This window comes from Sutcliffiella deserti (genome assembly GCF_020037475.1).
GTDB classification, from domain to species: Bacteria; Bacillota; Bacilli; order Bacillales; family Bacillaceae_I; genus Sutcliffiella_A; species Sutcliffiella_A deserti.
Map to the genome: position 1 here is coordinate 57,672 of NZ_JAIQDB010000007.1, position 57,671 is coordinate 115,342.

The following is a 57,671-nucleotide window of genomic DNA, read 5'->3' on the forward strand; positions in this document are numbered from 1 at the left end:
TTCAACATTGCGATCAAAGGATACACCCAAGCGAATCATATTTTTCACCAGTTCCGCTCGTAGTCCTGTAATCACTACTTTACAACCCATCATGGAAACACCACTTAATACATTCTCGAAATGAACGATGACATCTTCCTCCATGGTAGTTAATCCGGAAAGATCCATAATCAATGTTTGAAGCTTTAATGTAGAGATGTCCGTTAACACCTTCTCCTCAAGGGTTTGCATACGATAATTATCGATTATACCAATAAGCGGTAATACCGCAACAGCTGGACTGACTGGAATAATTGGGACCGATAAATGCTCCACCATTTTTCGCTGCGTGTTCAGTAACTCGTCTTTGAAGTCAGAATAGCTTAAGAAAAAATTATTTAAAAAATAATCCAGATTATCATTTATCATTTTTTCCAGTTCATAAAATTCATTCCCTGAAATGATATTGCCGTTAGATTGGTCAAATTTTTGTAAAAAATGCCATAGAGTTCTTCGTATGGCCTGCACCCATTCTAGTTTAAAAGATAATGTCAAGGAATGCTGCGCCCAGGCCACCCCTTCTATTCTGGCGAAATTGATAAGCTCTTCTTCCTTTTGCTCCACCACATATTCCACCAATGTTGCAGCATTTTTCAGAAGATCAATATTTCCAGTCATTAAAATTTCATTAATCTTGGATGCTACATTAACTGCCTCCGCTAATAGTTTCCCTTCAAAATCATCTCTGTTTTCGGTGATAAATTCCGTGATTTCGGAATTAAAATTACTAAATTTCACTGGCATTATAGGTACTCCCCTCGCTGAATTATTTGCTTCTAAATGAGTAAGATAGTGATATGTATAGATATTATAACTTATTCTTTACGATTTGTGATTCTCCTTTAATTAATTTACGAAATATCCTTTGTGTATCTTCATCTATCATCCGTCTAGGACTCATCTGCAAAGTGCAATATTTTATAATTTCTCCCCATATCAAATAGAGGCCAGGCCCTCAGTGCTTTGAAGCGCTGAGGGCCTGGCCCCTTTTACTATTTTACTATTATAAATTGTTGCGTGTTGTGTTATTAACTCGTCCCGTTTCAGGGTACGTATGAGTATTTAGTGAGTTGTTGTCAGTGAAATGACTGTAAACACGATCTTCGCGTTGTTCATCAGCTTCGACTAGGACAACAATATGACCTTTGTTTAGATGGCCTTCATATTCCTTAGCATGTTCTTCCGGTATACCTGCACCTGTTAGCGCACCGACGAGTCCACCACCACCAGCACCAATAGCTGCACCGCTTAATGCCGTTGCCAATGGTCCTGCTGCCGCTAGAACACCGATACCAGGAATCGCAAGTAACCCAATTTCTGCAATGATACCTGCAATACCACCTAGGACACCGCCTGTTCCGGCTCCGATACCAAAGCCTTTTCCAGCATTCTTACCTCGTCCACTGCTCTTTTCTGTCACATCACTGTTTGTACCTTTTTCAATGCTTTTGACATCATCACTATCTTTTGCAAAAATCGAGATGTCATCCTTTGTATAGCCCATATCATACAAGGCTTCTATTGCACGTATCGCTTCTTGTTGATCTTTAAATACCCCACCGATAATTGATTTTTTCATAAACTTCCCTCCTAAGATTCTGTTTACAGTAAACTAATTCCCTGATTTCATGATGGTAAACATCTTGTAGGACCAAAACGCTGAAGCAGGCCGTTGCTACACTTAAAGTTATCAGCGATATATGAAATAGGTAGGTTACTTATACAACTCCCTGTTACTTTCCGAAGGCCACTGATAAAGTACCTAATCTTAGGTTTGGGCTATACGCCGCTGTTCCTTTCCGCAAATGGCTTCGCTTTCCGTTTCAGGTGATCGCTTATCCATTGTCGGTCTTAGCCCATCCTCGGCTGCGCCTGTGGAATCTCCCGTCTACCGCGGCCGGACGACGCTGGATTCGAGCTCCTGCCATTCCAAACTATAAGGGAGAGCACTTTATATAATTGGGAATTTTCAAGCTTGCTTATGTAGTGAAATCTTTAAACACTTCTCAAAAGAGTTACAAAAAAAGTAAAAGAGGCCTGTTTGAATTAGGCCCCTCTCTATTACTATTTAATTCTATTCTTCTGTAACAAGAATTAATTGAGGAGCGAATTCCCCATGTTCTCCTCCATGAAACTCTATTATATTTGAGCTGAAACCTGCAGTTGTAATGGCCTTTAAACGAAATTGTGTTTTTCCATTTTTATTTATATCCACCAATGAGTTTGCTGGAAGTTCGATTTCGACATATTCATTAGCAGGTGGACTGAACTGAACGAAATTGGTTTGATTGGATAGGCTCGAGTAGTCCCCTTGTTCAATCTGAGCAGAACTTCCATATACACCTTTCTTTATATCCAATTGTAATGAGGAAACAGATCCTTGGGTTGACTTTTTATATAACCGTAGTTTCGCTGATATAATGGCTGATCCACCTACACTACTAGTATCAAAAGACAAAATTCCCCGGTAGGTGTCTGTGTTGTACATTCCCTTGTCTCCTATTTTAATATCTCCATTACCCTTTCCATCTGCAAAAAACTTTCCAACAAATCCATCTTCAGTTCCTATAGAAAACAAAATCGAGGTATCGTTTGGATCTTCAGGGTCTGGGTCTGGATTTGGCTCCGGGTCTGGATTTGGCTCCGGGTCCGGGTTCGGCTCGCCAGACTGGATGATATATTCTTCCACTTTAATTTGTTCGGTATTACCTTCCTCATCCTCGCTGAAAAATTTCAGAGTGGTAGTTTCAGTTATTAGGATAGGTGTAGTATAGATAGCGGACATTGTCGTAGGCGTTGATCCATCGAGCGTGAAGTAGGTTGTGTCCGGACCATCTGAAACTAGTTCTACTTGAAGCGCACTGCTATAGATTCCGCCCGCTGGAGTAGCAGCTGTTACTGGCGGTTCAGGTGGTTCTTCGTTACCATCTACAAATGAATCGAAAAACTCCCACATCATTCGGTTAGCATTCGGACCTTGTGGATCTGTGTAACTGCCTTGCGAACTGCCACCTGACCAAGCATGGCCCATTCCATTCACAAACACTCGTTTCATCCATACTTTTCCATCCTGACCTTTATAGTCATTAACTGCATAGCTTTTGCCTGAAGGGACCTGGAAATTCCCACTACTTTCCGGATTAGCATCAATCCAACCATCTTCAGAACCATTTGCTACAAGATCATTCGTAACAGCCCATTGACTTATCACCTGCTCGCCGTTAATACTGTTTACCGTGTAGTCAGAAGTTCCATGAAAAACTATTACTGGCATTAATTTCGCACGGCTTCCCATGGCCTGAAAAGCCAATCTACCTTGTTGAACAGGATTCGGTCCACCGCTAGACATTGCAGTGAAAGCATTAATCGTACTTGTTGCTGCTTTATACTCCAGTCCTGCACCGACTCCAACTCCAGAAAAGACATCCGGGTAGGTCGCTCCCATTATTACACTCATTGCTGCTCCCGCTGATAAGCCTGCTACATATACTTGATCATGTTCTATAGAGTAATTATTTTTAATTGATTGCACCATTCCCGCAATGACATTTGGTTCACCGCTTCCTCTGGACTGGTGACTTGTTTCAAACCAATTCCAGCACTTGCTTGAGTTTGCTGCAGAACTTTGCTCAGGATATAGCACCAAAAATCCCTTCTCGTCCGCTAATGTATTCATCTGGGTACCTGTTGCAAACTGATTCGCATCTTGAGTACAACCATGGAGCATAACGTACAATGGATAGGATGCACTGCCATTGTATCCATCAGGCACATACAATTTGTAAGCTTTACCTCCATAAGCACCTGATATAAACTGACCGGCGGCTATTGAAGAAGACGGCATAACACTTAACGAAAACATCAAGATAACGGACAAACACATTAACATGATACTTTTCACTCTGAACATAGCTCCAACCCCTTCCCACAAACTACTATAATAATAAGTTGCAATGGTTACATTGGAGTTACAGGCAGAGCCAAAAATAAAAATTGACATTTCTTGATGTCTTAACTAATATAAAATTACAAACTTAATAAAATCTCCTAAAGGGGAGTAGCTTTTACATCATAGTCGTCATTTCGGAGCAAGTTCTCCCGGCTTTGTAGGCAACCGATCACGTTGTTAGCAAGACCTTTACTAGAATTTTGTAGAGGCCTTTTTTATTGAAACCTTTACTGTTATGGTAAGGGTTTTTTTGTTGTTAAAGATTAATTTTTTAAGTAAAAACACGTTTGAACATAAAGCTTAATTAGTGGAGGAATGACATGGAAAGCTGGATAAAGGAAGTTATGGAGCAGTTTGGATACATAGGGATATTTCTTGTGATGACACTGGAAAATGTTTTTCCACCCATCCCTTCAGAAATGATACTTCCCTTGGGCGGGTTTATGACAACCTACACAGAGCTGACAATTCCGGGAATTATACTAGCAGCCTCACTGGGATCTGTTTTTGGTGCAGTCATCCTTTATGGGATAGGACGGGTTCTCGATGCGGACAGGTTAGCCCGATTTGTGGACAGATGGGGATATATTCTACGTGTCAAAAGACACCATATTTATAAAGCAGATGCCTGGTTTGATAAGTATGGCTATTGGACCGTTTTATTTGGTCGCATGATTCCATTAATTCGAAGTCTTATTAGTATTCCAGCTGGGATGTCTAATATGAAATTGGGACTTTTTCTGGTATTCACCACTATCGGAACGGTCATTTGGAATACTTTGCTTGTAATGATTGGCGTTGTTCTAGGTGAATCTTGGAAGGACATCCTTACCTTTATGGAAATCTACTCGACTATCGTTTATTCAGCAGTAGGAGTGATTGGTATTCTTTTTATTTACCTCCTCATCCGTAGAAAGCGAAAGTAGTGTGATGGTTGTTAAAAATTCAGTTTTATCAAAGGAGATATCATTCAATTGTGGGAATTAATTGTAGCAATCATATTGGGAATAGTGGAAGGTTTAACGGAATTCGCCCCAGTTTCATCAACTGGGCATATGATTATTGTTGATGATTTATTACTTAAATCTAACGAGTTATTTTCCCAAGAAGTGGCCAATACTTTTAAAGTGGTCATTCAATTAGGTTCCATTCTGGCTGTTGTTATCCTCTTTAAAGAACGTTTTAAAAACTTGCTTGGGCTCTCCAAAGAACCTAAGGAAAACAAGTCAAAACCCCGCTTACAGCGTAAACAGATTGTAATTGGCCTTTTACCAGCTATTATACTTGGTTTGGCATTTGAAGATTACATTGACGAATATCTATTTTCTATTCATACGGTCGTCTTTGGCTTGATTGCCGGTGCCTTTTTGATGATCATAGCAGACTTGGTTTCTAGAAAAGGATCAAAAACAGAAACAGTTGACCAAATTACCAATAAACAAGCATTCTTTATCGGGCTATTTCAGTGTTTTGCTTTATGGCCTGGATTTTCCCGTTCAGGATCAACCATCTCAGGTGGAGTGATTTTAGGAATGAATCACCGGGCAGCAGCCGATTTCACATTCATCATGGCTGTGCCTATTATGTTAGGTGCAAGCTTTCTATCACTCTATAAAAATTGGATATATTTTAGTGTCGATTTATTACCCTTTTTTATCGCAGGATTTATTAGTGCTTTTATTTTCGCGTTAATATCAATCCGCTTTTTTCTCGCACTTATTAGTAAGATTAAGCTTATTCCGTTTGCAATCTATCGAATCGTACTGGCTATTATTATTTATCTGGTATTCCTATAGAGCACTCAATTCACTCATTCCAGCCTTTAACCGGTTATTTGCTAACCTTCACCTGCCAAATAGATGTTTAGCTCATCCCCTTTCGTGATAAAGACTATTAAACATCAAGTTTAATGGAGGGGATTTTGTGACCTATAAAAAGACAATGGAAAAACTCTCGAATATGAAATTCACAAAACCGGACAAAGTGTTAAGCTTATATTTGCATACCGATCGCAGTCATCCTGATCAGCAAGGTGGCGAATGGAAGATTGCACTAAAGAATGGATTTAATCGATTAGAGGAATATATAGAAGCTAGTAGCAAGGACGAGTTAAAAAGATTACGTGCCATTCGTGAAGATGTGGAAAAGTATGTAGAAAGCATGGAACGTAAAATGCCAAGAGGTCTAATCATATTTGCATCTGCTGATAGCGGACTATGGGAGACGTTTGAATTACAGGTTTCTGTACCAACGAACTTTTATTGGGAGGAGCAGCCTGTACTCGATGAGCTTCAAAAAATGCATCAAGCTTATCCTTTAACTGGATTTGTTCTCATGCAACAAAATGAAATCAAAATTCTTACATCCATTTTCGCTCAGATTGAAGAAAGCGAATCAATGGAATTTGATTTGGCCATTGATGACTGGAGAATGCATCAAGGTCCCTCTCACGACAGTTCAAGTATGGGAAGCGGAGCCATTAAAACCGCTAGCCAGGTGGACCATTATGAAGATCGCATCAAAGCGAATCAAAAAAGATGGGTGAAAAGCCTTGGAAGCAAGCTTGATAAAAAAGCAGCCGATAAACGTTGGGAGAAAATAATATTAGTTGGAGATAAAGAAGAAGCAGAACTGCTAGAAGGATACATGAATAAAAAAGTGGATGCTATCATCCAAAAGAACCTTTTAAACGAAAATGAGAATACTGTTTTGGAGAAGTTATTGGCTTAACTTCAAAGAGCACTACGTCTTGCACTCCAATCAACCGCTTGAGTAACCTAAAAACTAAAACGTATATCTGAAAATATTAAATAACCCGACCAATTTGATCTTGAAACTCAAATTGGATCGGGTTTTCCTTAGGCTAAACCACTTTTGTCCCAGCCTCTTTTTGTCCTTTTGAGACCTTATTAAACAGCTCTTACTTCATTCAAACTCTCAATTAATTAATCCCGTTCATAGACCAGATTTCCATAGACTCTATTATCAGATGTTCTGCTCCGAATAATGTTATTCCTTTAGACTCTTCGCATGCAGGGTATACTCGGGTGGTTAAACTTTTAATCTCATTTACATATACCTCGACCAAAGATTTATCTAAAAGGAACCTCACCTCTAAAGGTTCATTCTCCAAATTTACTTCTCCACCTTGTATTCCTTTGGTTCTTTCCTTCTTATCCAAAGATGTTTTATTTCTATCAACAAAGAAACTATCTTGAGAGTGATCATAATAAAATAACGTTTCTTCACTTCTATTCATCGCTTGCCTTAAAAATAAGCCGTACCTGCCTTCATAAGCATTCTTAAATTTAAGTTTTATTTCTAACATGTCACCTTGTATCTGTTCTAACTGTTCATTAACTTCTGCTATTGTTTTATTTTTTATGTCTATAAGTTTTTCATTACGAAGCTCTTTTACTTGGTCTACAGGTTTTATTCTCATCCGGTCGTCCGTGCCTAAATAAATCTCCACCGGCATTCCGGCGTTATGAGCCCAACCGCTAGCATATTCATATTCAACAGGTCTCTCCCCTTGGGCAATAGTAAAAAGGATTAATTTCTTTGTCACTGGATCGACCATGGCGCTTGGTCCTGTAAAATGAAAATCTCCGAGATCAAAAAGCTGTGGATCCTCTTGATCTGGCGTGAACTTCCCATCCATTTTATCCCATGTACCAACCCAGTAGAACACTTCTACATCAGCCCCCTCACCAACAGGGCTAATAATAAATATGTGTTTTTCTTCCCCTTTTCTATTTTTACCGAGCGGCAGCATAATAGGGAGCTCCCAAACCCTTCCTAGATATGGGTACTTCTTGACATCACTAACATATAAGCAACCTTTAAAATGCCAATCAATAATATTGGTGGACTCGAATAATAGAGCCGTACCACCTTTTCCATTAATTCCAGAACCAACTATTTGAAACCAAGTATCCTCTTCTTTCCATACAAAAGGGTCTCTAAAGCCATCATCATCTAATTGATACCCTTCAGGTTGAAAGATTACTGGATCTTGGTGCTTTTCCCATTTGGCTAAATTTAAATCACCATCTTTTTCGAACGTACTTCTAGCAAGCCCTATCATCTGGTTAGGGAGATATCGGTGATTACCGGCAGTAAAGAATAACACTGGTAAGCCATTTTCATCATAATGAGCACAACCTGACCATGTACCATCTGGATCTACTTCTTCTTGATCAGGCGCTAAAGCTACTGGCTGGTCCTTCCAATGAATTAAATCTTCACTAACCCAATGTCCCCAATGAATATTACCCCAATACGGACCTTGAGGGTTATGCTGATAAAATAGATGGTATTTCCCTTTGAAATAGAGTGGTGCATGCGGTTCATTCATCCAATGTCCTGGAGCAGTAGCATGGTACTGTGGGCGATGTCTATCAGCAGTAAAATCTGCCCGGTCAATACTAATTGTTTCATAACTAATAGAATGAGGAATTCTCCCGTTCACAGGTTCTAAATAAGAATGGTACTGCTTCAAGATTTCGTCTTCACCTAATGCCCTTCTATAAATCTCGACTTTATCCATCAAACCCATAAAAGTATTAAGTGAAAATGTATCCGCTACGACAAAAGGATTGTTATTTTTTCCAACGATTAGATCTACTTCAGCAGGAACAATTTTTCCTCCTTGCGTCTTTTTTGAACCGATCAGGTCTCCATTCAAATATAATTTCATGAAACCTTCATGACTATCAAAGGTTGCTACTACATGGGACCAAACATCCTTTGGAAGAAAATGATTTTCTCCCCACACTTCTTCCCAGCCACTTGTTAAGCCTAGCTGGAATGAGAGTTGACCATGCTTATGAAAACCTAAGATAAATCCTTTCTCTTCCACTAAATGATGCTGGTTAATAAGAGCAGTTAATCGTTCGTCTTCTATCCCACCAAAGGCATGAGGCGCTATCCACAATGAAAATGTCAATGCACCTTTATCATAAGTGAATTTTCTACCATCACGCTGTATATAGACGGAGAACCCATCAAACCATAGAGCATTTCCAGAGATTCCTTTTCTTCGTTTAATTTGTCTATCTGGTTGAAAAAGTGCTTTTTCAAATATATATTGAACTTTGTCGTGGATATTGGTCACTTCGTCTAGCGTCTTGGTTCCATCTTGTTCTTCAAAGCACCACCTTGCTATAAGATCAGTTTTAATGCTTTTATTCATAAGAGCTGTACCACCCTCTCAAAAATATTTATATCTAACTCTTTAAAACTTCTTCTATACTTGGAATGGCAGAGATAGCTCCAATTTTTGTACAAACCAATCCTCCTACTTTATTGCTGAAGGAGATTATTTCCTTCAATAGCTGGAAATCTTCTGAAATTTCTTTAGGGTCATCTTCCTTAGCAAACCGGAATAAGGCAGCCCCCACAAAAGCATCACCAGCGCCAGTAGAGTCAATGGACTCAACTGGAATGCTAGAAATAATTTCTTGATTTATCCCATTTGAGAGAAAGGTTCCTTCTTTTCCAAGTGTCACAGCTATTATTTTGGCACCAAGTTTATGTAAGTCTTGAACACCTTTAGTTAAATCGTCCGTTCCGGTAATAATTTTTAATTCTTCGTCACTTACTTTTACAAAATCTGCTAAGGCGATTCCCTGTTTGACTAAGTACACGAACTGACTTTCTCTACCTTTCCAAAGGTCTAACCGATAGTTAGGATCAAATGAAATAAACTTTCCTTCTTTACTCGCTGCTATTATTGTATTTAAATAGGTCGTCTGAAACGGGTCCTTTAAAAGGGCTGTTGCTGAACCAAAATGGAGTATTCCAGCTTCCTTCAGTTTATCCTTATCAAGCTCCTCCTCCATTAAGTAGGCATCTGCACCACGATTAAACACAAAATCTCTTTCTCCATTTTTCTTTAAGGATACAAATGCCAGAGTAGTCGGGTTGTCCTTGTCTAACAACAACATCGATGTATCCACCTGAATCTCATCTAATGTATTTTTCAGGAAGTGTCCAAAAGGGTCGTCCCCCACCTTTCCGCTAAATAAGGCACTGCCTCCTAACTTCACTATCGCTGCGCATACATTTGCTGGAGCACCTCCTGCTTGCTTTTCGAATTTTTTACCTTCTATTAAAGTAATATCGATGTCTGTACAGAAAAAATCTATTAACAATTCTCCGATGCATATGACACTTGCATTCTTGCTCATATAAGACCCACCTCTCATAATATAAGTGCTAGTGATAGTGGCCTGTTCATCCCCTGCAAGCAGAAAGCGGTGCTCTCAAAGGTGTTTGGAAGCTCGAGGGGTACCTGCTCGTGCTAAACACTAACCAAACTTAAAATTTTTGCTTTCTTAAACGGCTAGATAATTGAAAAGCTCTAACCAGATAATTCGATTAGAGCTTTTCTCTATTTATAATCTTCACTACTCCCAGATTGAGTGGAGTTCGTTGAGCTTTAATTGACGTATGTTAGTTGAACCCTCTTGTGAAAAGAAACTTATAGTCTTGTATACCTCACTTGGGAAAACTAGACTCGTTACCGCAACCTCCCCATCATTTGCAAAGACTTCGATGGAGGAAGTATCAACAAAGATTTGAAGAATAACCTTGCCATTATTTAATTTCAAAGGAGCTTCTTGAACAGTGGCGAATGAATCCGAAAAACTATTATCTCCACCATTCGTTCGATCTACTAGTAACATTTCTCTCTTAGAATCGTAACTTATCGTCGTTTTTTCTTCAGATGTGTTATGAATAGATAGACCAAAGGAAGAAGCTTTCTGCTTTTCAAACTCTACCACTACCTCTGCTAATGTTCCGATGTTATAAGAAAGAGAATTATTTTCTTCAACGATAACCCCTTTGTACTCTTTTGTTCCTCCACGAATAGAGTTAACTTCAGCTACTGGCCTTTGTATAATTCTAATTCCAACATCTGTTGAGTTTAAAGATAATTCTCTTGGTAATGTCATGGCACTGCGCCATTCTTCGGTTGGAACTTGGTTCGCGTAGCGCCAATTGCTCATCCAACCAATATAGATACGTCTATCATCTTCAGTGGGAATATCAGACCAACTCACACCTGCATAATTATCCCTGCCATGGTCTAACCAAAGTACTGTTTCTTCAGAGTAATTATTCACAAATGTAGTACCATCAAAATCCCCTACAAAATACTGCGTTCTTGAACCCTCTTTAAACTCTGGGTTATCGCCAATACTAACGAGCATTACCCATTTTTTGTTTTCTTTATCTCCATCAACAGGCAATTGGAATAGATCCGGGCATTCCCAAACCCCATCATGCGATCCGTCTTTCGTTCCAAACTCACTAGCAAACTCCCAATTTATTAAATTTGGTGAAGTATAGATCGTTACTGTTTGGCCAGTAGCGAGTACCATCACCCACCTGTTTGTTTCATGATGCCAAAATACTTTTGGATCACGGTAGTCTGTAATATTAACATCAGATAACACCGGGTTTCCCTCATAAGTTATCCATGTTCTACCGTTGTCTTGGCTATACGCCAGACTTTGTCTTTGGCGTGGTCGGTCTGAGTCAGGATAGGTATCCGCATGTGTGAAGATCGCTACCAGTCCTGGACCTTTCTTAAATAGTCCAGATGTATTATTCCAATCTACAACAGCACTACCGGAAAAAATGGCACCGTGCTCATCAGGAAATAGCGCTATTGGAAGCTCTTCCCAATGTATTAAATCTTTACTAACCGCATGTCCCCAATGCATTGGCCCCCATGTAGTGCTATGAGGATGATATTGGTAGAAAAGGTGATACTCTTCATTAAAGTAGACCATTCCATTTGGGTCATTCATCCATTTTTCTTTAGGTGAGAAATGAAATTGATTGCGATGTTTTTCTTTATAGTGAACTGTCATAAACACTCTCTCCTTTAAATTAGTCTAATTAGTTGTTTGGCCAAAGATTGAATAGAAAAAGTATCAAGCACCTCCCACAATAGGCATAAGATCCTATTTCGGGTGGTGCCAGACATCTAGAAACTATTGATTACTGTCTATCAAATCCAGCTTGTTTAATTTCTAACCATTCAGATAAACCTAGACGTTCTAATTCTTCTAAATAGTCCTCCCACTCTGCTTCCACTTGTCCATTAGAAATCCATTCCGCTCGTTTTCTATTTACAAATGGCATTAAATCTGCCTCTATTGTAGAAAGACGATCAAGTTCCTCTTTATCGAAGAATACTCTTGGATAAATGTTATCTGCTTGCATATGTGGAACCATCACTTCTTTCATTAAGTTTAGTCTCCAAGCAGCATCATCCGGTTTCGTTGTCACTGTTCCATAATAGCTATCTAATATCGCTAATGGCCCACCAACCGAAGTTTTTTCTCTTAATTCTACTGGAGCAGTACCATCTAAAGGTAAGTGTCTTAGCATTTCAGCACTTTCATCCCATTCGAAAATATTTTGTATGTCTTCATCACCAAACGTACCCCAGTTATTTTGTACAGATTGAGCAGGGTCATATAGTTCATCAATCCATTTAGCAGTTAATTCAAGGTTTTCATTAGCACTTGTAATAACCATTCTAGAACGATCAAATCCCATTCCATTCGTTCGTGTAACATTCTTATGCCCATCAGGACCAAATAGAGGAGGCATTAAATCAAAGGTATCATTCATTCCTGAAATATTTCCTTTATCCCATGTAAAGTACATGCCGTATCGACCTTCTTGTCCTTTTGCAACATATGCTGGCCATTCGTGTTCAAACGCTTCAATATCCAGTAGATTTTCTTCATATAATTCGTTCATGAATTTAATTGCTTCAACATAACCTTCTTCAGCAGCTGTTAATTTCACTTCTCCTTCATTTGTTACAACTGTACGATCCCAGTTATCCCCTAAACCGAATGATCCAAATAAGAAACCAGGATCTTGCCCTCCATCATTTATAATGAAGGACATCGGAATTGTTTGTCCGTCACCAGCTGGATCGTTATCTCTAAAAGCAATTAACACTTCTTTTAATTCATCAGTTGTAGTGGGCATGTCTAATCCTAATTCATCTAACCATTCCACATTAATCCACGGGAAGTTATCAACCGAGTGTTTACTTTCTCTACCCTCGCCTAGTTCTTCAATCCAAGGGAAGGCATAAATGTTGCCATCTGGTGCAGTCATCATTGCTCTATATTCTGGTGCCTTTTCAAGAACTGCCTGTAAGTTAGGCATATGGTTATCTATTAAATCGTTAAGCGGAATAATTGCTTCATCTTCTGCTAGTTTTAATAATTCATAGTCACTAAATCCTGCATTCTTTATTGCATCTGGCATTTCACCTGTAGCCATTGCCAAGTTTCTTCTTTCACCAAACACTTCACCTGTAAAGTTTCTCCAATCAATATGAACACCTGTTTTCTCTTCTAAGCGTTGATATATCAATTTTTCATTAGGGTCGTCAGGAGCTAGAGGCGAACTTGAAGTCATTATTTTTAGTGAAATATCCTCTTGTTCCAGCGGGAAAGTAATGTTTTCTAATTCATAATCATCTGACCAGGTTTGCTCTGAATTATTTGAACACCCTGCTATTAAGAGGATACTTGTGAGTAATGAAGCCAATAGAACCTTATACATTTTTCTCATTATAAAACCTCATTTCAATTTTTATTTTAATGATCCAACCATAACTCCTTTTTCAAAATACTTTTGGAAGAATGGATACATTATTAATAACGGTAGACTTGCAAGAACAATGGATGAGTACTTAATCATCTCGGCAATTCTTTGCATCTCAGCACGTGCCAATTGATCTGTTATCATGCCTGGTTGAACTTCGTTTTGGATAAGAATTTCTCTTAATACCAGTTGCAACGGATAAAGAGATCTGTCATCAAGATAAATCATCGCTTGGAAATATGCATTCCATTGTCCAATAAAAGCAAAAAGTGCGAGAACAAAAATTATTGGTTTAGCTAATGGTAAAATGATCTTCCAGAAAATCATAAGATCGGATGCACCATCTATCCTTGCCGCTTCTTTCAACTCATTTGGAATTGCTTTGAAATAAGTTCTTGCAAGGATAAGATTCCATACACCTACCGCTCCTGGTAGAATAATTGCCCAAGGTGTATTTAATAATCCTAATGACCTAACAACTAAATAAGTGGGAATCATTCCTCCATTAAAAAACATTGCAACCAGAAAGAATATTACGAAAAATTTCTTACCGACTAAATCATCAATGGATAATGCATAACCAGCAAGAACCGTAAAGGATATCGCAATAAAGGTGAATCCTGATGCGTAAAGAATAGAATTAAGAAAGCCCCTCATAATCGAACCGTCCTGAAATATCCGTACATACCCGCCAATCGTCCAGTGATCTGGATTCAATGAAAGGCCTTTGGTTAGAAGGATATGGGGCTGCAAGAAAGATCCAAGTAGAACATATAAGAGAGGAACAGTTACAATGACAACAATTAAACTCAACAACACCTTATTAATAAAAAGAATAGTTCGGTCTGTTTTTGAGCTGTTTAGTAATTGAGTGCTCTTTCTATTTCTCATCGTATTTTTTCCTCCTTTCTAATAGAGAGTCTCCCCTTTGAGTTTTTTCACTACCTGGTTTGCTGTCGCAAGTAAGGCCAAGCCAATAACTGTATTGAATAGTCCAACCGCTGCTCCAAATGACCAATCTCCAGCTAGCAATCCTCGTTTATACACATAAGTGTCAATGATTTCTGAAGCAGGTAAGTTTCTATCTGTTTGTAACAGGTATGCTTTTTCAAATCCAACACCCATAATTCCACCAATTGAGAGGATGAACAATACGGCCATTACAGGTTTAAGGGTTTGTAAGTCAATATGCCAAATTCTCTGTAAAAGGGATGCGCCGTCAATGGTCGCTGCATCATGCAATTGCGGGTCCGTATTAGAAAGGGCAGCAACATAAACAATTGAAGCAAAGCCGGCAGCTTGCCAAATGCCTGAAGTGATAAAAATCGTCCTAAAATAAGACGGATCAGACATAAACGAAACAGGGCGGTCCATGAAGGTACCTAATATTGCGTTTATTGGTCCTGCCGGAGATAGGAAGATGAATAACATCCCAGCGATAACAACCGTTGAAATAAAGTACGGTGCGTAAATAACCAATTGAATGTTCTTCTTAATCTGTGCTCTTCTCACTTGATGTAACATAAGTGCTAATATGACAGGGACAGGAAAGCCAATAAGAAGCTCATAAGAACTTAATTTGATTGTATTTAAGAAAATCTGCAAAAAGTTAGGAGACGTTAAGAAACTTGTAAAGTGGTAGAATCCAACCCAATCGCTTCCCCAAATTCCTTTTGTTACGCTGAAATTTTGGAATGCAATAAGCACACCATACATTGGTATATAGTTGAAGATAAAGACGGAAAGTAATGCAGGTGTCAAAAACAAATACAAAACCCAGTTTTTCTTAATATAGGACACTCGGCTTTGTTTTCTTTTCACTGTTTTAGGGACTTTAGGTACCCGATTAGAAACATCTATTGTTTTTGCCAATGGGTCCAAATCCTGAGCCATAAATATCACCCCTTAGTAAATAAGTAAGATAGCGCTTTCTTGTTTTAAATATAGCAAACTATTAAAAGACGATATTTTAATATTTTCGGATTAGTATGTTTAAATTCTTTGGTAGTTGAAAACGGTTACAATATTATTAATAAGAATTCAATATCTTATAAAGTTCCAATCTATAAAGAAAGCCCTCTAGTATGTACTAGAAGGCTCTAACCAATTTTAGGTTTTAAGTGATGCTGCTTTCTTTTCTAGGAAAAGAGTATGATGCTATTTTCGTCATAACATAACCAATTAAGCTCATACCGAAAACAAATATTAACGCGGGTATGATCATATAAGAATATAGAACAATTGCTAACAGAGCTAGTAAGTAGATGGTATGGAAAGGCTTTGCAATAGCTAGAATGACTGCATGCTTAGGATATTGCAAGAGCTTCAAGTCAAAATGAACAAATATAGGAAATACATATAATAAAGTCAACAAGTAAACAAATCCTATCACAACAGTTGCGCTAGCTAAAGCTAACTGCAGAATGCTGTTATCTAAAAGCTGTAGCACTTTAATATCCAGATACAAAATAAGTCCAGTAAATAAGACTAGGTAACCAACGATATTCGACATAAGAAATTCTGATTTGAACTTTTTCCAAAATAGCGGAAAGATAGAGGGATCCTCGTCCTCCATAATCATTTGTTTAAGAACAGCAAATAATGCTGCGGTAGCTGGGAAGAATCCTACTATAAAAAGTCCTAGTAAAGAAAATGAAAACCATAGAATATTTAAAAAGACTAAATTGAAAGCTAAATTTCCTAGTCTAATGTACCATTGAGACATATCAAACATGCCTTGCACACCTCCATCATTATTAAAAATACTCCATCACTCTTTTACTTTAACAAAAGGGTAGAAGCGAATAGTTTAATATTTTTGGCCGCAGGCATTTAATATATTTGGATTTTGAAAACGATTACAAAAACCCCTAGCTACTAAAAGCTAGAGGGAGGTGCCTGCTAGTCCACTTCAGTTGCTTGTAATGCTGCATCTATTTTTGCGACGGCATCATCTGCCGCTTGCTTCACGTCTCTCCCCTTTATTCCTACTTCCTCAAATAATACTTTAATCGCATCGCTTATTACTGAATAAGAGGAAGTAACTGGTCTGTTTCTTGAATATTTTTGACCTTGTTGAATAAAGATATTTTTGGGATACTCGTTAAGTTCAGGTAAACTATTTGCTACGGAGTATCTTGCAGGGATTTCTCCTGTAATTTCAACGAATTTTTTTGAACCTTCATAACTTGTAACATATTTAACAAATTCCCATGCTTCATCCGGGTATTCAGTTTGTGAAGAGATCCCGACAGCCCAGCCCCCACTTGGAGCAACTTGGTATTTTCCTTTAGGTAATGGTGCAACACCAAAATCTTCTTCTAGGGTAAAATCAGGGACATTGTTCAGGTCTAAAAGATCCCAAGATCCTAATACTGTCATAGCAAGTTTATTCGTTTCCAAAGCTGCAGGAGGTAGTTCCATTGTGGCGACATTGTGTTTAAGGTATAGATCTTGATAGAATTGTAACGCCTTTAAAGAATCTTCCGAGTTTAAATAACCATCGGCTGTTGTACCATCGGGACTCAATACACTTCCCCCGAACTGCCAAAGGATAGGCATTTTAAAATATGCAGGGCCTTCTCCATCACCAAATCCTTGTGCAGGATCTATCCCGTACACACCCTCTTTTGGATTATGTATTTTCAAAGCAATCTCAAGAACTTCTTCCCATGTTAGTGGATTGTCTGGATCTTCAGATGGAAAAGGAATATCTGCCTCTCTGAATAAATGCTTATTATAATATAAGGCAATACTTGATTCTACAATTGGAGCAAGATAAATTTCCCCATCATACGTTAGTCCAGTAATTGTCGGTTTTAGGATATCGGCAAGATTGCCTTCTTCTTTCATATAACGACTGATTGATAATAGCGTTCCAGCTTTAGCATACAGCCCTAAATTTGGACTATCAATTGTCATAATATCTGGATGGTTTCCAGCAGCTAATTCTGTTCGCAATCGTAATTCATATTCTTGCCCCCAATATAGAGCCTGCATATTTATCTTGATATTTGGATTAGCAGCTTCAAAATCTGCAACCAACTGGTCATATGCTTTATTAAACTGGTCATTCCCTAAATTCCGCCAAAATGTTAGCTCAATTTGTTCTGTTTCTTCCACTTCTTCCCCTTTGTTTTTCTCATTGGAAGAAAGAATATCCGTAAAAAACATCATATAACAAACTGCCAAAATGATGGTTAAAGGAATAATGATAATAGCTACTCTTTTCATCCAATCCACTCTCTTTCTTTACACTACTTATTCGCTTGTATGAAGTGTTTTGCGATATTCGGCTGGTGTTTGTCCAAATTGCTTCTTGAAAACAGTACTAAAGTACCCCGAATTAGAAAAGCCGACTAAGTGTGCGACATCAATTATTTTAAGTTGGGGATCACCCAAAAACAGTCTAGCATTTTCCATTCGAAGATTATTAAGATAATCACTAAAGTTCTGACCCACGTGAGCTTTAAAGATTTCAGATAAATAAGCACTATTTATGTGAAATTGTTTGGAAAGGAGAGAAAGTGAGATCTCGCTTGCATAATGGTTTTCTAAAAAGCGGCATACATTTTGAACTAATTCTGCTCCGCTTGATGAAGAACGAACTTTATTTATTGTCTTCATGATGGACTGTGCTAAATGGTCAAGCTGCTCCTTAACTCTATGTTGGGAATTCAGCTCCCATATGCTTTGCTGACAGTTCCAGATTTTATTATTAATTTCGTTATTCTCAATATCATATTTCTTCGCTAGTGATCCTAATAAAAATAGCACGCGATTGGCCATGAAGGAAAAGGACATCATTGATTGGTTTTTTTCAATAATTTCATGTACAAGAGCTCTAAATGATAGAAGGTCGACAGCTTCAATTGAATTCGTTAGTCTTTTCTCAAAATCAGGGGTATAATCAAATACTTCATTTGTTACCCCCTTTTCCATAACTTGTGAGCGTATACCGACCTGACTTTGACTCCAAGTTAGCAATGATGAAATATATCCTTTTTTGAATTGGTGTAATCCTATAACAACTTCACCTATTCCAATAACCGTTTCCACAGGCAAATATCTGTTTATCTTTGCCTGTAAGCTTCTAATAAAGCTTGATGTCTCCGTTAATGGATCTCTATCTATGCAATGTATAAAGTGAATCATATTTGCATAACTCGTATCATAGAACGCATATGTTGCCTCGGCCATTTCTGCAAACTCTTTACATAGCATTTTAAAAGGCAACCAAAGTTCTTTTCCTTTTTCAACTTCTGAACCTCTCATTTCAACCGTCACAAATTGAACCTTTATATTCTCCTTGGCTAACTCTTCTAACTTTAATTGTTTCAATCTATCATTTGCAAAATCAAATTTATTAAATTCTTCTTTTACTAGGTATAGCAAATATTGTTCACGCATTTCTTCTAGCTGGTTATACACTTGGCGAATCATATGTTCAGATTCTTTTTGCTTTTTCTTTTGTTCCTCCATTTCATAACGGATTCTTTGTAGAGCCTCCACTAGTTCATCTGGAGCAACAGGTTTTAAGAGATAGTCTTTAACTCCCGCCTGCATTGTTGCTTTAGCGTATTCAAAGTCAGAATAACCGGATAAAACAATTATTTTTAAATTGGGAAACTCTTGATGACTTCGTTTCACAAATTCGATTCCGTCCATTATAGGCATTCGAACATCAGTAATTACAACGTCTATTTCACGTTGTCGTAACTTCTCCATTGCTTCCTGTCCATTTGATGCCTCATCAACGATTTCGAAACCCTCTTGATTCCAATCAATTTTCATTCGCAACCCTTTACGGATTTGAATTTCATCATCACATATCAGAACTTTCATCATGTATATCCCCCTTAATCTTTATACATAATGTTATCTTGGTTCCTTGATCCTTTTGAGTATCAATCCGGAATGAAAAATCATCCCCGTAGTATAACTTCAATCTACCAAGGACATTTTTTAACCCAATGCTTGTCCCTGTACTAGCTAGCACATTCGTTGTGTCACTGTTAAAATCTTCACTCATTATATCTGCTATAACTTCCTCTGACATTCCTATTCCATTATCTTCTACAGAAATATATATAAGATTTGATTCCTTCTTTGTCCTAATTGTTATTTCAGCGTAGGTGTTTTCTATAAAACTATATTTTGCTGCATTTTCAACAAGCGGCTGCACAATAAATTTAATGATAGGCAAGGATTTTGTTTTTGGATCTTCTACAATTTTAATAGAAATAGCGTCTTCATATCTTACCTTTAGAATGTCTGTGAAATTTCGTATATAATTTATTTCTTGACCTAATGTCACGACATCACTATGCGTATTTAAGGAATATACCATCATTCTTCCTAAGTGGACGCTTACATTTATAACATCCTTATTCTTCCCTTGTGCAGCTAGTCCCCCAATAATCTCGAGTGTATTATTCATGAAATGAGGATTTATTTGCAGTAATAATGCTTTATATTCAGCGTCTTTTCTACGAATATTAGCTTCATACTCAATCTTTATCAAGCTGTTCAAGCGGTCAATCGTCTGATCAAAAACTTTAATCAAATAACCAATTTCATGCTTTGGCAATTTAGAAGGCATGTTCTGCTTTGCACCTGTAAAGTCCCCACGTTCCATATATCCCATGGCATTATTCAGTTTGCCAAGCGGTCGTACAATATTAGTTGAAAATAAATAAGAGGCAATAATTGTTAAAATGAAAATAATGGCACTTGTAAGTAATAACCGTTTTTGCAACTCATCTATTTTAAAAAACAGTTCCGATTTTGTAATTTCACTAAATAAAACCCAGTCGCCGACCGTTAGCTTTTGAAAAAACACAAGGTATTCTTCGCCATTATGTGCTGTTTCTATCAAACCTTGTTTATCCCTGCTATTCACAATTCTCTTTAAACTATCATCCAGAACAGATTCAGGTGTATGCATTCCACCGGTTAAAACATTCTCCCCTTGATTATTAAGTAAATAAACACGGCCATTTTCTCCGAGTTTAACTTTATTTAATGCAGTTTCCAACAGCGAGGTAGGAAGATTTACTTTAATCACTCCAGATGAACTCAATGTGTAGATATCATACAGCGGAATAATAAAACTGTTAACGTAGTTTTGTTGATATTGTTGCTGATATGCATCAGTATGTGCTCTTATCCAACGTTGGTTATTCTCAGAGTAATCTTTATACCACTCAACTTCAGATAAAAACGGATGATTTATCCAAATACCAGTTCCGTCATTTAAGAACACTGAAGTAGACATCGTATTGGAATTATTTAGAGTCATGGAAGACAACCAGCTTCTTAATTCATTCCTTATAAAATGAAGCTCAGCTAGCGCTGCATCTTCCTTCTCTAACTGAAGCCATTGTTGTGTCGTTTGATTCACTAGTACTTGTTTCCCCAGATCCTCCGCTTGAGTTGCAATAGAATCCATATAAAGAGAATATTGATCCATCATATCAAGCGTGTAATCCTCCGTTTGAGCTTCAATCTCCGATGTAAACCAACTCGGTATAATAAAAGACAAAACGAGAAATGGAAACGTTAACAAAAGTGTAAAAATTAAAAATAGACGATTACGCAACGAAAAGAACATTTATTTCCCCCAGAAAGGTTATCTTTAGCAAAAGAATTAGAACGTATCTTCACTATTCTATTTAATTTATCAGAAGAGAGTGAACCTGTCACTCCCCTAAATCTTGCTAAAAATAGGTGTTTGATGTCCGGTGCATAGAAGCAATCGGAATCAAACACCTACTATTACTTGGCTAAATAACCGGATACTCCGCCTCATAAATCGGCTCTGTGTAATAAGGGGGACGCGGACCGATCTTCGGCATCGGCCACGCATTAGATAGATATACCATTTTAACTTTTGCCTTAGATTGATTAATCAACAATAGTTTGACTTCTGGATTAAATTCATACCGCATGTTTATGGCCTCCTTTGCTATTTTTTAGTATCAAGGTTGGGGACTTTGTTGCGGGGGACCACTGGATATTGGGAAGCTTTGGTCTCATTCGCCTCGTTTCGTACCCTCTGATCAAGAAACAGTAACTTCCCCACCATTCACATGCAGCACTTGCCCTGTAACGAACCGGGAGTCATCGGAGGCGAGATAAACATAGGTTGGAGCCAGTTCAAACGGCTGAGCAGCTCGCTTCATTGGGTTATATGCACCAAACACTGCTACTTGATCTGACGAAAAGCTTGCTGGAATGAGTGGGGTCCATGTTCTTCCTGGGGCGACAGCATTGACACGGATACCTTGGTCTACCACATTATTGGCAAGGGCACGGGTAAAGCCGACATTTGCAGCCTTTGTAGCTGTATAATCAATCAACTGTTTTTCTCCCGCATAAGCCACTACAGAGGCTGTATTTATAATGGAACTACCAGGTTTTAAATGTGGCAGTGCGGCTCTGGTTGTGTAGAAATGAGAATAGATATTCACCTTGAAAGTGTCATCGAATTGTTCATCAGTTATATCAAGCAAACTTAATTGCTGGAATTGTATCCCTACATGATTGACGAGGATATCCAGTCTGCCAAATGCTTGGATCGTTTGCTCTACAATCGACACACATTGTTTTTTCTCCCTTAAATCCCCCGGCATTAGAATACAACGTTGCCCCAGCTCTTCAATTCTCGCTTTAGTTCGGTTCGCATCCTCGTGCTCATCTAAATATGAGATGGCAACATCTGCACCTTCTTTTGCAAAAGAAATAGCTGTCGCAGCACCAATTCCACTATCACCTGCAGTAATAAGCGCAACCTTTCCTTTCAGCTTTTCACTGCCTTGATAATTCGGATTTTCAATTATGGGCTTAGGCACCATATATTTTTCCAATCCTGGCTGCTGTAACTGACGCTGTTCCGGAAAGTTAAGCGGAATTTCTTGATATTGCGTTATTTTTCCATAGTTAGGATATAAGGGATAGGGATCCTTTTGTTTATTCGCTTCAAACCATTCTTGATACCGCCTTATTTCTTCTATATTTCGTTGTTTGTCATGGGAATCCATCAGGAAGCCTCCTTCAAATCTGCCTTTGCACACCACTATATTTATATATAGGAGACAAACAGGTTTATGCAATTATTTTTTACCTAGTAGCGGTGGATATTTTATCAAAAGGTTAGAAGCAGAAAAGAAATGGGGACTTTTTCACTAAGAAATCCGGTGTTGCGTACCACTTCTAGGGACTTGTGCACGGAACTCGGTTTTTTCGCACCACTTCTCGGGACTTGTGCACGGAACTCATTTTTTCCGCACCACTTCTCGAGATTTGTGCACGGAACGCTTTTTCTCTAAAAATAGAGAAGGGATACACCTGTATGTATTAAGTGGAATTAGACAATGGAAGAGCTATAAACGGAAAGAAGGACTGCACCTATAGTTGCAGTCCTTCTTTCCTATTAACCTGAAAGCTTTAGTCTTGATACGAAGATAGATCTTGCTCAACAGAATGAAGAGAATTGATTGCCTGTTGAATTTTGTTTTTGTTTTCTGGTTTTTCTGCAGAGCTTAAAGCCTGTTGTAAAGTGGATACCGTGTTTTGTACAGATGATCTTCCTTGGTTTACATAGTCCTGTGCATTTGGCATTTGCTGTACCTCCTCTAATCTTAATTCCGTTTTAGTATCTACAAGAATTCAGTTGAATATGAACAGCTTGTGTAGAATAGATAAAAATACTTTAAGGAGAGGTTCATGCTATGATAAAAGAGGAACAGTATCCCAAAAATTAACCAATAAATATAAGAGGTGCCTTTTAATGAGCTGGAAATTAAAGAAATTTAATGATCTAACAAATATAGAACTGTACACAATCTTAAGAGAAAGAACCGCCGTCTTTGTTGTTGAACAAAATTGTCCTTATCTTGAAGTAGATGGAAAAGACCTTCATTCTTATCATCTTTTTAAAGAGGTAAGTGGAGAAATTATCGCTTATTCAAGAATAGTTCCTGCCGGTGTTTCTTATCCCGAAGTTTCTATTGGAAGAGTTTTAGTGAAAAAAGAATTTAGAGGTCAAGGACATGCTGAAGAACTTTTAAGAAGAGGGCTGGACTTTATCCTGTTTGAATTAAAAGAAACCTCTGTAAAAATTCAAGCACAGGACTATTTAAAAAAATTCTACAGTTCCTTTGGATTCCAACCAATAACTGATACATATCTAGAAGATAATATCCCTCACGTTGATATGCTTGTACAATTAGATTAAAAGGAGAAAGTAATGTTGAATGGATAGGAGAATTTAACTTAAAAAAGTCATCCTCGAAAAGATGACAGGGGAGATTGTTAAATAATTTTTATTCGAGTAATCTACTTCGATTTTCTTTCAGTTGCCTTTAAAGTTTGAGTCTCTCCTGTTTTCTGGCGCTCGGCATCTTTTTTGAACGCTTCCATTGCCTTGTAGTAAAGCAGTGTCATTTTTTCCACCTCCCTTTTTGCTAGTTAGTTGTGTCATTCCCGATGTGGTTTTCATTAAAACGTAGAATGGGATAAAACTTTGCCTATTACTTTGGTTCAATCAATAGACGCATTTAACACAGTATTTTTCAAAAAAAAAGATACCCTCCACTAACACTGGGTATCTTTAATAAGTTCTTATTGAAATTGGCCGTTATTATTTTTCACGATCGCTTTTGCTTCTTGAAGGTCGCTTTCAGAAACCTTAAATTCCAGAACATGTGTCTGATGATCGCTATCCTTCTCGTTACCTTTGAACACATCTTTTATCGGATCTAAAATAGTACGATTTCCCTCTGGAACTTTATCCACTAATACATCTTCCACATTCAATCCATGGAGCTTCGTTTTTACACTTTCTGCCTCATTTTCATTTCTAAAGTACGCAGAAATTCTTTCCATTCTGCCTTTCACTCCTCTCGAAATTTCACGCTTTATACCTCTATTTCCTATTTTCAGCATCATTAAACTTTCGTTGGTTAATAATAGTTAACGTAGCAAATGTTTCCGATTGTTAAAGAAATTAACTACTGTTGATAGGTTGGGGATAACTACTTATTTTCTTCCTTTTTAGTTAGGTTATATTTCAACTGTTGATACAATGTGGATAATCTTTTAGTAAAGGAGGAACGGATACTTTGGAATTTAGATTAAAAGGAGCGCTACCCCTTACTGGAAAGCACCATCACAGAAAATGCCATCTTGGATTTTGGAAGAAAGGTTCTTTTTAATAGAAAAAGACTGTTATACATAGAAGATACGCGAATACAATATGAGTAGCAGCGCTTGTACTATTCAATGATACCTGCTTATAAGCGCACTTTTCGAAAATAATTCATCAGGTTAAATGCTTATTTCTTTTTATTTTGATGATTATTTATTATAATTACAATGTAAGAATTTTTATTATCTGCATTAACAAGTCAGTATTAATGTTTGCTGTTTACACTTTTTAAAATAGAAAGGGGAAAGAAATATGGACATGAAAGACAATAAAAACGCTGGAAAGTGCCCGTTTACAGGTGAAAGTGGATCTAGTAAACCTTCCAAAGGGACAAAAAACAAAGACTGGTGGCCTAATCAGCTTGACCTGAATGTTCTTCATCAGCATGATACGAAAACAAACCCACTGGGTGATGATTTTAATTACGCAGAAGAATTTAATAAACTGGATTATGATGCTCTTAAGCAGGATCTACATAATCTTATGACTGACAGCCAAGATTGGTGGCCTGCAGACTATGGTCATTATGGTCCGTTCTTTATCCGGATGTCCTGGCACTCAGCAGGTACGTACCGTATGGTTGATGGCCGCGGTGGCGGAGGAAGTGGCTCACAGCGTTTTGCTCCTCTCAACAGCTGGCCTGACAATGGGAACCTGGATAAAGCCCGCCGCCTTCTATGGCCGATAAAAAAGAAATATGGCAACAAGCTCTCTTGGGCCGACTTGCTCCTCATCACAGGAAATGTGGCAATTGAATCAATGGGCGGAAAGACAATCGGTTTTGGCGGAGGACGCGAAGATATTTGGCATCCTGAAGAAGACGTCAACTGGGGTCCTGAAAAAGAATGGCTCGGCGATAATCGTTACTCCGGCGAGCGTGATCTCGAGCATCCGCTTGCTGCTGTTCAGATGGGCTTGATTTATGTAAATCCAGAAGGTCCAAACGGCGAGCCAGATCCAGTTAAAAGTGCGCGTGATATTCGTGACACCTTCAAGCGGATGGGAATGAATGATGAAGAAACCGTAGCGCTAACAGCCGGCGGTCATACTTTCGGAAAGGCACATGGTGCAGGTGATCCCTCTCATGTTAGTGAAGAACCAGAAGGAGCAGGACTTGAACACCAAGGCTTCGGCTGGAAAAGCACACACGAAACCGGACATGGAGGTTTCACGATTACAAGTGGAATTGAAGGAGCATGGACACCGACACCAACAAAATGGGATATGAGTTATTTCGATTTGCTGTTCGGCTATGAGTGGGAACTAACAAAGAGTCCGGCCGGTGCCTATCAGTGGGCTCCTATCAATCCGGATGAAGAGCACCTTGCACCGGATGCAGCAGACTCATCCAAAAAGGTTCCAACGATGATGACAACAGCTGACATGGCGATGCGTATGGATCCGGATTATGAAAAAATTTCACGTCGTTTCCATCAAAATCCGGATGAGTTTGCCGATGCCTTCGCTCGTGCTTGGTTCAAGCTGCTTCATCGTGATATGGGGCCACGTGAAAGATATCTTGGTCCAGAAGTTCCTGAAGAAGAATTTATCTGGCAGGACCCTGTCCCAGCAGTTGATTATGAATTAACAGAGGCTGAGATTGAAGAACTAAAAGGCAAAATCCTCAATTCAGGGCTAACAGTGAGCGAACTTGTTACAACTGCTTGGGCGTCTGCCAGCACTTACCGCGAATCAGATAAACGCGGTGGAGCGAATGGAGCACGCATCCGTCTTGAACCACAAAAAGACTGGGAAGCAAATGAGCCAGAAAAGCTTTCAAAAGTGCTGACAGTTCTTGAAGACATTCAAAACAACTTTAATAAAAACATTAGCCTCGCAGATTTAATCGTACTTGGCGGCAGTGCAGCTGTTGAAAAAGCCGCAAAAGATGCAGGCTATGATGTTAAGGTTCCTTTTGCACCTGGACGTGGAGATGCTACGCAGGAACAGACAGATGTAGAAAACTTTGAAATGATGGAGCCGGTAACGGATGCTTTCCGCAACTACCAGAAGAAAGAATATAGCATCAAGCCAGAAGAGCTTATGGTAGACAAGGCTCAGTTACTTGATCTGTCCGCGAAAGAATTGACAGTGCTCATTGGTGGAATGCGTGTTCTTGGCACCAACCATAGCGGCACAAAACACGGCGTCTTCACAGATCGAGTTGGAACACTTACTAACGACTTCTTTGTGAACCTACTTGACATGGGAATCGAATGGAAGCCAGTAGACGGCGGAGTCTATGAAGGCCGTGACCGCAAAACAAGTGAACTCGTGCGCACTGCAACGAGAGTTGATCTTGTCTTCGGTTCACACTCCGTTCTCCGTGCCCTTGTTGAAGTGTACGCACAGGACGACAGCCAAGAAAAGTTTGTAAATGACTTTATTGCTGCATGGGTGAAGATTATGAATGCAGATCGGTTTGATTTAAAAGTTAAAAAGTAAGGATAGCATCTTTATGATAACAAGAAGAAGCAGGTACTTGTACCTGCTTCTTCTTGTTTGTATATATAAGTCTCTGCTATAACCTATCACAATTGGAAAGTTCGACTTTATCTTCCTCCACATAATCGAAGCCTTCTGTAACAAGTTCTAGTCCATAATCTGACTGGCTTATTTCTACATCATTTTCTTCACTTTGCACCTTGCTTTTGTTTTGGCTTGCCTCATGTTTTTCCTTATCAGTTCTCATAGTTTTCCTCCAGAATTTTTTTAAAGTTTTCTCTTAGAGGATAAATATTATTCATTTACAAAAGATTTATGCGGACAAATTATTGATCCTCTCTTAATATTAGACAGTCTTTTTTCTTGGCCAAATGAAATAGGAAATAGTGATAACAAGGTCAACACCTAATGCAATTGTCCATATTCTTAACACATTAAACAATGCCTCCGTTCGGGACGGGTCATTTATTAAATAAATTACCACAGCTAGAAGACCAGCTCCAATAAAATAAGATAGAACGTGCCTTCCCCATCCTTTAAGATATTGAAAGGAATGGTCCCTTCCAGACAGTTTAATCGGTTTAGGACCTTCTTTTGTATAATAGTAGCGAAACCTCTCGTCTGCCCATTGAATCATACTTTTTCCAAAGCCAATTGAAACACCAATATAAACAGCAGCAATTGCATGAGCCATTGTTGCTGTAGCTCCGCGGTATAAATCTAAACCGGTAATTATCAATAAAATCAAATCTATTAAAGGTGTTAATGCTAAGAAAAATAAGCCTAACTTTTTTTTCCTTAGAACGTACCTGGTGAATAAACCTAAACCTATAACGATCCAAAACCCTATTTCACAAGCAACAATCATCCATGCAATAAAACTCATAAAGACACCCCACTTAATTAGTAACGTTTCTGTTGATTTTCGTTGAAGCCGCTGCCGGTCCCGCTAGCAGAAACGGCTGATTTTACGATAATCTTTGAATATCAGTTTATACTGTGTCCTTTAAATAAACTTCAAATGCTTTTTCTAAAAACTCCAGAGTATCTGAATCGATAGGGTAAAATCCTGCACTTTCCGATTTTTGAGGCGATTTTCTTATCTCCCATAATTTTTTTACGAATTCCTCATTACTTCCAAATGTTTCTTTTTCTTTTTCGTGTATTCTTTTTACAATCCGTTGTATTTCTGGTGAGGAAATTCCCTTTGGCATATGCTTTTTTAATTGAGCCAATAGTGCAATCCATTCCAATGTTTCAGGACTTCCACTATTTATATTTGGAAGATTCTCAAGCAATTCACTTTCATTCTCATCAAATATATGATTTAAATAGACTTTCCTTTTATCTAGGTTTTGTTGATATAGCTGAATAAGATTCTTAATGCTGGTCAAATCTATACTTCCTTGCAGCATTATTTCATTTAATAATCCCTGTAATGTACCTTCGATTTCTTCTAATCTCTCTTTTTCTTTTGAAATATATGCCAATTGTTTTTGAAGACCAACAGACCAGTCACGATTCTCATCGGACAACATTTCTTTTATTTCTTGTAAACTGAAGCCCAGTGTTTTCAAAAATTGAATTTCCTGTAGTTTTTTAATTTCTTCCTCCTCATATAATCGATGTCCACCCTCTGTTTTAGCTGCTGGGTGGAGAAGCCCTATTTGATCATAATAACGCATCGTTCTAACTGTAATTCCCGTTTGCTTTGTAAGTTCTTTAATTGTAATCAAGTGTAAGAACCCCCGTTTTCTTATTATTAATTACATTATATAGAAAGACGTTACGTCACTTTCAAGGGTTTATTTAAAACATTTCAAAAAATACGCATAAATGTATTCCTCCCAGCTTATTATTGGAGCCCAATAATAAACCCATCTAACTATACAACTTTAATGAAACTAAGTGTTATTGCACTATTGGAGAACAGAAAAGGTGTAACTAAGAATTTAGTTACACCTTGTAGACTGTAGATAAACTTAAGGTACCTGTATAATAATGTACGTTGATTTCCGTTCCAGGCACTTCGCTTTCCGCGGGCGGTCCGGGAGCCTCCACGACGCGCAAACGCGCCTGCGGGGTCTCCCTCGTCCCTTCCTCGAGGCCCCTGATAAAGTACATAAATCTAGGTTTGTGTTAAACACCGCTGTTACTTTCCGCAAATGGCTTCGCTTTCCGCGGGCGGTCCGGGAGCCTCCTCGACGCGCATACGCGCCTGCGGGGTCTCCCTTGTCCCTTCCTCGAGGCCACTGATAAAGTACATAATTCTAGGTTTGTGTTAAACACCGCTGTTACTTTCCGCAAATGGCTTCGCTTTCCGCGGGGCGACCTTGAGCCTCCTCGGGCTATGCCCTGCGGGGTCTCAAGCTTGTCGCTACTCTCCCGCTGGAGTCTACGCCATTTGCTCCAATCCACAGCTAGAAGCCACACAAAACTATATGTTTTCAGTTTTTCAGTGGCCTTCCCTTCCTCCCGCAGGAGTCTTCGTGCCTTCCACTCCAATCAACTCAGTATTCTAAATTTTCGTGGGCGATTAACAAGTGTATTTTATTTAAATATAAAAAAATTAACAATTCTATCATTTGGTTACTTATCAATTTTTGTAAAAATGTACGGAAAGCAAGGATCATCAAAAGCTGGTAAGTCGACCAACTGAGACACTAAAAAGAGGTCTAGGAGATTGTAAGCGTAAACAGACCATGGAGCGAGTATGAGCCGATGAAAAAGAAAGCATGGTATGTGTTGACAACCCTAAGTAGGCTTAAAAGTTGTCCATGTAGGAGATGTATACTTTCTCTGCATTAAATTTAAAGAAGACGGCTACTGGCCATGAGAGGGTTAGCTAGAGCCTAAATATAGAATTTAAGAGATATCTATCCACCTAAAAAACTACTAAATCTTAAAAGGTGTAACTAAAAATCTAGTTACACCTGTCTGTTTACATTTTTATCTTTATAAACTTACGTTTCCCAACTTGCACAACTAATCCATCCGTAATAGAAACTTCTAGTCTTGGATCTTCTATTTTAGCTCCATTTAATTTTACACCTTTATTATCAATCATTCGTCGAGCTTCACTTTTAGAACTTAACATTTGTAACTCAACTAAAAATTCTGTTATCGGCATTTCCTTGGTACCTTTCCATTCAACCACAGGCATTTCATCAGGTACTGCTCCCTGTTGAAAGACGGAAACGAAGTGCTGCTCCGCTTTTTCTGCCATTTTTTCTCCGTGATACATTCTGACAATTGTTTTTCCTAAAAGCATTTTAGCATCTCTTGGATGAAGTTTATCCGACTCCAGATCGCTTTTGATGGTTCCAATTTGATCAGGTGAGAAATCAGTAATTAGTTCAAAGTATTTAGCCATTAGTTCATCTGGAATCGACATTGCTTTACCGTACATTTCTTGAGGACTTTCATCAATTCCGATGTAATTTTTCTTTGATTTAGACATCTTTTCTACACCATCAAGTCCTTCCAATAATGGCATAAGCATGGCAACTTGTTTTTCTTTACCAAACTTCTCTTGAAAGTGTCTTCCCATTAGAATATTAAAGTGCTGATCCGTTCCTCCAAGTTCAATATCACACTCTAGTACAACCGAATCGTAACCTTGCATCAACGGGTAGAAAAATTCATGCAGTGAAATAGGCTTCCCAAGAGCGATTCTTTGTTCAAAATCGTCCCTTTCCATTAATCTTGCCACTGTTATTTTTCCTGCCAACTGAATCACATCTTCAAAGTTTAATTGTGATAGCCACTTAGAATTATAATGAAGTTCGATTTTTTCCATATCCATCACTTTTCCAAACTGCTCAAAATATGTTTTGGCATTGTGTTTCACTTCTTCATCCGTTAGTGCCTTTCTAGCAACAGACTTTCCTGTCGGGTCACCAATCTTTCCAGTAAAATCCCCAATCAATAACTGGATGATATGTCCATTCTCTTGAAACTGCCTCATTTTCTTTAGTACGACAGTATGACCAAGGTGTACATCTGGAGCTGAAGGATCTAACCCTAATTTGATTTTAAGTGGCCGTTTTTCTAATACTGATTGGGCTACTTTCTTTTCTAGTTCTTCCACTGGAATAATTTCCTGCACACCTTGCGTGTAGATCGCCATTTGTCTCTTTACTTCCATTTTCTGTTCTTCGGTTAGTTGTTCTTTCAATATTTCACTCATTTTTTTCCTCCATCATTCAAAAATGATTTTCTTTAATTATTTTTCTTAATAAAACGGAAACGTTCTGTTGCTCTTTTACCGAAAGGCTAGAAACAATTTCTACTTCACCTTGATGGAACCGTGGATACAGGTCTTCCATCGTCCTTCTACCTTTCTCCGTTATGGTGACATAAGTAATTCTCCTGTCTCTATTGTCTCCCTTCCGATAACATAATTCCTTTGATTCCAACGTTTTCGTAATGTTGCTTACTGTTGCCTTTGTAACTCCGGCAGACTCGGCTAATTTCTTCGTTTCAACTTGATTTCCTATCCATAAATCATAAAGCAGTGAGAAGGATGTCCAAGATAAACCATATTCCGATAAAACCTCTCGCTCCATTTTATTTCTTAATCCCTGTGCAATACGATAGATATTCGTTACAACAGCAATTGCATCCAAATTAAGTGATTCCATTGGTAATTTTGTTAAAAGGTTAATTGTATCAATTTCTTCAGGAAGTAATTCCCCTTCTTCATTAAATGAATGAATAAAAACTCCCCCTTAAATTTTCAAAATCGTTAGCTATGAAACGATTTTACTAAAAAAGAAAAGTAAATGCAACAAAGCAATTACTGGAAAACTCGGTTTATCTATGTATGACTGCTTTAATTTATCTCTTGAATAAGTCCTAATAAACCCTCAGGAACAAGTCGTAACTTCCCCTTTTGAAATTCACTTACTGGTTTCCAATACAACGTGAATATTGTTCCATCGTCTTCTTGACCATCAAAGGAACATTTTTTATAAAATGAAGTGTCAACAAAGGTTGCATCATAAATCATAACTATTTCGTGGCCAATCTCACCGTTGTATTTAAAAATGTTTTCAAGCGTTCCTAGATATTTTAGATTAGTTATACTCGCCTTTATTTCTTCTTTAATTTCTCTTCTCAAAGCATCCGAGCTTAATTCCCCATATTCAATGCCTCCACCTATGGGGCGATAATAGTACTCCTTGCTTACGTTGTCAAAACCTTCAGCAACAAGAATTGAATCGTTGTTCTGAAATAAACAAATAGCCAGGGGTCTAATTACTCCCTTTTTCATTTAAAAACCTCCTTGATGATTTGAAAATCATTTTTAATTAGCTCTTTCTTCAGTTCAATGAAAAGTACAATTCTCCTTCTAGAGAAACACTATATCAACACTCTTCTTTAACAGAGCTTACATAAAAAGATTGAACTTTTAAAGCCACTTCACCCGGTTTAACATCAATACAGGATAACTTTTCTATTTCTACCCACAACGGTAAATAACTTCCTCTGTCTCTTTTTTCGTCAGTGTATTCTTCACCTGCTCCGGATCCGAATCTTCCACTAATTATCTCTGAATTGAAAAAGTATTGGGTCCCATTAAATTCTACTTTTGAAATACACTCCTTTACCTCTACCTCAACTCCTAATTCTTCTAAGGCTTCTCTTTTAGCCGCACTAACAGGTGTTTCTCCTTCTTGAATCCCTCCACCAGGAAAAACATAATAAACAGATCCTTCTCTAACTCTTTTTACTAGTGCTACTTTTTTATTTTCTATTAAAACTACCGCACTTCGATCTCTCACAAGCACTCTCCTAATCTTAGTTACACTTTCTATTACAAAATCAACTTTCAACTAATAAGAAGACACTCACCTTATTAAAGATGAGCGCCTTTAATGGAATACTAAAATAGGTTTTAAATCCACTCTATTCCATGTTCACGAATGAATTGAAGCTCCTTTTGGTAATGTTCAAGATGTCCTTCATCGATCATTTTTTGAAACGCTGTATCGCCTTCTGTGGCTTTCCTAAGCATGGTTTTACATAAGCCTTCCACTCGTAGCAGAACCATATCTAAAAAACCTTTTTCCATTCCCTCGATACCGTAGGATTCAAAAAACAATTTAATTCTTTGTTTTATATGGTCAGCATCCTTTAATGACTCATAATAAACCGCCTCACCTGTTTCAGTGTGATAAAGTCTACTTAAAGGGACGCAAGTATAAAGTGTATAGGCTATATCCCAAAGTCGTGGACCAGGAGCAGCAAGGTCAAAATCAATAATTCCCACTGGCTTTTCGTTATTAAAAATTATATTATAGATGGCAAAATCATTGTGACATAGCACCTCAAATGGCTGAGGTGTTTTATCGATTGCTTGCCAACTTTCTTCAATTGGAAAATCACTTACAGCATTATGATAGTGACGAAGCATTTTCGCTATCTTTTTTAAAGCGTCTTCAGACCACATATATTTTTTTAAAGGGTAATTACCAGCTTCCCCTTCAATAAAGGATAATATCTCTCTATTTTTTTCATCTATACCTAAAAACTTTGGTGAGTAGCTAAAACCTTTGTTCTCTAAATGTAATAATACCTCGTGAATTTTGGAACTGTCATCCTTTAAGTCTCGGCGCACAGTATTTCCTGAACGGTATACGTTTGAGACATTTCCACCTGATAGTACTTCTTCGTTATCGTATTCTCTTTTCATCTGAATTCCCCCAAAATATAGGGACATAAGGATGTGTCAATAGAGATGTATTTTATCCATAATTAAAAGCAGATAGACAAAGGTATCTGCTTGGCAATGGGAAATTAATTGTCCACACCGTGAATCCCCTGAATGATCTAAAAGATAGACAAATAAACGCATCCTCAAGAAGGACCGTAGCAATTTCTATCTGATTACCTAATCATTTCAAGGTATTCCACATATGAATAGATTCCCCTTTCACTACATCTCTAAGTTAGACAATACCAATTTTATCTAATTAAGTAAAGGAGTATATCGCCAGCTTTTCAATTATTCTACTGTTTTTTTGTTAGTTGAATTTTCTTTTGGAATAAGCGTTATAATAATCCATCTGATAATCCCAATCAGCATAATAAGAACCCCATTAAGTAATGTGATGAGTCCTAATAACGCCCCGCCGTAACCAGCACCTTCTCCTGTTCCTCCAGAACTCCAATCATAAAAATAAAGCAACGATTCACCACTTAAATAACCAAGAAAGGGAGCAAGAATCATCATAATGATGCCCGCTACTATTAGATTTAATTTCCCTTTTCCAAATAATAGAAAGAAAACTACATTGAGTGAGATGATGGCTAAGATAAATAACAGTAAAATCAAAATGTCCATAAGCACTCTCTCCTTTTACCTAACCATTTTATCTACTCGAAAGACTCTGCCATTTTAATGAACTTGCTTTTACTCACTTCTTTTGGCGTTAATTTGTAATAATAGAAGATTTGGTAGTTAACGTTATTCTCTTGCCAGGAAAGACTGCGTTTACCTGAATAGTCAGAAATGAATTTGCCCTGTATCCCCTGTCCTATCTCTACCATTTCAATTTCCCCTTTTAAACTAGGACTCTCTTTACTTATCGCAATTTCAAGGTGCTCTTTGTTTGGAATATTTGAGATGACAACCGTCATTTCTTCCTTATCCGGAGTCACCGTGCTATTAGACACTTCCATTTCATCAAAAGGTACTTTCGTTGGTAGTTTGGCTTGGAACGGTAACTCCTTTGCTTCCTCAAGTAGATTCGTATTGTCATAACTGTATAATTTCATGTTCCCAACTGACCACCCAACAGCCAGTAGTACAAATAAAGTCAGCACTCCGTAGAGTAATAGTTTTCTTCTTTTCAACTTTTTAGCTCCCCTCTTATTAAACCGCTCGAATAAAGAACTACTAGCTCTCATCTAAAAATCATGACTCGCTTATCCCCGCTGTTTTGTGACGATATACAAACAAGGTAATTACATTTAAAAGAAGTGTAACAACGAGAAGAACTGTTGCTGCAAAAACTACACCACCGCTTGTGTCCATAAGAGCAGACCAATCTTCAATCTTTACAAGATAATTATTATAGACCATCTGAAAATATAACGATATTGAACAAGCACTAATGCTCATAATGGAAAGAACTCCCCAATTCCTATGCTCATGCTTTTTATATTGCAAGAGATTAATTACCGGAAGTATCCAAGCAATTAGACCAAGCACAAGACTGCCAATATTAAGCCAACCAACCATTTTAAATACCCCTTTGGCGATTATAAATTATTTAATTTAAACTAGTCCTAAGCTATTACTGCATATAGAGCCCAAATTAAATAGCGGCAAGATAGAAGTGTCACTAATACACTCCCCATTACCTATCTAGTTTCAGTTCGTTGTTTTCCTTTTTCCGTTACTGCCATTTTTCTTGTCATATTCTTAATTTTATCAACTGGCTTAAACCGCAATGCGGACCAATCTTCATCAATCGCAACTTGCCGAACTGGCTCAAAGTTCTCATCGGCTAATAGAGCAGCGACTGTCTCTCGATTACAATCTGCTCCTTTATAAGTCTTGGATGATTTTTTCGGATAACAAAGCCATAAGAGTCCATCTTCAGCCAGTACCTCTGAACCTTGCTTTGCATATTTTTGGATCTCTTCATTAGAAGTGCCGAATACTTGTGCAAATGGGTACGATTCTAATAGAATCTCTTTATGTACTTCTGCTTCAAAAGCACTTATAACTTCTCCATATTCCTTAGGAGCATTTAGTATCAATACTGGTGTACTCTGATCTTTTAACTGTAGCTTTTTAATTATAGCAGCTTGCTCTGACACTTCTTATTCCTCCCTAATCTAACCATCCACTGGCTCTATATTTATCAAACCCTTTTTTCGTTAACTCCTGTAATTCTTCAAATAATGATTTATCGATTTTCTTAAAATTGAAACATGACTTTCCTTGCATTCGTTTTTTCAGAGGCTGTGAGATACTTTCTAGCAATTCTGGATAAACATAAACAGGCATAAGATAAAAACTCACATAATTTTTCTTAATATGAACAGATCCAAAATATCCATCACACGTTTTTGTAACAGGATTATTCGCAGTGTTAAGGTAGTATTCATCCTCCTGATCCTTTTTTAGATTTAAGCTTTCCTCATAATCTTGCAAGATAGCTTTCAGCTGTATAAAAATTCTTTGGAACTCTGCACTCAAACTCAGCACCTCCAGTTATAGATCAATTTTATCATACCCTTATTACCATATATTAGATTATTTTTCATAAGAAAAAAGGCATTATCTATTACATAATTACTTCTCTTCTGTTGCTAAAATCCCCTCTAACACTTGGGGAAAAAGGGGCGTTACCACAAAAGCAAAAAAGGCTTTGCTTCTCTCAGACTTTTGAGTGAATGGGGGTAATTCGGGGACAACTTGCTCTTTAACACAATTTCGTGACGACTTTATTCCAACTGTGGAAGAAGTGTGGAAAACAATTCTTTTATACACATAGTTTTTGAAAAAGGCTCTGTAAAGATGAGTGTTGATAATAGTACTTCCCCAGCGATGATTGGAGCAAAAGGCGGAGATTCCACGTCCGGCCGCGGTAGACTTGCGACCCCGCAGGCGCAGCCGAGGAGGCTTCAGCACCGCCCCGTGGAACACTTTTTTCTTCCCCAGCTACCGCTAAGCAATGGTTCCCCCATGCATGGAAAACAAATAAAAATCCTCTTCGTCTGTTAAGGTCCAACCATCAAAATAGGAGCTTGCATGGAACACATCCAAAAAGATGTTGTCACATTGTACGATTAGAAGGGGACAATGCTCGTATAGCTGTACATCTATAATTGTTTTACCAATCAATACCTCTTTGATTGGTTTCCAATCCAGTTGGTTGGATCGGATATCTGTTTCCCCATACATTATTGCCTCGGCATCCCGAATCCTCCAAGGACATTCAATGATGATTGCACCTTTTTCCAAAGTAATTATAAAATGACCGTCTGAATCAATTCCAGTAACCTTTTGTCCGATTAACTGCTCAAAGTTGATATCACTGATTTTCATATGCCAGAATCTGCGAGCATGTGAAACAATTATTTTATTAATATTTTCCAAAGTATAGCCAGGAAAATTATCTCCATGCTGAAAGTCATCAATCGCATCACTGACCTCTTGCCACTTCATCTGCTCCTCAAACAAGTCATGCTCGATTGTACAGTCATAAATTTCCTTGACAACTTCCATAGCGTTCTTAACCGGCATTAACAATTGTGAATGCAAGTTTTTCAAGTGATAGTCAACACACTGCTCTTTAGACGGCGCTTCTTTTTGAATACTATTCATCGCATCATGGAACATTTTTTCAACTTCAAATATATTTAACTGCCCTTGCATGCCTGCTAGTTTCCTAAGGTTGGGAGTATCTATCTCTTTATAAAGACTGTGAATCGCCCATTTTACATAATCAGGTGCCTGGACCTTACCAGTATATTTTTTGTAGTATAATTCTAACAGTTCCATTTCAAACACCTCCAAATCACTTTCATAGGTGCTATAAAGCCTCCGTAATTTCCACTCTCCAACAGCCTACTATTTAAGTGTATCAGCGGGTGGAAAAATCTTCAATTCTTTTTTAAATGTACTGTAAAGGGCTGCTGAACTACTGATAGGCTACTAAATTATAGAAATGGCACGCACACAAAAACAAAAGGCATCAAGTTCGATACCTTTTGTCGGCAACCCTAAACTGAACTTAAATAAATTCTTCCTTTTTGATAAGAGTGGACTAGGAGGTAAGGTATCAACTGCCATAAAGATTTTACTCATCTGAGTTATAGTACTTGACTTTAAAGTCTTATATTATGTTTGTAGTAAAAAAGAACTTAGCATAAACTAAGTTCTTCAGACTTTTAGGATATTCTCCTGAAGGCATTCACAAAAATTAATCCGCTTTATATATTAGGAAACAAAGTTAAAAGGCAACAACCACAAGGGTTAGTTGCCTTCTTTTAAAATGAGTTGCGACACACACTCCACATGCGCGGTATGAGGAAACATATCCACCGGCTGCAGGTATTCCACCTTATACTTCTTACTCATAAACTGGATATCCTTCGCCAATGTAGAAGGATTACAGGAAACATAGACGAACCGTTTAGGCTGGACGTCGAGAACTGTCTGCAAGAATTTCTCATCGCAACCGGTTCGCGGCGGATCTACGATGATTGTGTCAGGTTTCCAGCCTTCTTTTACCCATTTTGGCAACCATTTTTCCGCTTTCCCTGTCACATACTGCATGTTAGTGTAGCCATGTTTTTTCGCGTTTTTCTTGGCATCTTCAATAGAGTCAGGGATGGTGTCCATTCCGCGGACCTCACCTGCTCCCTCAGCAAGCCATAGCCCTATGGTTCCGACTCCACAATAGGCATCTACCACTTTTTCTTTGCCAGTCAATGCGGCTGCTTTTTTGACTTCATCATACAGCTTTACTGTTTGAACAGGGTTCAGCTGGAAGAAAGCACGGGCGCTCAATTCGAACTGAACGTCTCCAAGCGTTTCCTGGATTACCTGTTCGCCGCTTAGGTGGATGGTTTCTTCACCGAAGATAAGGGATGTCTTCTGTCCATTAATATTTTGCAGAATACTCTTCACCTGTGGCAAGCGCTTATGGATTTCTTCGACAATCATCTGTTTCTTAGGCAGCTTCTCTTGTGCGGTTATAAGTACAACTTGGATTTCGCCGCTTGAGAAACCGACACGTGTCATAATAGTACGAACAATCCCTTTGCCACCTTTTTCGTTATAAACCGAAACATTAAAATCTTGTAATATCTGTTTTACCGTATTTGTCACTTCTGTTGTTGAGCGGTGCTGTACTAAACACTCAGAGATATTGATCAGCTTATGTGAATTTTCTCCATATAGCCCAGCGATGATTTTTTCCTTTTGCTTTCCAACCTGGAACTGGCTTTTGTTGCGATAGTGCCACGGATCATCCATGCCAATTGTTGGTCTGATATCAAGCTTTTCTACGTTCAGCTTGGTATGGCGCTCTAAGGATTGGATCACGATGTCTCTTTTGTGGTCTAACTGCTGCTCGTATTGTAAGTGCTGCAGTTGACAACCGCCACATTGCTCATAAATCGGGCAAGGTGGGGCAATTCTATGTGGAGATTTGATTCTGATTTTCTTGATTTTTGCTTCGGCAAATTTATGTTTGACGTTAGTGACCTCAGCGACAACTTCTTCACCAGGAAGTGCTCCTTTTACAAAGACAACTTGCTTTTTGAAGTAGCCAACTCCTTCGCCATTAATTCCGAGGCGCTTAATTTTCAGTGGGAAGGTTTGGCCTTGCGTCATGGTGACATTCGTTTGAGTTGATTTTGGTGCAGGTTTTTTCGTTTTCATTTCACAAGCTCCTCATGTTGCGGTTCGATGCTTCTCCATAGGTAAAGGGAAGCATAGCTTAAATATGGCTCCCAATTCTTGCTCCACTCCTGCATTTGTATGGTGGACGGCTTATGGTCGAGTCCTTTTACTTTTTTTAAGGCATTCTGGATGCCAATGTCTGCTATCGGGAAAAGATTTGGACGTCCTAGTCCGAACAACAATAGATTTTGAACCGTCCATGGCCCGATCCCTCTTATTTTGATCAGTTCTTTAAGAATTACGTCGTCTGGTTTATCGTGCAGTTCGTATAAAAGGAAGGCTCCTTCTACAATTAACTGTGAAGTATCGATGATGTACTCCGCTTTGCGGCGGCTCATTTTTAGAGCAGTAATGTCTTCATAATCAAGCTTTGCCACGTCCTCCGGCTTCGGATAGAACCAGACCCCTTCCTGCTCAAAACCAAATGTGTGAACAAATCGCTCGGTTAAGGTATGGGCAAATTTCATATTCACTTGCTGATGGATGATGCATTTCATTAAACAATGGTACAAATCAAAATCGAGCACAAGTGGCGTTCCTTTATGTTCCTCAAAAATATCTGCCAGCTCTGTTTCGGCAAAATGAATGCTAATCGGATGCAGTGATTTGTCCCATTGAAAAATTCTTTTGACCTCTTTCACTTCTTTTTCCGTAAAGGCAGAAGCGCTCGTCAGCTCGAATCTTGGTTGCTCTGTTGTTCCTTTTGCTTTTACCGTAATGACGATTGGGGCATTTTCTCTATATAAAGGAACCTTGACTTGTCGATCACTTAGACTGACCTCCATCAAGGGATCAATCGATAACCTTTGAAGAACTCTGTCAAAATTATATGGACCTTCTATTTTTATCGTTATCACACTTTTTGCCACCTTTACTTTCAATCCTGTCCCAATTATAACGGCTTTCCGGCTCCTTGCCAAACGAGTAAGATTAAGCGGATTTGGGGAAATATTAGATATTTAAGATGAGGCAGGAAGTGTAAGGCTCTTTTTGTAAGGAATGTTACTGCAAAAAAGAAAGCTCCCCGACTGTTGTCAAAGAGCTAATCTGCTTGAATGAGAAGCATCGGATCTGGAATACTATTTTGCGCTGTCACTTGATCAAGGCTTTTGAATTCATATCCTTGGCTGCGAAGGTCATCGATTACCTTACCCAATGCATCCGCATTGTCTTTTGAGACACTGTGGAGAAGTAGAATTGCTCCAGGGTGGATTTGAGCCATGATGTTATCATATGCATATTTCCAACCTTTCTGTTGATCTGTTTTCCAATCAACATAGGCAAGCGACCAGAATACGTGCTGGTAACCAAGGTTATTTGCCATCACAATCGAGCGTTCACTGAAGGTTCCTCGCGGTGGGCGAAGATAGGTCATATTGTCCAAACCAGTGATTTTTTTGTATTCCTCCCGAATCATCTCCAGCTCTTTTTTAAATCGAACATCGTTTACCTTCGTCAAGTCCGGGTGGTGCCAGGAATGATTCCCTACAATATGCCCCTCATCCACCATTCGCTTGATAAGTGCGGGCTGATCTGTCATGTAGTAGCCTGTTACGAAAAATGCAGCTGGCACCTTTTTCTCCTTTAGCACATCGAGAACTTGCGGTGTTAAGCCATTTTCATAACCATTGTCGAAGGTTAGGTAGATTTCCTTTTTGGAAATGTCTCCATGGTAAAAGCTGTTATGTTTTTTTAACAAGTCATTATACTGCTTTCCTGCGTCAGGCGGCTGATGATTCTGGCTTTTTTTAAATCCCCAGTGCAGGGTTGTATTTGAATAATCAGAAGCTAGGCCTGCCTCTGGTAATAAAAATAATGTAATGGTACATAATAATATCAAAAATTTTTTCTTCATGCAGTTGTTCCTCCTTTCTTTTGATACCTACTGTAATATTAGGTTTTGTAGGAAAAGAAAGAAAGATACTCTGCATTGTTTTCCAATTAGTGAACAGCGCTTTTATGCTAAAACAAAAGCAACTAGGATCGAAATCCAGGTTGCTCCTAAAAAACATATATTAACTAAATACTTTATCCTTAAACTGCGCAAGCTTTTCTAAAGAGGATTTTTCCACATCAGCATGTAAGCTATTGCCGTGGGAGTCCATTGTTACAACTGCGGTAAAGCCTTCTACCTTTAAGTGCCACATTGCTTCTGGGATACCGAATTGCATTAAATCTACCCCATCCACACCTTTAATACAGTCTGCATAGTATTGTGCTGCTCCACCGATTGCATTCAGGTAGACGCCGCCATGCTCTTCTAATGCCTTTAACGTTTTTGGACCCATTCCACCTTTTCCCATTACCGCACGGATACCGAAACGTTTCATAATGTCTCCTTGGTAAGGTTCCTCACGGATTGATGTTGTTGGGCCTGCAGCTTTAACCACCCAGTTGCCTTCATCATCCTTGAGCATTACTGGACCACAGTGGTAGATAATTTGACCGTCTAAATCAACCGGCGAGTCATTATCGGACAAATATTTATGAATTGCGTCGCGGCCTGTAAACATGCGACCGTTTATGCGTACCACATCGCCGACCTTAAGCTCACGGATTTTTTCTTCTGTAATAGGTGCTTCTAAGACAATTTCATTTGCTTCTGAAGTAGCAGCCACTTCTTCCTGTTGCGCTACTTCCTTTGAAAAGTCGATCATTTCACCTTCCTGGTACATCCAATCCATAAGGTTGCCAGTTTCAGGATCAATTTTCACCCCAAGACGGCGGTATGCCCAGCAGTTATACGCAACTGATACAAAGAAACTTGCTGGAATGCGGTTTGCCACTCCAACTTTACAACCAAGCAGAGTAGTTTCCCCACCAAAGCCCATCGTGCCAATTCCTAGCTTATTTGCATTCTCCATTACGTATTCTTCTAACTGCTTTAACTCGGGGATTAAATTCTCGTCATCTAAGCTACGGAATAATTGCTCCTTGGCAAGCTCATATCCAGAAGTTCTGTCGCCACCAATTCCCACTCCAATTACTCCGGCACTACAGCCTTGTCCTTGTGCTTGGTACACGGAGTGCATCACACATTTACGGATACCATCAAGATCACGGCCAGCACGACCCAGCCCTTCAAGTTCACATGGCAGGCTATATTGGATATTTTTATTTTCACAGCCACCACCTTTTAAAATAAGGCGGGCATCGATGTAGTCCTCTTCCCACTGCTCAAACTTGATAACTGGTGTTCCCATTCCAAGATTGTCGCCACTGTTGTCCCCTGTCAGTGAATCTACTGAGTTCGGACGCAGCTTCCCGTCCTTTGTTGCCTGTGCAATTGCTCCATAAATTGCTTCTTTTATTTTAAGTTGGTTGACGCCAACCGGAGTTTTGATTTTAAATGTTGGAAGTCCTGTATCCTGACAGATCGGTGAGACATTTTCATCTGCCATTGTAATGTTTTCTGTAATGGTTGCAAGTGACATCGCAGCTCTCGTTCCAGCGCTCTCGCTTAGCTTCGCCTTTGCAATCGCACGGCGAACATCCTTAGGAAGCTTTGTTGATGTTTCCACGATTAATTGATACATGCTGTCGAATAATTTCTCCATATTAATAATCCCTCTCCTATCCCCTTGTTGAAAAACTAATATCTTTATCTAAATTATCTATTCTTTTTCACAATAATTATTATACTTGTTCTCTTGTAGTAGTTAAAGCTATTTGTAATCGATTTCAAAAGTATCCTTCCTGTACCATCCCTGTTAGGTTTAACCCAGGAAGAATAGGTAAATATAAACCATATATTGCTTAAAAGTTTGGAGGGTAATAAATGGGAGAAGAAAACAGAATACCAAAGGAAGAAGGATTGGATAATAGTTTAAAAATATTGAAAGATGGCTACCGTTTTATTTTAAACCGGCAGCACCGGTTTCAGTCGAATGTGCTCGAGACTCGTTTATTGGGAGAAAAAGCAATCTGCTTAACTGGAAAAGAAACGGCAAAGCTATTTTATGATAACGATAAGTTTAAACGAAGCGGGGCAGCGCCTAAAAAGGCACAGAAAACATTATTTGGTGTAGGCGGCGTCCAAGGGCTGGATGGCGAAGCACACCATCATCGGAAAGCGTTATTTATGTCGCTTATGGATAAAAAAGACCTTCAGCAGATTGTGGATCTTACAAGAAAACAGTGGGAGTCTTCCTCTGTCAAATGGCAATCAGAAAAATCCGTAGAGTTGTATGAAGAATCAAAGAAAATATTGACCCAGGTGGCTTGTGATTGGACAGGTGTACCACTTAAAAAGAGTGAAGTTGACAAAAGAGCAGAACAACTTGGTGACCTGTTCGAATCTGCTGCATCTCTTGGAATAAAGCATTTAAAAGGTCGGAAATCCCGAGTGGCTGCTGAAAAATGGTTGGAGGATCTGGTGGAAAAAGTACGAGAGGATGAAATAAGCTTACCAGAGGACCGTGCCCTTTACACTTTTTCATGGCATAAGGATCATGAAGGGAAGCTGCTTGATAAGAGTGTTGTAGCAGTCGAATTGTTAAACCTATTACGTCCAATTGTAGCCATTTCTGTCTACATATGCTTTTCCGCTCTTGCTGTTCATCAATTTCCTGAAGAATCAAATAAGCTAAAAACAGGCGAGGATGAGCGTCTGCAAAGGTTTGTCCAAGAAGTACGCCGATATTACCCTTTTTTCCCCTTCACGGTTGCGAGAGTAAAAGAAGATTTCAATTGGGAGGGATATACATTCGAAAAGGATACCTTAACCCTTCTTGATTTATATGGAACCAACCATCATCCAGACTTTTGGGAAAATCCTGACCGCTTCGAACCTGACCGCTTCAAAACATGGGATGGAAGTCCATTTGATTTCATTCCACAAGGTGGCGGTGAATTCGATATCGGTCACCGCTGTGCTGGCGAATGGATCACCATTGACATTATGAAAGTGAGCCTCGATTACCTGGTAAATAGTATTTCCTATGATCTTCCGAAACAGGATTTAAGCTTTAGTATGACTGAGATGCCAAGCTTGCCTGAAAGCAGGATTATTATGGAGAATATTAGATTAAACGCATAAGATAAGGCGCTTGGATTTATCTCCAAGCGCGGTTTTTATTTAATTCAGATGATTTTATTGCTATATAGGAACCCTGTTCTGAGAGATGTCCATTTTTTGTGAAGGTGGTGGGTAATCTTTTCGAGGGTTTGTTTCGTAGTCTCAGTTTCTCTAACCGCAGGAGACTTTTTTCGGGCGGACCATGGTCTCATTCACCTTCTTTGAGACCACTAGAAGAAAAAGTATACAGTGCTAACACAAAAAGACCCGAAGAATTATCTTCTTCAGGCCTTTTTATCTCAATTAAATCCGGTAATCATTTACCAGTCCTTTTTAAACTGATTATATTTTCCTTCTAAATCGTCGAGCATTTGAATTAGACGGTCAATGTCATCCACATCTGTCGATTCTGGATCAAGAGAGTCTACTACCTCCAGAAACATGTTTAAACGGTTTTTCAGGTAGCTTACTTGGGAATCCTTTTCTTCTGTTGCTTTACCCATTCTATTCTCACCTTTCTTTATATCCTCAAAGTTTTGCTTCTATCGTACCGTACTAGCTGCCTACATTCAACATTTACAGATTACCACGCTCTTATACAGAAAAAATGATACAATATAGGATAGGTTTTTAATGAAGGCTCTTTTGTGATTTATTTTTGCGAAAACAGTCTTACAGAAAGAGGAGTATAGATGAAATCAACAACACTTCAACCAATTACGCCTTCCTTCGATCCTTGGGAAGCTTATTTAGATGTAAAAGAATTTGGCATGATGGATTTAACGAATGTAGAGTTCACGACTACCACTCTGTGCAATATGCGATGTGAGCACTGTGCTGTCGGTTACACCCTTCAGCCGAAGGACCCACAAGCACTGCCACTGGATTTACTGCTAAGCAGATTGGAAGAGATACCGCGGCTGCGATCTATTAGTATTACTGGTGGAGAACCAATGATGTCGTTAAAATCGGTTAACCAATACGTCGTTCCTTTACTTAAGTATGCCCATGAGCGTGGCGTTCGAACGCAAATAAATTCTAATTTAACTTTAGATTTAGCTAGATATGAAAAAATCATTCCATATTTGGATGTTTTACATATTTCTCACAACTGGGGAACCTTGGACGATTTCGTTGAGGGCGGATTTGCGATGATGGAACGCAAGCCAACCTACGCTCAACGTGCAAGGTATTTTGAGAAAATGATTGAAAACTCAAAGGCGCTTACCAAGGCTGGTGTAATGGTCTCTGCAGAAACGATGTTGAACAAACGAACCCTTCCACATATAGAGAATATCCACAAACAGATTGTCGAAGAAATGAACTGTCAAAGGCATGAGGTGCACCCTATGTACCCGAGTGACTACGCAAGTTCTATGGAAGTTATGACACTTGAGGAAATGCGCTCAGCCATTCACCGTCTCCTTGATATGCGTCATGAGGACGTATGGATGCTATTTGGGACACTTCCATTTTACCCTTGCAGTGATAATCCAGATGACTTGGCTCTTCTTAAGAGAGTGTATGCAGCAAAAAATGTGACGGTACGGAATGATCCTGATGGTCGCTCGCGGTTAAATGTAAATATATTTAATGGGGATATCATTGTCACAGACTTTGGTGACACACCTCCACTAGGTAATATTAAGACAACTGACCTGCCGACTGCTTACGCGAACTGGAAAGGCAGCCCCATTGCAAAAGAATTAGACTGTCATTGTCCTGCTGTTGAATGCTTGGGTCCTAACATTTTGGTGAAGAGTGCGTATTATTCCGAGCATAATTTTACGGAACGAATAGCACAGATTAGTAAATAAGGAACATAAAAGGAGCTTAGAGTATTTCTAAGCTCCTTTTTTTTGGCTATTCACGCAGACTCTATTTTACTAGGTTTTCAGCATCTCATCCAAATACTTTTTAGGATTTGCGATTTTATTCTCTATATAAAATGCTGCCATCGTTTTTATCTCTTCAATATAGTCCTTTTCGTTCATGTAGTGGGGCGTTATATGTTCTAACTCCTTCACGCTACCTTCGACTTGAACGGTGTCCTTTAAGATGTTCACATATACCGACATGTAAATGACACCCTGATAGGTAATCGTACCTTTCACTCTTTGTTCTTCTAAATTAATTTCCGGATATTCAGTCTGAATTCCTGTTAAATGGAATTTTGTAAGACCCACACTTGCTTTAGTCTGGTGCTTTGCCCACCAATATAAGCCGACCGCTATCACAACCAACACAAAATATGTATAAGCAATCCCCATCATCGCTCCCCTGCTTCCCTAAGAAATCCACCTACTAATTACTTCGGCATAAATTTACATAGGTTAAATTACCTAACGAAATTTAGGGTAATTTCAATAAAAAACCAAAAGGGGTCTGGCCCCTTTTTACAAATTAAGGTAACCAGACCCCTTCTTTAGTTTTTATCGTGGGCGGTCAGATGCTGCGAAGATGAAGGATACGTGGTCTTGGACTGGGATCCAGGCTCCGATTCCTTGGGATGTTACGTTTTTGACCACGATTTTCTTTTCTTTGCCTTTTAGTACGAGGTAGACTTCTCCATAGGTAATTTTACCTTTTTCATTCACTGCCGGTGTGTGCGCATAGAGATAGCCCAGCTTTTTAACAGGGATGTTGTAAATTTGATCTTTTTTGGTACCTGCTCCAACAATGGTTTGAAACGAAAGCGGCAGCTTTGTTTTTTGCATCGCTTTGAGCATCATCATTTGTTTTACTTCCTCAGAACTCGCTACTTTCGAGGTTAATCCACCTTTGACGCTTTTTTGTGCTTCCTGGCGGTAAAAGATTTGCTGTGGTGTAGTTCCCCCCCGGTTATCGGAGTAGTTTGTATTGATTTTTTGATACTCCCAATTTACATTTGTTTCTGCAGATTCGTAATATAGCGGCCAATGTCCTAAATAGATTGTCGCTCGGTAACCAATTGCTACCGGGGAAGGATTCACGCTTGACTCATTTAAAATTTTGATCAACCGAGGATTCTCTACTTTTACATTAGAAGAATCAATGAGTTCCTGCGCTAATTCGCTTGGTTGTAAATACGGAACATCTTGGGCAGGATTGGGATAGGTATTATCTTTTGATATATCTAAAACGGAATTAGGTACCTCTATTTGCTTTTCATTTTCTTTTGCTTTCCCTTGTTCTGCTTGCGCATTCGTCACAAGGCCAAATGAAAGAACGAGGATAAAAAGTATTCGAAAAATTCTCATGCTGTGATACTCCTTTCACTCTCTTTATTTATTCTTTGTACTGTTATCTTTTTCGAAGATATTACAGATTATCCATCTTTACCAATTATTTTTAAAAACTAGGCTGTTTTAACTCTGCTATTGCTTATCTTACCAAGAGCAGCGTTTTAACAGAGCCAAAGGATATAGAAAAAAACACGAAAGCCTATTAGCTTTCGTGTCGCAACCTTTTATAAAACTTTTCCACTTTAGGATAAAACACTTGAATCAGCGGACCAATCCCAAAGGTGATGATGAGGGTTCCGATTCCAATTGGCCCTTTGAAAATAAAAGCAAAGATTAGGGCTGTTATTTCTCCTATTGTTTTCGCTGTCATGAGACTTACTTTAAAACGTTCTTGGATTGCCACCATTAAGTTATCAATGGGAACAAGGGGTAACTTAGAAGGCAGGTAGGTAGAGATTCCTAAGGAAAGGGTCATGATACCGATTAGTAATGTAACAAATCTTATCCCCAGATCTACTGGCACCCAAGCATTCATCACAAAGATCAGCCAAAAATCAATAAAAGTCCCGACTAGGAAAATAGTGATAACCGCTAAGTAATCTGGTTTCCTTTTTCCTAACACTGCATTAAAAGCAATAAGAATGATTCCTACAATGAAAACCCAGCTTCCCACAGTTAAACCAATCGTTTGCGATAATCCTACGTTCAGTGCATCCCAAGCGCCAGCTCCAAGGTTCGATTTAATTGTCAGACTAACCCCCAGAGATAAAATAAATAATCCTAATAGATAAAATAATATCCGTATTTTCAATTCAAATAACTCCTCTACAATTAACTTGTCCTTTACCATTGTAAGCAACAAAACGTGAAATATGAAAAAGAAAAAAGAATAAAATTAATTAGAATATTTTTAACCTTTCAATTATATATTAGATTAACCCATTAAAGAAGGAGGGATAAAAGCCTAACACCAACGAGTGAAGGAGGGATTCCCCCTACTTATAAGCTTTTTTCCTTAATACTCATATCTGTTAATGTGTACTTAGATGGTTCTTGTATGTCCTATATGTTCGGAGACTCTCTGCGGCAAGTCGCACAGAGTCTTTTTTGTTTGGCGTAAAAGGTAGTATGAACATGGCTGTTTATTACCGCTGTGGTCTTCACATTTTACAGACTATACTCACATGCCTAACTGTACCGAAACTAAAAGAAAAGAAAACAAGCACAAATTAATCTCACCCTGATTAAAAAGTGCAAAACAATGACACATTAACCAAGAGTAATTCATTGATTAGAGTCAGAAAGGTGAGATTATAGATGAACGAGACAGTACAAGAGAAAATTATTTCTATGCTAAGCAATCATAAGGTCGGAACCCTTGCTACCATCAGAGAGAATCGCCCATATTCCCGGTTTATGCTATTTTTCCACGAAGACCTTACTTTGTATACGGCCACTAACCAACACACACATAAAATTGAGGACATTAAGAGTAACCCCCATGTCCACATTTTATTAGGAAAGGATGCTACGAGCTGGAATGAGCCATACGCCGAAGTGGAAGCCGAAGCATCCATTGAGGAAAATCAAGAACTGAAAAATAAATTTTGGGATGCTAAGCTGTCAGAATGGATTAAGCGCCCAGATGATCCTGATTATATCTTACTTAAACTTACTCCAACCTCCATTCGGTATTATGAAAAGGCTGGCAGCGAGGCAGAAATTTTGTCATTCTAACAAAGCGAAGTAAAAAAACCTGTAAAACCACAATCGGCTTTTACAGGTTTTTGCTTGTACTACATCACTTTGCCTTTTTTTCAATCTTTAAAAGTCGTTCTTCTATTATTCTAAAGTCTCCTTGATGGTTTGTCGTTTCCGCGAGATCATTAAGTGCTTTTAACAGATAATCCCGATCAAGATCATAAATGAATTTATCTGGAACATATTCCGTTGAATTTTTGGCGAATTCCCAAATTATATCTAGCTTATCTTTGGAAATGGATTGCGAGACCATACTTAGAGCAGAGATTATTTCTGTGATGATTGGATAATTATCCCCGGCATAATGTCTTAAATAACCGAAACCTCTATACAGATAATAGCTAAAATCTTCCGCATCCAATTCAACACGAACCTGTCCGGTAGTGTCGGCAAGATATGGAGTAAACGTGATATTTTTCTCTACCTCAAGGAGTAGGTCTGCCATCTGATGAATAACGGTGATTGCTGTTTGTGGATCATCATTTCCAATTGATTTTACACCAATTTCAGCAAGCTTTGTCATCCCCATCTTAAGATCCTGAATTTCCGTTTCTTTATATCCTATTTCGATAAAGGAATGGTATTTCTCAGGATTAAGCGTCTCTGCACCCTTTCCCCAATAAGAAAAATGTTGATTGTTTTTTAATACATAATCCCCTACTTTGTTGTGCAGCTTTATAATTATTTGATCCCTTTGTGCTTCTTTTATCATCGAATTAAAATCAATAAGCTGTATATACCCTGAAGTAGGAGCAGTAATTAGAACTTCCCTTTCACGTTCCTTTTCCATAAGGTCACCCACCTTTACGGCACGGTACTGTTCCAAGTCATTCCGTAGAACTTTCTTTACAATGGAAATGGATTCTTCCTTCATATTGGTTGCAATATTATGTACCTGCATCCAGCTTGTTGCATGGTTAATGAAGAAGATGAAGGTAACCACCGTCAAGAAAGCTAAAAGAACCGTTATGGTCGGAATGGCGACAAAATATTCATCACCCTTACCTGTTATGAATAGAAAAACAACAAGAACATAAACAAAGCTACCGTGAAAAATACCGATAAAGTGCTGGGTTGTTCTATCTGCAACGAAATTTATTAACATTCGAGGGGAAAATTGCCCACTAAACGTTGTCAGTACTACTAACAGGGAGTTAAGTGTAAAAGCACTGAGTGTTAGTATTCCGCCGATCAACGCACTAACAAGAAGTCGAGTGGGTTCTGCGGTAGTTCGCATTAAATCAGGCATGTATTGAGAAAGCTCAAGCCCAATGTCGAGATAAAGTGTAATGGCCACAAAACCTATCGCCCCTAAAATGTATAGAGCCGGCATATACCATAGTGTAGAATGGATTTCGTGTTGGCGAATTCTTTTGGACATCTCAAAAAATTTCCGCATCTGCCATGGTAAAAGCTTTTTGAACATGCAGGTACCCCCTTCGATTTCTATTTAACAACATTTCTAACTTTACCCATCTGCTAGGCAATTAAACCGTTAGCTAAAACACTAAGGCTTTTTTCGTAACTATATTTACCGAAAATAGTCGCGAATACCCAGCTGTTGTTAAAGTTAGAGAATCCTAGAGTGGATAGACACGTGCCTGCTTTACGACATTCAGAAGAAAAAACAGCTTAAAAAAAAGACCAAATCGTTCATCGATTTGATCCCCTTTTTTATTCAGCAATTTCAAAAGTCTCTGTGACTTCAATGCTATCCTTCACAGACTGCACCATTGGACAGTTTTTTCTTGCAAGCTCAATGGCCTGCTCAATTTTAGTCTCTGCTAAGTTTTTTCCTTTTATAACGTAATGAATATGTATTTTCTCCAAGCGATTTGCCTCTTCTGCATTTCGAGTAACATCCGCTGTGATACTAATATCTTCGACTTCCATCCGCTTCTTTTTTAAAATACTTCGCAATACACCGCCACTGCACACTACAATCGATGATACCATCAATTGAAATGGACGAAATCCATGTTGCTCATCTCCGGCCACATGAAGCTCCCCGTATTCTAAATTGGTTGTAAACCCTACTTCTTTCATTTTAAATTCCATTATTTACTCATCTCCTTTAACGATACTGTATCAAATTAAACTTGAGGGGCGCTACTAAAATGTTCCCAGGTTTTATAGATTCCATTCCAAAAAGATTTTATGTATGATTAAGGATGGAAAATAAATATAAATTGAGGTTTTAAATTATGAATCGTTTTCGCTTTTGGATATTGGTGTCCATTGTTGCTATTTCTGGATTTAGTCAAGGGATGCTTCTTCCTCTTATCGCCGTAATCTTTGAAAATAGCGGTCTATCATCCACGATGAATGGATTGAATGCTACAGCCTTATATATCGGTATCTTGTTGGCATCGCCCTTCATGGAACAGCCTTTAAGGAAGTATGGCTACAAGCCTGTTATTATTGCAGGCGGATTCTTGGTTGTTATATCCCTAGCATTATTCCCGCTATGGCAGACGTTTTGGTTTTGGTTTATCCTGCGCCTGTTGATTGGAATAGGAGATCATGCGCTTCATTTTGCAACGCAAACCTGGATTACGTCTTTTTCACCTCTCGAAAAGCGCGGTCGAAATATTTCATTATACGGCGTTTTCTTTGGAATCGGTTTCGCTACAGGCCCATTAATGACACCGCTAGTAAATATCAATCAGTCTCTTCCATTTATCGCATCATCCCTATTATGCCTTATCGGTTGGGTCTTTCTGTTTTTCTTAAAAAACGAGCACCCTGAACACGATGATGGGGTAAATTCCTTTATGGAAACCATTAAGCGTTTCTCTAAAGCATGGAAATACGGATGGATCGCTTTCTTGCCGCCCCTTGGATACGGCTTTTTAGAGTCCTCCCTAAATGGAAGTTTTCCAATTTACGCCTTAAGAAACGGAATAGATGTCGGGAGCGTTTCCATTCTTCTCGCTTCCTTTGCCATCGGCGGAATTGTATTCCAAATTCCACTTGGCATTCTGAGTGATAAATGGGGCCGCCGAAATGTCTTATTGAGTATTCTTTCCTCAGGCTGTATTGCTTTTATAACAGCGAGCTTTTTAGAGTCCAGCATTATAGGACTTGGAATTTGCATCTTTATAGCCGGGATGCTTGTCGGATCTACTTTTTCTCTTGGTATAAGCTATATGACGGATCTAATGCCGAAAAACCTTTTACCTACCGGAAATCTGATGTGCGGCATTGCCTTTAGTGTTGGAAGCTTAGGCGGACCATTTTTGGGTGGATTGTTTATTCAATTTTTTCAAGGTATCAGCTTTTTCCACATTATCAGCTTTTTGTTGTTTGTTATTTTTCTATTAACCTATTCCTATGGTGATAAAGGAATGGTGGCAGTGAGACAGTAATCATGAATTCAATTTTCTTCAGACGTGGCAACTCCTTCATATGGGAGTTGCCTATTTTTTTAGAATGGCTGTGTTATATGCCGCTGTTGAATTCCTCAAAAGGCTACGTGTTCCATGGGGCGGTGCTGGAGTCTCCGCCTTTTGCTCTCCAATCATCGCTGGTCTAGTCCTATATCAACACACAACTTTTACAGAGCTTAAGAATAAATACTTTCATGAGAGTCTAGATTGAAGTAGATAATAAATTTTTTTCAAAAAGTTGTTCCAATTTTAAATATTCTGTTATATAATAACACAAACAGATACAAACTGTACTAATACAAAAAGGAGGAAGATAATCATGAGCAGACAGGAACGGAAAAACATGATTCAATTTATTGAAGTAATGAAAAAGGTGGATCGCGATTCCCTACTCTATATGACCGATGCAGATATTGAGCACATCTATAACAACGTATACGAACAAATGACGACTCATGAAAGCTTATAAGCATCTCGTTTAGGCAGAAAAACTGCAGCCTACTACCTTTACTCGGTAGGCTGCAGTTTTTGCGTTTACTTACGACTTCCATTCCGCTCGCCACTAAAACATGGCCACCCTAATTCCTAGAAACGACGATGTTTACCAACTTTAATGTAACTTACTAAAAATAATAGTAGCCAACACGAGCATTATATTCTATAATAAAAGTTAATTAATAATAATTATAAATAAAATAACAGGCAAGTTAGTCATGTAACTGTTCATAAAGTCCGCTGCTATCACCCTGATGGCAGCTTTCGTCTTTTTTATACGGTATTGATTCTGATTCACATTCTCAATTAGGAGGTAATATTTTGAATGATTTAGCACAACATCAACCTAAAAATCTTGAAAAAAAACAACAAGGATCACTTTTTGAAAAGCTCATAAATCATATTGAATTAGTTTTTGCCATTATTTCAGGTATTTTAATTTTTGTTGGTTGGATCCTACTTAAGCTTGATTTATCTACCGTTGCCGCTCCTGTTTTTATTCTAGCTTATTTAGTTGGCGGATATTTTAAAGCTAAAGAAGGTCTAGAGGATACAATTAAGGAAAAAGAATTAAATGTAGAGATGTTGATGATTATTGCCGCTCTCGGGGCCGCAGTGATTGGATATTGGATGGAAGGGGCAATACTCATCTTTATCTTTGCTTTAAGTGGCGCATTGGAAACCTACACGATGAACCGAAGTCAAAAGGAAATCTCTGCACTAATGGGGATACAACCTGAGGAAGCAATTCGGATCAAAGGAGATTCGGAAGAACGTATCCACATCTCTGACGTAGTGATCGGAGACCATTTACTAGTGAAACCAGGAGAACGCCTTCCATCAGATGGAAGGATTGTTAGTGGAGAATCTGCTATTGATGAGGCCGCAATTACAGGTGAGTCTATCCCTTTAGAAAAGCAAAAAGGGGATAGCGTCTACGCCGGGACCATGAATGTTAACGGCTCTATCATATTAGAAGTGACCAAACCTGCTAGTGAAACACTTTTTCAAAAAATCATCAATCTTGTTCAAAATGCTCAAAGTGAAAAATCCCCTTCTCAGCAATTCTTAGAGCGCTTTGAAGGGCCCTATGTAAAAATAGTGCTAGCCGTTGTAGCACTCATGATGTTTCTTCCGTACCTACTGCTTGACTGGAGCTGGAATGAGACGTTCTATCGTGCGATGATCTTACTTGTTGTAGCGTCCCCATGTGCCTTGGTTGCATCGGTCATGCCTGCTACCTTGTCCGCCATTTCTAATGGTGCACGAAAAGGAATTCTCTTTAAAGGCGGAGTACATTTAGAAAATCTTAGCCATCTACAAGCGATTGCTTTTGATAAAACAGGAACCCTTACAAGAGGTAAGCCCGAGGTAACGGACGTTTTAGTACGCGAAGATCTGGATACACAGGAATTCCTCTACGCGGTAGGATCAATAGAGAGCTATTCGAACCATCCTCTTGCACAAGCCATCACAACCTATACTCGTAAAGGCAGCAGCAAACCATTGCAACGTCCTGAGCAGCTTGACGACAAAGCAGGCTGGGGGATTACCGGGACCATCCATCAGAAAAAATACTATGTCGGGAAAGCAAAATTTGTTGGAGAAAACGAAGCGCTCGCCTTCTCTGACGGCGCTGCTCAAACACTTGCAGAAGAAGGTAAAACCGTCGTGTTTGTAAAGGATGAAAATGGTATCGCTGGACTGATTGCTTTGAAAGACGTTATTCGAAAAGAGACGGTCGAAGCGATAAAGCGACTGCAAGCATTAAACGTTCAATCTATTATGCTTACAGGGGATAGCAAAAGCACAGCAGAAGCCATTGCAAGTGAAGCAGCTATTCAGAAATTCATAGCCGAATGCCTCCCTGAAAATAAGGTAGAATCTGTAAAAAGATTAAAAGAAGAATACAGTATGGTTGCAATGGTAGGGGACGGCATCAATGATGCTCCTGCCCTCGCTACTGCGAATGTGGGAATTGCGATGGGAGAAGGAACAGATGTGGCTTTAGAAACAGCCGACGTAGTGTTGATGAAAAATGACCTTCTTAAAATCTCTGAGGCAATTGAGCTATCTAAACGAATGAACCGGATTATTAAACAAAATGTCATCTTTTCTATCAGTGTCATTATGCTTTTGATTTGTTCCAACTTTTTTCAAGTTCTTGATTTACCACTAGGTGTCATCGGTCATGAAGGAAGTACCATTCTGGTTATTTTGAATGGTTTACGATTATTAAGATAATGGCTTTTTTAAACGCCGCTGTTGATTTCCGCAAAAGGCTACGCATTCCACGGGGCGGTGTTGGAGCCTCCTCGGGTGCGCCTGCGGGGTCGCAAGCATTCCGCTATCTTCCCGTTGGAGTCTCCGCCTTTTGCTCCAATCATCGCTGGAATAGCCTGATTTTCAACACAAAACTTTAACAGAGCCAAATAAATAAAGCAGTGGTTCACCCAAAATGGGTCCACTGCTTTTTTGGTCGGAGCTGAACGAGCCGCTTCCGCTTTTCTTTGTCCAGCTTCTCCGGCTAGCTCCTCGAGTCATAAGTCATTTCCCTCCAGAGGTCAAAGAGCGACCTCTTGCGGTAACTGTCTTATGCTTGTCGGAGCCGAACGAGCCGGATCCGCTTTTCTTTGTCTAGCTTCAGGCGCCTGCCACTATCAAACTTCCCAAACCTCCTTACGATAAGGCAACATCGAATCGCGAGCGCTCTTCGTGTTTTCTGATTCTCTCGGATTGGTCCAGTTTGTACGTCGCAACGCGGGCGCCTTCCGCTTTTCTTTGTCGAGCTTCAGGCGCCTGCCACGATCAAACTTCCCAAACCTCCTGACGATAAGGCAACATCGAATCGCTAGCGCTCTTCGTGTTTTCTGATTCTCTCGGTTTGGTCCAGTTTGTACGTCGCAAAGCGGGCGCCTTCCGCTTTTCTTTTAGTGGTAGCCGTTTTGTCCGTTGGCGCTACCTGATGTTTTGTTTTTGGGTTTGTGTTTAGAGTTTTGCTTTGTTTTACTTCCATCATTGTTTGCTTTGTTTTTGGCCATGAGTGTTCCCTCCTGTTTTAGAGCATCTTACGTTTATAGATTCTCCACATTGAAGGAAAAGTTAACTGGAAATTCATGAGACAAAGCTTTTTTTCCATTGAAGAAGGATGGCATTGACTTCCCCACCAATTATAATCATCAGTCCTGAGAGATAAAACCAAACGAGCAGTATGATAATTCCCCCAAGGCTTCCATAGGTAGCTGTGTAGTTCCCAAAGTTGCTCACATAGTAGGAAAACAGCGAGGAAACACCTATCCATCCAACAGTGGCAAAAAGCGAACCAGCAAGGATATCTTTGATTTTCAGTCGAATGTTTGGTGCAGCCAAGTAAAGACAACTAAATACAAAGAACAACACAACAAAGCTTACACCCCACCGAATAGCATTCCAAATTGCCAGGAACTCCTGTGACAGTCCATAAGAGGAGAAAATGAACAAACCAATCTCCCTCCCGAATACAGGTAGCATCAAGGCAACAATAATAACAAAAACCATCGCAAGGGTAAGCAGGATTGCCATTCCCCTAGCGATAAAAAAAGGTCTATTTTCATTAACCTCATACGCTCTGTTAAACGCACGAACAATAGCGTTAATTCCATTAGAGGCAAACCAAATGGTGGCGATAACACCAAAAGAAAGCAATCCTCCATGCTGTTCTCTTAACAATGTCACAACATTTGTTTCAATAATACGCATTGTATCACCTGGAGCGTATTGACGTATCACTCCAAGTACATCCTCTTGAGATACAGGAACATATGCAATAAGTGTAAGTAGAAAAATAAGAAATGGAAAAAGGGACAATAAGAAAAAGTAGGCCAATTCCGCTGCTCTGCCAATTGCTTCATTACGATCCAATCGATGATAGAGGTGCTTTCCAAACGTAATAATACCCATTCTTTTTCCCCCAAAACTTATCATTTACTACCTATACTATTGAAACATTGTGTAATTCAGGACAAGTTTTAATTATTTTTAGGTGAATCAAGGTGTTTGCTGAGCACCTCTTTTGTGTCCTGGACA

Annotated in this window: 54 protein-coding genes (2 of these 54 cut by a window edge); 11 read left to right on the forward strand and 43 right to left on the reverse strand. The window is 38.8% G+C overall.

The genetic code is table 11. The features are described from left to right. The 3 genes from K9B36_RS12705 to K9B36_RS12715 all read right to left on the reverse strand — a co-directional run. Nucleotides 1–783: the 5' portion of an STAS domain-containing protein gene (locus tag K9B36_RS12705; protein ID WP_223702528.1), read on the reverse strand. The gene continues 48 nt to the left of window position 1, outside the view; 783 of the gene's 831 nt are visible here — the first part of the coding sequence; it begins with the start codon at nt 781–783; its stop codon lies off the left edge, out of view. A 259-nt stretch (nt 784–1,042) separates the two neighbouring features. Next, the gene (locus K9B36_RS12710; protein ID WP_223702529.1) at nt 1,043–1,618 is read right to left on the reverse strand and encodes a general stress protein; all 576 of its coding nucleotides are present in this window, start codon (nt 1,616–1,618) and stop codon (nt 1,043–1,045) included. A gap of 495 nt (nt 1,619–2,113) precedes the next feature. Next, nucleotides 2,114–3,949, reverse strand: coding sequence for an extracellular catalytic domain type 1 short-chain-length polyhydroxyalkanoate depolymerase (locus tag K9B36_RS12715; RefSeq protein ID WP_223702530.1), 1,836 nt, complete (start codon nt 3,947–3,949; stop codon nt 2,114–2,116). 359 nt (nt 3,950–4,308) lie between these two features. On the opposite strand from K9B36_RS12715, the gene K9B36_RS12720 reads away from it, so the two are divergent. The 3 genes from K9B36_RS12720 to K9B36_RS12730 all read left to right on the forward strand — a co-directional run bounded on the left by K9B36_RS12720 (nt 4,309) and on the right by K9B36_RS12730 (nt 6,718). Next, the gene (locus tag K9B36_RS12720) at nt 4,309–4,914 is read left to right on the forward strand and encodes a DedA family protein (RefSeq protein ID WP_223702531.1); all 606 of its coding nucleotides are present in this window, start codon (nt 4,309–4,311) and stop codon (nt 4,912–4,914) included. A gap of 42 nt (nt 4,915–4,956) precedes the next feature. Beyond that, complete coding sequence (locus tag K9B36_RS12725; protein ID WP_223702665.1) at nt 4,957–5,784, forward strand: undecaprenyl-diphosphate phosphatase; 828 nt, start codon at nt 4,957–4,959, stop codon at nt 5,782–5,784. Nucleotides 5,785–5,911: 127 nt separating this feature from the next. Then, on the forward strand, nt 5,912–6,718 hold the full coding sequence (locus K9B36_RS12730) for a VLRF1 family aeRF1-type release factor (RefSeq protein WP_223702533.1): 807 nt from the start codon (nt 5,912–5,914) through the stop codon (nt 6,716–6,718). A gap of 211 nt (nt 6,719–6,929) precedes the next feature. On the opposite strand, the gene K9B36_RS12735 is transcribed toward K9B36_RS12730, so the two are convergent. From K9B36_RS12735 to K9B36_RS12795, 13 genes are all read right to left on the reverse strand, one after another. Further along, nucleotides 6,930–9,182 (reverse strand): GH32 C-terminal domain-containing protein, encoded by a 2,253-nt coding sequence (locus K9B36_RS12735; RefSeq protein ID WP_223702535.1) that lies wholly within the window; start codon nt 9,180–9,182, stop codon nt 6,930–6,932. Between the two features lie 34 nt (nt 9,183–9,216). Then, nucleotides 9,217–10,179, reverse strand: a complete 963-nt coding sequence (locus K9B36_RS12740; RefSeq protein WP_223702537.1) for a carbohydrate kinase family protein — start codon at nt 10,177–10,179, stop codon at nt 9,217–9,219. Nucleotides 10,180–10,398: 219 nt separating this feature from the next. Continuing rightward, nucleotides 10,399–11,871 (reverse strand): glycoside hydrolase family 32 protein, encoded by a 1,473-nt coding sequence (locus K9B36_RS12745; protein ID WP_223702538.1) that lies wholly within the window; start codon nt 11,869–11,871, stop codon nt 10,399–10,401. 130 nt (nt 11,872–12,001) lie between these two features. After that, a complete protein-coding gene (locus tag K9B36_RS12750) occupies nt 12,002–13,603 on the reverse strand; it encodes a type 2 periplasmic-binding domain-containing protein (protein ID WP_223702540.1) in 1,602 nt (533 codons plus the stop codon). 21 nt (nt 13,604–13,624) lie between these two features. Further along, complete coding sequence (locus K9B36_RS12755; RefSeq protein WP_223702542.1) at nt 13,625–14,527, reverse strand: carbohydrate ABC transporter permease; 903 nt, start codon at nt 14,525–14,527, stop codon at nt 13,625–13,627. 18 nt (nt 14,528–14,545) lie between these two features. After that, the gene (locus K9B36_RS12760; protein WP_223702544.1) at nt 14,546–15,529 is read right to left on the reverse strand and encodes an ABC transporter permease; all 984 of its coding nucleotides are present in this window, start codon (nt 15,527–15,529) and stop codon (nt 14,546–14,548) included. Between the two features lie 223 nt (nt 15,530–15,752). Continuing rightward, nucleotides 15,753–16,370, reverse strand: a complete 618-nt coding sequence (locus K9B36_RS12765; RefSeq protein ID WP_223702546.1) for a YesL family protein — start codon at nt 16,368–16,370, stop codon at nt 15,753–15,755. Nucleotides 16,371–16,537: 167 nt separating this feature from the next. Beyond that, nucleotides 16,538–17,869, reverse strand: a complete 1,332-nt coding sequence (locus K9B36_RS12770; RefSeq protein WP_223702548.1) for an ABC transporter substrate-binding protein — start codon at nt 17,867–17,869, stop codon at nt 16,538–16,540. 27 nt (nt 17,870–17,896) lie between these two features. Next, nucleotides 17,897–19,483: a response regulator transcription factor gene (locus tag K9B36_RS12775; RefSeq protein WP_223702550.1), complete on the reverse strand. Its 1,587-nt coding sequence runs from the start codon at nt 19,481–19,483 to the stop codon at nt 17,897–17,899. Next, the gene (locus tag K9B36_RS12780) at nt 19,461–21,248 is read right to left on the reverse strand and encodes a sensor histidine kinase (protein ID WP_223702552.1); all 1,788 of its coding nucleotides are present in this window, start codon (nt 21,246–21,248) and stop codon (nt 19,461–19,463) included. Before K9B36_RS12780 ends, K9B36_RS12775 begins: the two co-directional genes overlap by 23 nt. Before the next feature lie 172 nt (nt 21,249–21,420). Then, nucleotides 21,421–21,585 (reverse strand): hypothetical protein, encoded by a 165-nt coding sequence (locus tag K9B36_RS12785; protein ID WP_223702554.1) that lies wholly within the window; start codon nt 21,583–21,585, stop codon nt 21,421–21,423. Between the two features lie 111 nt (nt 21,586–21,696). Continuing rightward, complete coding sequence (locus K9B36_RS12790) at nt 21,697–22,677, reverse strand: SDR family oxidoreductase (protein ID WP_223702556.1); 981 nt, start codon at nt 22,675–22,677, stop codon at nt 21,697–21,699. 406 nt (nt 22,678–23,083) lie between these two features. Beyond that, entirely contained in the window at nt 23,084–23,257 is a 174-nt protein-coding gene (locus K9B36_RS12795; RefSeq protein ID WP_223702558.1) for a hypothetical protein, read from the reverse strand. Between the two features lie 169 nt (nt 23,258–23,426). Here K9B36_RS12795 and K9B36_RS12800 point away from each other — a divergent pair, with 169 nt between their 5' ends. Further along, nucleotides 23,427–23,873, forward strand: a complete 447-nt coding sequence (locus K9B36_RS12800; RefSeq protein WP_223702559.1) for a GNAT family N-acetyltransferase — start codon at nt 23,427–23,429, stop codon at nt 23,871–23,873. Nucleotides 23,874–24,259: 386 nt separating this feature from the next. On the opposite strand, the gene K9B36_RS12805 is transcribed toward K9B36_RS12800, so the two are convergent. Further along, the gene (locus tag K9B36_RS12805) at nt 24,260–24,523 is read right to left on the reverse strand and encodes a hypothetical protein (protein WP_223702560.1); all 264 of its coding nucleotides are present in this window, start codon (nt 24,521–24,523) and stop codon (nt 24,260–24,262) included. Nucleotides 24,524–25,097: 574 nt separating this feature from the next. Here K9B36_RS12805 and katG point away from each other — a divergent pair. Then, nucleotides 25,098–27,290 (forward strand): catalase/peroxidase HPI, encoded by a 2,193-nt coding sequence (gene katG, locus K9B36_RS12810; protein ID WP_223702561.1) that lies wholly within the window; start codon nt 25,098–25,100, stop codon nt 27,288–27,290. Between the two features lie 76 nt (nt 27,291–27,366). Here katG and K9B36_RS12815 read toward each other — a convergent pair whose 3' ends face one another. From K9B36_RS12815 to K9B36_RS12900, 18 genes are all read right to left on the reverse strand, one after another. Then, nucleotides 27,367–27,537 (reverse strand): hypothetical protein, encoded by a 171-nt coding sequence (locus K9B36_RS12815; RefSeq protein WP_223702562.1) that lies wholly within the window; start codon nt 27,535–27,537, stop codon nt 27,367–27,369. 99 nt (nt 27,538–27,636) lie between these two features. After that, complete coding sequence (locus tag K9B36_RS12820; protein WP_223702563.1) at nt 27,637–28,176, reverse strand: hypothetical protein; 540 nt, start codon at nt 28,174–28,176, stop codon at nt 27,637–27,639. A 106-nt stretch (nt 28,177–28,282) separates the two neighbouring features. Continuing rightward, nucleotides 28,283–29,026 (reverse strand): MerR family transcriptional regulator, encoded by a 744-nt coding sequence (locus K9B36_RS12825; RefSeq protein WP_223702564.1) that lies wholly within the window; start codon nt 29,024–29,026, stop codon nt 28,283–28,285. 1,205 nt (nt 29,027–30,231) lie between these two features. Further along, nucleotides 30,232–31,479 carry a tyrosine--tRNA ligase gene (gene tyrS, locus K9B36_RS12830; RefSeq protein WP_223702567.1) on the reverse strand — a complete coding sequence of 416 codons (1,248 nt, stop codon included), beginning with the start codon at nt 31,477–31,479 and terminating at the stop codon, nt 30,232–30,234. A 16-nt stretch (nt 31,480–31,495) separates the two neighbouring features. Beyond that, nucleotides 31,496–31,933 (reverse strand): MarR family winged helix-turn-helix transcriptional regulator, encoded by a 438-nt coding sequence (locus K9B36_RS12835; RefSeq protein ID WP_263399356.1) that lies wholly within the window; start codon nt 31,931–31,933, stop codon nt 31,496–31,498. Between the two features lie 191 nt (nt 31,934–32,124). Further along, entirely contained in the window at nt 32,125–32,565 is a 441-nt protein-coding gene (locus K9B36_RS12840; protein WP_223702568.1) for an NUDIX hydrolase, read from the reverse strand. A gap of 94 nt (nt 32,566–32,659) precedes the next feature. Then, nucleotides 32,660–33,076, reverse strand: a complete 417-nt coding sequence (locus K9B36_RS12845; RefSeq protein WP_223702569.1) for an NUDIX hydrolase — start codon at nt 33,074–33,076, stop codon at nt 32,660–32,662. 113 nt (nt 33,077–33,189) lie between these two features. Then, nucleotides 33,190–33,987 (reverse strand): phosphotransferase, encoded by a 798-nt coding sequence (locus K9B36_RS12850; protein ID WP_223702570.1) that lies wholly within the window; start codon nt 33,985–33,987, stop codon nt 33,190–33,192. Nucleotides 33,988–34,299: 312 nt separating this feature from the next. Further along, nucleotides 34,300–34,638, reverse strand: a complete 339-nt coding sequence (locus K9B36_RS12855; protein ID WP_223702571.1) for an inner-membrane translocator — start codon at nt 34,636–34,638, stop codon at nt 34,300–34,302. Nucleotides 34,639–34,670: 32 nt separating this feature from the next. After that, nucleotides 34,671–35,150, reverse strand: a complete 480-nt coding sequence (locus tag K9B36_RS12860; protein ID WP_223702572.1) for a hypothetical protein — start codon at nt 35,148–35,150, stop codon at nt 34,671–34,673. Nucleotides 35,151–35,211: 61 nt separating this feature from the next. Further along, the gene (locus K9B36_RS12865) at nt 35,212–35,538 is read right to left on the reverse strand and encodes a hypothetical protein (protein WP_223702574.1); all 327 of its coding nucleotides are present in this window, start codon (nt 35,536–35,538) and stop codon (nt 35,212–35,214) included. 122 nt (nt 35,539–35,660) lie between these two features. Continuing rightward, the gene (locus tag K9B36_RS12870; RefSeq protein ID WP_223702576.1) at nt 35,661–36,122 is read right to left on the reverse strand and encodes a DUF3052 domain-containing protein; all 462 of its coding nucleotides are present in this window, start codon (nt 36,120–36,122) and stop codon (nt 35,661–35,663) included. Nucleotides 36,123–36,135: 13 nt separating this feature from the next. Further along, the gene (locus K9B36_RS12875; protein ID WP_223702578.1) at nt 36,136–36,504 is read right to left on the reverse strand and encodes a hypothetical protein; all 369 of its coding nucleotides are present in this window, start codon (nt 36,502–36,504) and stop codon (nt 36,136–36,138) included. 471 nt (nt 36,505–36,975) lie between these two features. Next, the gene (locus K9B36_RS12880; RefSeq protein ID WP_223702580.1) at nt 36,976–37,812 is read right to left on the reverse strand and encodes a hypothetical protein; all 837 of its coding nucleotides are present in this window, start codon (nt 37,810–37,812) and stop codon (nt 36,976–36,978) included. 474 nt (nt 37,813–38,286) lie between these two features. Further along, entirely contained in the window at nt 38,287–39,699 is a 1,413-nt protein-coding gene (rlmD, locus tag K9B36_RS12885; protein ID WP_223702582.1) for a 23S rRNA (uracil(1939)-C(5))-methyltransferase RlmD, read from the reverse strand. After that, the gene (locus tag K9B36_RS12890; RefSeq protein ID WP_223702584.1) at nt 39,696–40,577 is read right to left on the reverse strand and encodes a DNA-3-methyladenine glycosylase family protein; all 882 of its coding nucleotides are present in this window, start codon (nt 40,575–40,577) and stop codon (nt 39,696–39,698) included. The genes rlmD and K9B36_RS12890 overlap by 4 nt, the downstream gene beginning before the upstream one ends. A gap of 185 nt (nt 40,578–40,762) precedes the next feature. Then, on the reverse strand, nt 40,763–41,575 hold the full coding sequence (gene pdaA / locus K9B36_RS12895) for a delta-lactam-biosynthetic de-N-acetylase (protein WP_223702585.1): 813 nt from the start codon (nt 41,573–41,575) through the stop codon (nt 40,763–40,765). Nucleotides 41,576–41,735: 160 nt separating this feature from the next. Continuing rightward, nucleotides 41,736–43,277, reverse strand: a complete 1,542-nt coding sequence (locus K9B36_RS12900) for a fumarate hydratase (protein ID WP_223702586.1) — start codon at nt 43,275–43,277, stop codon at nt 41,736–41,738. A gap of 221 nt (nt 43,278–43,498) precedes the next feature. Here K9B36_RS12900 and K9B36_RS12905 point away from each other — a divergent pair, with 221 nt between their 5' ends. Further along, nucleotides 43,499–44,758: a cytochrome P450 gene (locus K9B36_RS12905; RefSeq protein ID WP_223702587.1), complete on the forward strand. Its 1,260-nt coding sequence runs from the start codon at nt 43,499–43,501 to the stop codon at nt 44,756–44,758. Nucleotides 44,759–45,057: 299 nt separating this feature from the next. On the opposite strand, the gene K9B36_RS12910 is transcribed toward K9B36_RS12905, so the two are convergent. Further along, a complete protein-coding gene (locus K9B36_RS12910; RefSeq protein ID WP_223702588.1) occupies nt 45,058–45,240 on the reverse strand; it encodes an SE1561 family protein in 183 nt (60 codons plus the stop codon). A gap of 189 nt (nt 45,241–45,429) precedes the next feature. Between K9B36_RS12910 and yfkAB the strand changes: the two genes are divergently transcribed. Next, a complete protein-coding gene (gene yfkAB / locus K9B36_RS12915; protein ID WP_223702589.1) occupies nt 45,430–46,554 on the forward strand; it encodes a radical SAM/CxCxxxxC motif protein YfkAB in 1,125 nt (374 codons plus the stop codon). A 69-nt stretch (nt 46,555–46,623) separates the two neighbouring features. Here yfkAB and K9B36_RS12920 read toward each other — a convergent pair whose 3' ends face one another. From K9B36_RS12920 to K9B36_RS12930, 3 genes are all read right to left on the reverse strand, one after another. Next, a complete protein-coding gene (locus K9B36_RS12920; RefSeq protein ID WP_223702590.1) occupies nt 46,624–47,010 on the reverse strand; it encodes a hypothetical protein in 387 nt (128 codons plus the stop codon). A gap of 159 nt (nt 47,011–47,169) precedes the next feature. Beyond that, complete coding sequence (locus K9B36_RS12925; protein WP_223702591.1) at nt 47,170–47,976, reverse strand: YfkD famly protein; 807 nt, start codon at nt 47,974–47,976, stop codon at nt 47,170–47,172. Nucleotides 47,977–48,163: 187 nt separating this feature from the next. Beyond that, a complete protein-coding gene (locus K9B36_RS12930) occupies nt 48,164–48,772 on the reverse strand; it encodes a YczE/YyaS/YitT family protein (RefSeq protein ID WP_223702593.1) in 609 nt (202 codons plus the stop codon). A gap of 506 nt (nt 48,773–49,278) precedes the next feature. Here K9B36_RS12930 and K9B36_RS12935 point away from each other — a divergent pair. Further along, nucleotides 49,279–49,698: a pyridoxamine 5'-phosphate oxidase family protein gene (locus K9B36_RS12935; protein WP_223702595.1), complete on the forward strand. Its 420-nt coding sequence runs from the start codon at nt 49,279–49,281 to the stop codon at nt 49,696–49,698. Between the two features lie 64 nt (nt 49,699–49,762). Here the strand turns inward: K9B36_RS12935 and K9B36_RS12940 are convergent, their stop codons facing one another. Then, entirely contained in the window at nt 49,763–51,148 is a 1,386-nt protein-coding gene (locus K9B36_RS12940; protein ID WP_223702597.1) for a DUF2254 domain-containing protein, read from the reverse strand. 248 nt (nt 51,149–51,396) lie between these two features. Beyond that, entirely contained in the window at nt 51,397–51,780 is a 384-nt protein-coding gene (locus K9B36_RS12945; RefSeq protein ID WP_223702598.1) for an OsmC family protein, read from the reverse strand. Between the two features lie 146 nt (nt 51,781–51,926). Between K9B36_RS12945 and K9B36_RS12950 the strand changes: the two genes are divergently transcribed. The 3 genes from K9B36_RS12950 (at nt 51,927) to K9B36_RS12960 (ending at nt 55,850) form a co-directional block, all read left to right on the forward strand. After that, nucleotides 51,927–53,090, forward strand: a complete 1,164-nt coding sequence (locus K9B36_RS12950; protein ID WP_223702599.1) for an MFS transporter — start codon at nt 51,927–51,929, stop codon at nt 53,088–53,090. A 340-nt stretch (nt 53,091–53,430) separates the two neighbouring features. Next, entirely contained in the window at nt 53,431–53,580 is a 150-nt protein-coding gene (locus K9B36_RS12955) for a BH0509 family protein (protein ID WP_223702600.1), read from the forward strand. 347 nt (nt 53,581–53,927) lie between these two features. Then, nucleotides 53,928–55,850 carry a heavy metal translocating P-type ATPase gene (locus K9B36_RS12960; RefSeq protein ID WP_223702601.1) on the forward strand — a complete coding sequence of 641 codons (1,923 nt, stop codon included), beginning with the start codon at nt 53,928–53,930 and terminating at the stop codon, nt 55,848–55,850. Nucleotides 55,851–56,720: 870 nt separating this feature from the next. Here the strand turns inward: K9B36_RS12960 and K9B36_RS12965 are convergent. Together K9B36_RS12965 and K9B36_RS12970 are read right to left on the reverse strand one after the other, a co-directional pair. Then, entirely contained in the window at nt 56,721–57,545 is an 825-nt protein-coding gene (locus K9B36_RS12965; RefSeq protein WP_223702602.1) for a YihY/virulence factor BrkB family protein, read from the reverse strand. A gap of 68 nt (nt 57,546–57,613) precedes the next feature. Beyond that, on the reverse strand, nt 57,614–57,671 hold the 3' end of the coding sequence (locus K9B36_RS12970) for a YtxH domain-containing protein (protein ID WP_223702603.1). Its footprint extends 284 nt past the window's final position; only the last 58 of its 342 coding nucleotides appear in the window; its start codon lies off the right edge, out of view; it ends in the stop codon at nt 57,614–57,616.

What these genes read in the sequence shown, in the direction of transcription:
- K9B36_RS12835 (WP_263399356.1), bottom strand. Translation starts at nt 31,933, where the DNA reads ATGGAATCACTTAATTTGGATGCAATTGCTGTTGTAACGAATATCTAT.
- K9B36_RS12865 (WP_223702574.1), bottom strand. Translation starts at nt 35,538, where the DNA reads ATGGTTGGTTGGCTTAATATTGGCAGTCTTGTGCTTGGTCTAATTGCT.
- K9B36_RS12940 (WP_223702597.1), bottom strand. Translation starts at nt 51,148, where the DNA reads ATGTTCAAAAAGCTTTTACCATGGCAGATGCGGAAATTTTTTGAGATG.
- K9B36_RS12800 (WP_223702559.1), top strand. Translation starts at nt 23,427, where the DNA reads ATGAGCTGGAAATTAAAGAAATTTAATGATCTAACAAATATAGAACTG.
- K9B36_RS12745 (WP_223702538.1), bottom strand. Translation starts at nt 11,871, where the DNA reads ATGACAGTTCACTATAAAGAAAAACATCGCAATCAATTTCATTTCTCA.
- tyrS (WP_223702567.1), bottom strand. Translation starts at nt 31,479, where the DNA reads ATGAGTGAAATATTGAAAGAACAACTAACCGAAGAACAGAAAATGGAA.
- K9B36_RS12855 (WP_223702571.1), bottom strand. Translation starts at nt 34,638, where the DNA reads ATGGACATTTTGATTTTACTGTTATTTATCTTAGCCATCATCTCACTC.
- K9B36_RS12965 (WP_223702602.1), bottom strand. Translation starts at nt 57,545, where the DNA reads ATGGGTATTATTACGTTTGGAAAGCACCTCTATCATCGATTGGATCGT.
- K9B36_RS12765 (WP_223702546.1), bottom strand. Translation starts at nt 16,370, where the DNA reads ATGTTTGATATGTCTCAATGGTACATTAGACTAGGAAATTTAGCTTTC.
- K9B36_RS12925 (WP_223702591.1), bottom strand. Translation starts at nt 47,976, where the DNA reads ATGAGAATTTTTCGAATACTTTTTATCCTCGTTCTTTCATTTGGCCTT.
- K9B36_RS12900 (WP_223702586.1), bottom strand. Translation starts at nt 43,277, where the DNA reads ATGGAGAAATTATTCGACAGCATGTATCAATTAATCGTGGAAACATCA.
- K9B36_RS12750 (WP_223702540.1), bottom strand. Translation starts at nt 13,603, where the DNA reads ATGAGAAAAATGTATAAGGTTCTATTGGCTTCATTACTCACAAGTATC.
- katG (WP_223702561.1), top strand. Translation starts at nt 25,098, where the DNA reads ATGGACATGAAAGACAATAAAAACGCTGGAAAGTGCCCGTTTACAGGT.
- K9B36_RS12955 (WP_223702600.1), top strand. Translation starts at nt 53,431, where the DNA reads ATGAGCAGACAGGAACGGAAAAACATGATTCAATTTATTGAAGTAATG.
- K9B36_RS12905 (WP_223702587.1), top strand. Translation starts at nt 43,499, where the DNA reads ATGGGAGAAGAAAACAGAATACCAAAGGAAGAAGGATTGGATAATAGT.
- K9B36_RS12880 (WP_223702580.1), bottom strand. Translation starts at nt 37,812, where the DNA reads ATGGAACTGTTAGAATTATACTACAAAAAATATACTGGTAAGGTCCAG.
- K9B36_RS12820 (WP_223702563.1), bottom strand. Translation starts at nt 28,176, where the DNA reads ATGAGTTTTATTGCATGGATGATTGTTGCTTGTGAAATAGGGTTTTGG.
- yfkAB (WP_223702589.1), top strand. Translation starts at nt 45,430, where the DNA reads ATGAAATCAACAACACTTCAACCAATTACGCCTTCCTTCGATCCTTGG.
- K9B36_RS12790 (WP_223702556.1), bottom strand. Translation starts at nt 22,677, where the DNA reads ATGGATTCCCATGACAAACAACGAAATATAGAAGAAATAAGGCGGTAT.
- K9B36_RS12710 (WP_223702529.1), bottom strand. Translation starts at nt 1,618, where the DNA reads ATGAAAAAATCAATTATCGGTGGGGTATTTAAAGATCAACAAGAAGCG.
- K9B36_RS12815 (WP_223702562.1), bottom strand. Translation starts at nt 27,537, where the DNA reads ATGAGAACTGATAAGGAAAAACATGAGGCAAGCCAAAACAAAAGCAAG.
- K9B36_RS12770 (WP_223702548.1), bottom strand. Translation starts at nt 17,869, where the DNA reads ATGAAAAGAGTAGCTATTATCATTATTCCTTTAACCATCATTTTGGCA.
- K9B36_RS12910 (WP_223702588.1), bottom strand. Translation starts at nt 45,240, where the DNA reads ATGGGTAAAGCAACAGAAGAAAAGGATTCCCAAGTAAGCTACCTGAAA.
- K9B36_RS12945 (WP_223702598.1), bottom strand. Translation starts at nt 51,780, where the DNA reads ATGGAATTTAAAATGAAAGAAGTAGGGTTTACAACCAATTTAGAATAC.
- rlmD (WP_223702582.1), bottom strand. Translation starts at nt 39,699, where the DNA reads ATGAAAACGAAAAAACCTGCACCAAAATCAACTCAAACGAATGTCACC.
- K9B36_RS12755 (WP_223702542.1), bottom strand. Translation starts at nt 14,527, where the DNA reads ATGAGAAATAGAAAGAGCACTCAATTACTAAACAGCTCAAAAACAGAC.
- K9B36_RS12760 (WP_223702544.1), bottom strand. Translation starts at nt 15,529, where the DNA reads ATGGCTCAGGATTTGGACCCATTGGCAAAAACAATAGATGTTTCTAAT.
- K9B36_RS12850 (WP_223702570.1), bottom strand. Translation starts at nt 33,987, where the DNA reads ATGAAAAGAGAATACGATAACGAAGAAGTACTATCAGGTGGAAATGTC.
- K9B36_RS12715 (WP_223702530.1), bottom strand. Translation starts at nt 3,949, where the DNA reads ATGTTCAGAGTGAAAAGTATCATGTTAATGTGTTTGTCCGTTATCTTG.
- pdaA (WP_223702585.1), bottom strand. Translation starts at nt 41,575, where the DNA reads ATGAAGAAAAAATTTTTGATATTATTATGTACCATTACATTATTTTTA.
- K9B36_RS12720 (WP_223702531.1), top strand. Translation starts at nt 4,309, where the DNA reads ATGGAAAGCTGGATAAAGGAAGTTATGGAGCAGTTTGGATACATAGGG.
- K9B36_RS12950 (WP_223702599.1), top strand. Translation starts at nt 51,927, where the DNA reads ATGAATCGTTTTCGCTTTTGGATATTGGTGTCCATTGTTGCTATTTCT.
- K9B36_RS12840 (WP_223702568.1), bottom strand. Translation starts at nt 32,565, where the DNA reads ATGAAAAAGGGAGTAATTAGACCCCTGGCTATTTGTTTATTTCAGAAC.
- K9B36_RS12795 (WP_223702558.1), bottom strand. Translation starts at nt 23,257, where the DNA reads ATGCCAAATGCACAGGACTATGTAAACCAAGGAAGATCATCTGTACAA.
- K9B36_RS12740 (WP_223702537.1), bottom strand. Translation starts at nt 10,179, where the DNA reads ATGAGCAAGAATGCAAGTGTCATATGCATCGGAGAATTGTTAATAGAT.
- K9B36_RS12805 (WP_223702560.1), bottom strand. Translation starts at nt 24,523, where the DNA reads ATGGAAAGAATTTCTGCGTACTTTAGAAATGAAAATGAGGCAGAAAGT.
- K9B36_RS12785 (WP_223702554.1), bottom strand. Translation starts at nt 21,585, where the DNA reads ATGCGGTATGAATTTAATCCAGAAGTCAAACTATTGTTGATTAATCAA.
- K9B36_RS12780 (WP_223702552.1), bottom strand. Translation starts at nt 21,248, where the DNA reads ATGTTCTTTTCGTTGCGTAATCGTCTATTTTTAATTTTTACACTTTTG.
- K9B36_RS12920 (WP_223702590.1), bottom strand. Translation starts at nt 47,010, where the DNA reads ATGATGGGGATTGCTTATACATATTTTGTGTTGGTTGTGATAGCGGTC.
- K9B36_RS12935 (WP_223702595.1), top strand. Translation starts at nt 49,279, where the DNA reads ATGAACGAGACAGTACAAGAGAAAATTATTTCTATGCTAAGCAATCAT.
- K9B36_RS12735 (WP_223702535.1), bottom strand. Translation starts at nt 9,182, where the DNA reads ATGAATAAAAGCATTAAAACTGATCTTATAGCAAGGTGGTGCTTTGAA.
- K9B36_RS12775 (WP_223702550.1), bottom strand. Translation starts at nt 19,483, where the DNA reads ATGATGAAAGTTCTGATATGTGATGATGAAATTCAAATCCGTAAAGGG.